This is a genomic window from Bradyrhizobium sp. NAS96.2, assembly GCF_001908235.1.
Classification (GTDB): domain Bacteria; phylum Pseudomonadota; class Alphaproteobacteria; order Rhizobiales; family Xanthobacteraceae; genus Bradyrhizobium.
Genome location: NZ_LGHK01000012.1, coordinates 1 through 53,609 on the forward strand (window position 1 = coordinate 1; position 53,609 = coordinate 53,609).

Here is a 53,609-nt window from a genome sequence, read left to right on the forward strand (position 1 = left end):
TTTCATATCCGGCAAGACAGACATTGCTCGCGTGACTGTGACTGTAGCGTTTTCGAGCGAAGTGGATGCCGGTTCGCGTGAAGAAAACGCGTCAGAAACAAAAGAAGGACTACATCCGTGAAACTCGTCGAACCTCCCTCGTGTAGCGCAGCGTCCACCATCGTCTTCATCGGCCGCAACCGCCGCGGCCAGTGGGTCGCCCAGCAACAGAACGGCCTCTATGGCGGCCTGTTCGTCAACCGCGCCCAGGCCGTCAAATACGCGCTGTTCGAGAACGGCCAGCATCCCGAAATGATCGTCGAGCTGTCGCGTGAGATCGAGCTCGATACGAGCGGCGAGACCGCGCCCGTCCCCGCGAGCCGCGTGGCCTGAGCCACCCCATGATCCCGCAGATAACATCGAGATGGGCATCGAAGGCTGATTCGGCCGAATGGCTGTCGGGCTTCATCCCCGATCTTCCGACCCCCTTCAACCACCGGGACGAGATCGACACCGATGCGTTCGGCCGGCTGTGCGAGCGTCAGGTCGCGGCCGGCGCCTCGGCGCTGGTGGTCGGCGAGACCGCGGGCGAAAACGCGACGCTGGAGCCCGCTGAGCGCGTGCAGCTCGTCGAGATCGCCGCCCGCGTCGCGCGCAAGCGGGCGCGAATCATCGCCGGCGCCGGATCGAACGCGACGGATCGCGCCGTCGCGTTCACAAGGGCTGCCGAAGCGGCCGGCGCCGATGCCATCATGTCGGTCGTGCCTTACTACAACAGGCCGATGCCACGGGGCATGGCGGCGCATTTCCGCGACGTCGCCGCGGCCACGACACTGCCGGTGATCCTGCACGACATTCCGTCGCGGACCGTGAAGGGCCTCGCGGACGAGACGCTGCTCGAACTCGCCGCATCGCCGCGCTTCGCGGGATTGCGCGACGGCGGCGGCGACGTCGCCCGCCTCACACGCCTGCGCCAGCGCCTGCCCGCCACATTCCGGATGCTGACCGGCGACGATCATTCATCGCTGGCCTGGCTCGCCGCCGGTGGCGACGGCTGCATCTCGACTGTCGCGAACGTCGCGTCCGATCTCTACGTGGCCGTTTACCGGCATTTCCGCGCGGGCCGGTTGTATCAGGCGCGGGAGTTGCATCAGCGGCTGGTGCCGCTCGCAGCCCTGCTGGAGCGGGAGCATCCTGCCGCCCTGAAATTCGCACTGGCGCTGCTGGGCTTCATGCAGCCGGCGACGCGGCTGCCGATCGTGCAGCTGGGTGCAACGGCAAAGGCCGAGGTCGCGCAGGCGATGGCGGCGCTTGCCGACGAGTATCTTGCAGCGGCGCAGTGAGTTCGCCGAGCGGCCGCAAGCCATCGCAATGCACAATGCCACGTGCCGACATCGGCCGTGACGCCGCGCCATATTGAGGTTCCGGAACCGCGCCCCATATCCACGGCAAGGGAGTGCTTGCCGTGCAGACCTTCAAGGCGGCTCTCGTTGTGGCGATTGCACTGGTCGCTCTGGTTGTCCCCATCCGTCCCGGTACGGCCGCGGACAGCAACCGCCTTGCCCTGACCATTTCGATCGATGGCGCGATCGGGCCGGCAGCGACCAGCTACGTCAAGGACGGCCTGGCCAAGGCGGCCGAACGGCACGCCGAGGTCGTCATCCTGCGCCTGAATACGCCGGGCGGTCTCAGCACCAGCATGCGCGAGATCATCACCGACGTGCTGGCCTCGCCCGTTCCCGTTATCGGCTACGTTGCTCCCTCCGGCGCCCATGCCGCAAGCGCCGGGACCTACATCCTCTACGCGACCCACCTCGCGGCCATGGCGCCCGGCACCAATATCGGCGCCGCGACGCCGGTGCAGATCGGCGGCCCGCTGCCGGGCCTGCCAGGCAGCACGCCGGACAAGGGCGGCAAGGAGCAGAAGGACGGAAGCAGCCCTGCCGAGCCGAAAGATGCCATGACGGCGAAGGTGACGAATGACGCCGTCGCTTTCATCCGCAGCCTGGCCGAATTGCGCGGCCGCAATGCCGACTGGGCCGAGAAGGCGGTGCGCGATGCCGCCACTCTCTCCACCAACGCCGCGCTGCAGGCCCATGTCGTCGAATTCATCGCGCATGATCCGGCCGACCTGCTCAGGCAGATCGATGGCCGGACGGTGGAGCTTGCCGGCGGCAAGACGCAGCGCCTGGCGACCAGGGATGACGTGATCGAAGCCATCGATCCCACCTGGATCTCGCGCGTGCTCGCAGTCATCACCGACCCCAACATCGCGTTCGTGCTGCTGATGGTCGGGATCTACGGCCTGATCTTCGAGTTCATGTCGCCCGGCGCCGTCGCGCCCGGGGTGGTCGGGACGATCTGCCTGCTGGTCGGCCTCTACGCGCTCAACATGCTGCCGATCAACTACGCCGGCTTCGCCCTGATGCTGGTCGGGATCGCGCTGCTCGCGATCGAGGCCTTCAACCCGACCGTCGTGATCGGCCTTGGCGGCATCGTCGCCTTCGTGCTGGGAGCCGCCATGCTGTTCCGGATCGAGGCGCCCGGATACCGCCTGTCGTGGCCGCTCATTACCATCGTGGCGGCGATGTTCACCGGGCTCATCCTCGTCGTGCTGGGGGCGCTGCGCCGAGCGCGCAACGGCCCGCTGCGGACAGGTGCGCAAGCCATGCGCGGGCTATCGGCCGAAGTTCTCGACTGGTCCGAGACATCAGGCCACGTCTTCACCAATGGCGAGCGCTGGCAAGCGCGCGGCACCGAGACCTTCAAGGCGGGAGAAACGGTCGAGGTCGCGAACATCATCGATTTGACGCTGGTCGTGCGGCGTGCGCCGGCATCCGCCGGCGAAGGAGGTACAGCATGATGCTTGATTTTTTCACCTACGGGGCGGTCGCGCTGCTCGTAATCATCTTCCTGACCCAGGCGGTGCGGGTGCTGCGCGAGTACGAGCGCGGCGTCATCTTCACGCTCGGCCGTTTCACCGGGGTGAAGGGCCCGGGGCTGATCATCCTGATTCCGGTGGTGCAGCAGCTCGTGAAGGTCGATCTCAGGGTGATGGTGCAGGTCGTCCCGCCGCAGGACGTCATTTCCCGCGACAACGTCTCGGTCAAGGTCAACGCCGTCCTCTACTTCCGCATCGTCGATCCCGAGCGCGCCATCATCAAGGTCGGCGACTACATGGCGGCGACCAGCCAGCTGGCCCAGACCACGCTGCGCTCGGTGCTCGGCAAGCACGAGCTCGACGAGATGCTCGCCGAACGCGACAAGCTGAACGCCGACATCCAGGAGACCCTCGACAAGCAGACCGACGTCTGGGGCATCAAGGTCACCGCGGTCGAGATCAAGGACATCGACATCAACGAGACCATGGTGCGGGCGATCGCCAAGCAGGCCGAGGCGGAGCGGCTGCGGCGCGCCAAGGTGATCAACGCGATGGGCGAGCAGCAGGCCGCCGAGAAGCTGGTCGAGGCCGGCCGGATCCTCGCCCAGGAGCCGCAGGCGATGCAGCTCCGCTATTTCGCGGCACTGCATGACATTGCCGGCGAACGTTCCTCAACCGTGGTATTCCCGCTGCCGATGAACCTGCTCGATCACCTGGCGCCGCGACGTGAAGCGACGTGATCCGGCTTGCTAATGCCCGAGATGCTTGGCGCGCCAGGCCGGCCCCGGGCCGCGCATGTAATGCGCCTCGGGCCGGTAGCCGCCGATCGGCTCCTCGCCGATCCAGGCCAGGAATTTGAGCAGCCCGTCTGCGGCGCGGCGCAGCACGGCGGCGATGAATGACGCTGCGCGCATCTCAGTAGTCCCACTTCTCGCCGAGCACGACCGGTGCCCGCGGATATCTCTCGGCATCGCCGCCGGGCGTGCCAGCATTGAGATGGGTCCGCGCCCAATCCTCATGGCCACGATGCAGCAGCAGCTCGTTGCGCAGCCGATGGATCTTGGCGGCCGCAATCGCGCGGTGAATCGTCCTGAAGGCCACGCCGATCCGCCGGATGGCCCGCCTCAGGACCGGGCCGACAGCACCGGCCGAGCCGTGCGGCCGGACGTCGTGCAAACGGAGCAAGGTCATGTCCCACCTTCCTGTCGGCGGCGCGCGCCAGCGCACCGCGTCATGGCAAAAGATGCTGGGACGGACGTAGGAATTCGAGAGGGTACGCCGCGGTGCGGCATAGGAGCCGCATAAGGACCGGCCAGCCCCTGGCAACCCGTCGTGACGTCACCGGCGAGGCGGAACGCGACGTCCCGACGCGTGTTGACCAGCTTCTATTCGGTGCTAGCCTTTTTGATTGCGAATTGTCGTCACGCGGATTCCGATGGCCGCGTCGAGGGTGGAGACCATGGACCTCGTATCGCCAAATGGCGCAACCGCCGGGCCCGTCCACTCCGATGGCGTGATCGCGGCAGGCGCCTATGTCGAGGGCCGACGCGTCGCCAATATCGCGATCGACGAAGCCGCGAGCTGGCGCAACAAGCCGGATCACGTGGTGTGGATCGGCCTGCACGAACCCGACATGACGCTGCTGAAAAGCCTGCAGCGGCAATTCCAGCTGCACGACCTCGCGATCGAGGACGCCGATCACGCGCATCAGCGGCCGAAGATCGAGCAGTATGGCGACGCGCTGTTCATCGTAGCGCGCACCGCGCAGCTCGAGGGCGAGAACATCTCGTTCGGCGAGACGCATCTGTTCGTCGGCGAGGGCTACATCGTCTCGGTGCGCCACGGCGCCTCGACATCCTACGCGACGGTCCGCGAACGCTGCGAGAGCTGCCCGCGCGCGCTTGCCCGCGGCGAGGACTACATCCTCTATGCCATCCTCGATTTCATCGTCGACAACTACTCGCCGGTGCTCGAGACCATCCAGGACGAGGTCGAGAGGATGGAGGCCGAGGTGCTGGCGAGCGCGATGACGCGGGGGCAGATCGAACGGCTCTACCTGCTGCGACGCGACCTGCTGCGGCTGCGCAACGCGGTCGGGCCGCTCGTCGAAGTCTGCCGCAGGCTTGAGCGCGACGACCTGCCGATGGTGCGCGTCACGATGCGCCCGCTGTTCCGCGACGTCACCGATCATGTCCGCACCATCCAGGAGCGGATCGACTCGCTGCGCGAGGTGCTCGCCTTTGCGTTTGAAGCCAGCCTGCTGGTCGGTCAGGCCCAGGAAACCGCGATCTCCAAGAAGCTCGCCTCCTGGCTTGCGATCGTCGCGGTGCCGACCGCCGTCGCCGGCATCTACGGCATGAATTTCAAGTACATACCGGAGCTGCAATGGGAGTACAGCTATTTCGTCGTGATGGGCCTGATGCTGGCCGCATGCGGCGCGCTGTTCTGGCGGTTCAGGCGTTCGGGCTGGCTGTAGGCCGCGACCGACATTGAGCCAACCCGGCCCACGCAAATCGCTGCGGCGCATCGCAGCCATGCGGCAAATCGTGACATTTTTGGACAATCCTGCCGCCGCTCGGCAGCGCCCGGAGCCACCGGTTTACGGTCGGCTGCAAGACCGGTAACGTTGCCTCCCAATGCGACGTGGAGACTGCCGATGCGGCCCAAGGATCAGACCAACTGGATGCTCACAGACGCGATCGAGGCGCTCGCCCGCGCCGAACGGTTGCACCAGAGCTTCCTCAATTTGCACCCGCGCGGGGGCACCAGCGAGCCGAGCTGGGAGCCGCCGATGGACGTGATCGAGACCGAGCAGGAGATCCTGATCCTGGTCGCGCTGCCCGGGGTCGATCCCGACGAGGTCGAGGCCGCGCTCGATAGCGGCACGCTGGTGATCTCCGGCCGCCGCACCCTGCCCTCCGAGCTGCGCAACGCCCGCATCCTGCGCCTCGAGCTGCCGCAGGGCCGCTTCGAACGCCGCATCGCGCTGCCGACCGGCCGCTACACCATCAGCCGCTTTGCCGCGCATGGCTGCGTCGGCCTGCGGCTCGGAAAATCGAGCTAGAGGATTTCGCCATGGCTGCATCAGACATTTCAAGCCCGGCATCGACCTCGGCGCCAATCCCCAGCGACGCGACGATCATCGTCCCGGTGCGCAACACCGTGCTGTTTCCGGACGTCATCATCCCGATCACGATCGCGCGCGCGACCTCGATCGCCGCCGCCCAGCAGGCGGTGCGCGAGCAGCGGCCGATCGGCATCCTGCTGCAGCGCGATCCCGAGAACAACGATCCCGGCCCGGACGGGCTCTACCGCGTCGGCACCGTCGCCAACATCGTGCGCTACATCACCGGCGCCGACGACACGCACCACTTGGTCTGCCAGGGCGTGCAGCGCATGCGCGTGCTCGACTATCTGCCCGGCACGCCGTTCCTCGCGGCGCGCGTGCTGCAAATTCCGGAGCCGACCACCACTTCGCCCGAGATCGAGGCGCGCTTCCTCAATCTGCAGCGCCAGGCGCTGGAGGCCGCGCAGTTGCTGCCGCAAACGCCGCCCGAATTGATCGCCGCGCTGCAGGGCACCACCTCGCCGGCGACGCTCGCCGACCTTGCCACCTCCTACATGGACATCAAGCCGGCGGAGAAGCAGGACATCCTCGAGACCATCGACCTCGTCGCGCGCATGGACAAGGTCTCGCGTCATCTCGGCGAGCGCATCGAGGTGCTGAGGCTGAGCCAGGAGATCGGGCAGAAGACCAAGGCCGTGTTCGACGAGCGGCAGCGCGAGGCGATCCTGCGCGAGCAGATGGCGACCATTCAGCGCCAGCTCGGCGAAGGCGACGGCAAGGCGGCTGAAGTCGCCGAGCTCACCAAGGCGATTGTGGAAGCCAAGATGCCGCCGGAGGCCGAGAGCCAGGCGCAGAAGGAGCTGCGCCGCTACGAGCGGATGCCGGAGGCGGCGGCCGAATCCGGCATGGTGCGCAGCTATCTCGACTGGCTGATCGATTTGCCCTGGAGCATTCCGGAGGAAAAGCCGATCGACATCGCCGAGGCGCGCAAGATCCTCGACCAGGACCATTATGGCCTCGAGAAGATCAAGAGCCGCATCATCGAGTATCTCGCGGTACGCAAGCTCGCGCCCGGCGGCAAGGCGCCGATCCTCTGCTTCCTCGGACCGCCCGGCGTCGGCAAGACCTCGCTCGGGCAATCGATCGCGCGCGCGATGTCGCGGCCGTTCGTCCGCGTCTCGCTCGGCGGCGTGCATGACGAGGCCGAAATCCGCGGCCATCGCCGCACCTATATCGGCGCGCTGCCCGGCAACATCATCCAGGCGATCAAGAAGGCCGGCGCGCGCAATTGCGTGATGATGCTGGACGAGATCGACAAGATGGGCCGCGGCATCCAGGGCGATCCGTCGGCGGCGATGCTAGAGGTGCTCGACCCCGAGCAGAACGGCACGTTCCGCGACAATTATCTCGGCGTGCCGTTCGACCTGTCGCGCGTCGTCTTTATCGCCACCGCCAACATGCTGGATGGCGTGCCCGGCCCGCTGCTCGACCGCATGGAGCTGATCAGCCTCGCCGGCTACACCGAGGACGAGAAGCTCGAGATCGCCAAGCGCTATCTGGTGCGCCGCCAGCTCGAGGCCAACGGCATCAAGGCCGAGCAGGTCGAGATCGATCCGGACGCGCTGCGGCTGATCATCAAGAGCTACACCCGCGAGGCCGGCGTCCGCAATCTCGAGCGCGAGATCGGCAAGGTGCTGCGCAACGTCGCGGTGCAGATCGCCGAAGGCAGCACCAGCCACGTCACGATCGCGCCGAAGGACATCGTGTCGCTGCTCGGCCAGCCCAGGTTCGAAAACGAGATCGCGCAGCGCACCAGCATCCCCGGCGTTGCCACCGGCCTTGCCTGGACCCCGGTCGGCGGCGACATCCTGTTCATCGAGGCCTCGCGCACGCCGGGCCGCGGCGGACTGACCATCACCGGACAGCTCGGCGATGTCATGCGCGAGAGCGTGCAGGCGGCGCTGACGCTGGTGAAGGGCCGTGCATCGCAGCTCGGCATCGACCCGGCGATCTTCGAGAGGAGCGACATCCACGTCCACGTCCCTGCCGGCGCGACGCCGAAGGACGGCCCGAGCGCAGGTGTCGCGATGTTCACCGCCCTCACCTCGCTGCTGACCGACCGCACGGTGCGCAGCGACACCGCGATGACCGGCGAGATCTCGCTGCGCGGCCTCGTGCTGCCGGTCGGCGGCATCAAGGAGAAGGTGGTCGCCGCCGCAGCCGCCGGCCTGACCCGGGTGATGCTGCCGGCGCGCAACAAGCGCGACTACGACGACATCCCCGCCGGCGCCCGCGCCAAGCTGGAGTTCATCTGGCTCGAACGGGTCGACGAGGCGATCGCCGCCGCGCTCGAGCCCGCCAAGGCGACGCCCGCCGCGGCGGAGTGATTGCCAGCGGCTGCGAGGGTGACGCTCCGCATCGGTCATCTCGCTCGCGGCTTACCCCTCTCCCCCAACCCTCCCCCGCAAGGGGGGAGGGAGCCCGGGAAGCGTATTCACCTCACCGCCGTCCATACGAAGCGTTGCGTTGTGCGTGTGTAAGGGAGCCCGAGGCGGAAGGGTTCCCTCCCCCTTGCGGAGGAAGGTTAGGGAGAGGGGTGCCACACGGCGTGCTCTCTCAACGCTCGACGCATTCAGAGCGCCGGCGCTCAGCTCTTGCCCATGCAATCTGAAATGTAGAACCAGCGATCGTCGCCGGTCAGGCCCTTCTGCTTCACCTCTTTCCGGCAGGCCTTCAGCCTGGGCTTGTTGGCGCGCCACTGCGCCCTCATCTCCTTCAGTCTCTCCATTGTCAGCTTCATCTTCGACGGCTTGGCCGTCGTGGTGGCCGGTGCCGGCGCGGCCGGCGCCGTGGTCTGGGCCGACGCGGCATGAAGCCCTGCGGCGAGCAGCGCGGCGGCAAGGCAAATCCGGGTGCAAGACATTGACATCCCCCAATCCCATTTCTGTTCATTGAAATAAAGCGAACGCCGCAGGCGCCGGAGCATCGGCAACCTGCGGCGATGATTGTCGCGATCAGAGAATTTTGACCGCGCTGAGCAGCGTCATGTAGACGCCCCAGGCCAGCGGAATGCCGACGAACAGCCAGAACAGCGCAGCCTTGGCATCGAGCCCGCCAAACCCGATCCCGTAGGAGCCGTGCGGCCCGGCCGCGGCGGCGCTGGCACTCGCGTCCTGTAACTTGGCGACCTCGGCGTCGCTCATGTGCCACTTCGGATCGACCGGCTTGATCAGGTAGTTGCAGATCAGGCCCGCGATCAGCATGGCGCACAGGATGTACATCGTAGTGTTGTAGAGCTGGTCGCGCGGAACGCCGGCGGCAAGCTGGAATTCACGGATGTAGTTCACCACGACGGGGCCGATAATGCCGGCGGTCGACCACGCCGTCAGCAGGCGGCCGTGGATCGCGCCGACGAACTGGGTACCGAACATGTCGGCGAGATAGGCCGGCACAGTGGCGAAGCCGCCGCCATACATCGATAGGATGATGCCAAAGCCGAGCACGAACAGCAGTTTCGATCCCATCACGGCAAAGGTCGGCGCCAGCGCGTAGAGCACGATGCCAAGAATGAAGAACGTGTAGTAGGTGTTCTTGCGGCCGATCTTGTCCGACAGCGACGCCCAGAAGAAGCGGCCGCCGATGTTGAACAGCGACAGCAGGCCGGCAAAGCCGGCCGCGATCGCCGCGATCTGTCCCTTCTGCGAGGCATCGAGCGCATTGAAGGGAACGCTGGGCAGCCCGATCAGCTTGCCGGCGAAGATCTCCTGCAGCATCGGCGAGGCCATGCCGATCACACCGATGCCGGCCGACACGTTCAAGCAGAGCACCCACCAGATCAGCCAGAATTGCGGCGTCTTGTGCGCGTTGTCGAGATGCACGTTCTTGGTCGAGATCATCGCGTTGGCCTTGGACGGCGGTGTCCAGCCCTCAGGCTGCCAGCCGGCCGGTGGAATGCGGTAGCGGAACGCACCGATCGTCATGAACACGAAATAGATCGCCGCCATGGTCAGAAAGGTTTCCCAGACGCCGACCGAGGTCGGGGTCTTGAAATAGTTCATCAGCTTGTCAGCCAGCGGTGCGCCGATCATCGCGCCACCGCCGAAGCCCATGATGGCCATGCCGGTCGCCATGCCGCGGCGGTCGGGGAACCATTTGACCAGCGTCGACACCGGTGAGATGTAACCGAGGCCGAGGCCGACACCGCCGATCACGCCGGAGCCGAGCCACATCAGCCAGAGCTGGTGCGTGTAGACGCCGAGTGCGCCGATCACGAGACCGCCGGCCCAGCACAACGCCGCGACGAAGCCGGCCTTGCGCGGACCGACCTTCTCGAGCCAGCCGCCCCAGATCGCGGCGGAGACGCCGAGCAGCACGAAGAACAACGTGAACATCCAGCCGAGGCTGGCCACCTTCCAGTCGCAAGTGGTGGTGAACAGCTCCTGGGCCAGCGAAATGTCGGGGCACGCCTTCGGCGCGGTCAGCCCGATCGCGCGCGACAGCGGCAGCCAGAACACCGAGAAGCCATAGGCCATGCCGATGCACAGATGGATGCACAGCGCGGCCGGCGGCACCAGCCAGCGATTGAAGCCGGCGGTCGCGATCGTGTGTTCCTTGTCGAGGAAACCTGCGCCTGCCGCGGACACGCGTCCGGCGCTGCTCACTGCGGTCATTGATACCTCCCCTGCAGCCGCCATTACGTCAGGCGCATCTGCGTCTTCGATCCCGTCTCAGCCCTTGCGGCCGCCGTCAGGCAGCTGCGCCGCACATTCCCTCGATGCGCCGGGACCAACCACGCGCATTCCGGGAATGTTAACCCCCAATACGATCGGATATGCCAAGCCGTGCAGCCTGAACTGGACGCAGGCCGGCCGTTGTCCGCCGATGTACCCACATCCGGGCACAACTCCACCTCCGCGATCCGGCGGAGATTATCAATTCGCGCAGAATGGAAAATAGGTGTCGATAGGCAAATGGTAGATATCAAGTTGCATCTAGCGCGTACGCGGCGCTGCAGCATTTAGATTGTCTATCGTACCATTCGCCTTCTCGATCAGAAAAACGATCCGGACATCGCTTCGTTCGGTGATCTCGACCCTGTCGCCGGTCTCCTGGATCAGGGCCGGGATGTCGATCACCGAAAGCGGATCGGTGCAGTGCACTTCGAGGAAATCTCCCGCCGTTACGCCCCTGAGCGCCTTGCGCGTCTTCAGCGCGGGCAGCGGGCATTTCAGGCCAGTGAGATCGAGTTTGGTCGTCGTCATGGCGCGACCATGGCGAAGCGGCTGCGCATCGTCAACGGAAGCATCATCCCACCCTGCTCAGTTTTCGGCCGAGGCCGACGCGAGCACATCGTCGACCGGAATCGCCGAACGCAGCATCAATTCGGCCACGTCCTCGATGTCATCGAGATGCACGACCGGCAACGTGGTCTTAACGGCAACATCGCTGGCGATCCCGACCACGCGCGGGTCGTCGGGGAACAGCAGCGGCTTGCCGTTGGCGGCGCGATACACCTCGATCTTGCTGACCGGCTCGCGCTTGAATCCCTCGACCACGACCAGGTCGACGCGCGCCATCTTGGCGAGCAATTCCGGCAGCCGCGGCTCGCTGGCGCCGCGCAACTCGTGCATCAGCGCCCAGCGCCGGGTCGAGGACACCAGCACCTCGGTCGCGCCGGCCTGCCGATGCACCCAGGAGTCCTTGCCGGGCACGTCGACATCGAATTCGTGATGGGCGTGCTTGATCACGGAGACGCGTAAGCCCCGGCCCAGCAGATGGGGGATCACCCGCGACAGCAGGGTGGTCTTTCCGGCGCCGCTCCACCCCGCGAGGCCAATCACTTTCATCCGCGTCTCCGAAGACATCTAACGTCCAATGCTGCTTATATCAGCGCTGACGCAATGTCATGCCAGCCTTGCCGGCGGATTTGGCCGGGCCGCCCGTCCCTGGGGTCGCCTTCAGAGCTTCTCGGGGCTGAACGGCAGCGGACGGGCCACGGCAGCCGGACTGATCCGCCGCGCCGGGCCGACGTCGGTCCAACGGATATACCTCGAAGTTTCCACTGCGCGGCGCGACCGGAACGCGATAAAATTGCATCATCGGAGACCACCTATGCCGCGCTCGCCTTCGATCGTGCCGCATCAAATCGACCACGACACCTATCTGGTGCTGAACGATTTCGGCCGGCTTGGCCGCGCCTGGTGCGAAACCGACGAAGAAGGCGCCGACCGGAAGACGCTGATCCGCCGTCTGCTGGATGACCAGTACAGCCATCCGGTCCGCATCGTGGCCTTCAATACCAACGAGGGATGGTCCCGCGACGTGACGACCGACATTGCCGACGAGCTTCGGCGCCGTTTCGTCGAATACGAGGAGGTCCCGCGCTCCGTGCTGGAGTTCGTGGAGACCGCCATGCGGCACTGAGCCGGATCGCGAAGCTGCGTCCCCACCCGCATCTGTCATCGCCCGGCTCGACCGGGCGATCCAGTACGCCGCGGCCTCTCGGCTCAAGCACTGCCGTCTCTGGAATACTGGATCACCGCATGCACGGGTGATGACAGCGCGCCGTTTTACATCTTGAATCGAGAACCATCCTCATCGTCGTCCCTGCGAAAGCAGGGACCCATAACCACAAATGGTGGTTGCTGAACGAGGTTGGAACGACGAGTCCCGACAACAACATCCGCCGCGGCGTACGGGTCCCTGCTTTCGCAGGGACGACAGCGGTGATTGTGGCAATCGCGAGCCAAACACATGCCGGCACCAACGACGACCGTCTACGCCGGCCTGAACCCCGCCGCCGTCAGCGCAGCGCGGCCCTCCTCCGATGCCAGCGCGTCGAGAAAGGCCTGCACTGCGGGCCGTTGCTTGCGCGCCGTCACCAGCGCGAAGTCATAATGCTCTTCGGCGAGCGGAATGAAACCGAGCCCGGACGCGTGCGCGACCGGCGCGATGGTCATGCCCCAGTCGGCGCGATGCTGCGCCACCGCGGCCGCAACGGCGTTGTGCGAGCGCGGCTGATTCCAGTAGCCGTCGGGCCGGCTGCCTGCCAGCAGACGATCGATCAGGATACGGGTGCCGGCGCCCTGGTTGCGGTTGACCATGATGCAGGCGGGATCGGCGAGCGCGGCGCGCATCGCCTGCTCTGCGCTCAGGCCGGCAAAGCGCGTGTCGTCCTGGCGGAACACGATGCCTTGCATGCGTCGCCAGCCCGGCACCAGCTCGAGTCGCTCGGCCAGATACGGTGTGTTGTAGGTCCCGGTCTTGTCGTCGAGCAGATGGATCGGGGCGAGATCGCATTCGCCGCGCTTGGCTGCGGCGAGGCCGCCGAGACTGCCGACTGCGATCGAGCGCACCACAAGTCCGGCATGCACCAGCGGCGCGGTGACGAGATCTAGCCCGGTGCAATGGCTGCCGACGATGACCAAGTCTGGCACCCGCACATGCGGCGTGAACAGCGTCACCTCGGCCTCGCTGCCGGCCGGCAACTGGTCGGCAAGCGCCTCGATCTTCAGGAAGCCGTCGGCCTGCGCAAACGAGGTGATCGCGCCCGAGCCCTTGCCGCCGGGATACGCGATCAAGCCGTCGGTGCCTTCGACCAGCGACACCATCACGAACTCGGTGCGCCCGAGCTCGGAGGCGATGCGCACCGGCACCTTCGCCGCCACCTTGGCATCCGAGCGCGGCGGCAGGCCGGCCAACCGCCGCAGCACCGGCACGATCATGTCGTGGAAGGTGAACATCGCCGAGGTCGGAAAGCCCGGCAGGATCACCACCGGCTTGCCGTCGCAGACCGCAAGGCACAGCGGCTTGCCGGGTTTGAGCGCCACGCCATGCGCAATGATGCCGGGCTTGCCGAGCCGTCCGATGATCCGGTGCGAGACGTCGCCCGCGCCCTTGGAGGTGCCGCCCGACAGCACCAGCATGTCGCTGTCAGCCAATGCCTTGCGCATTGCGGCTTCCAGCATCGCCTCATTGTCGACGATGGCACCGAGGAACGACGCGTCACCGCCGTTCTCGGCAATCGCCGCGGTGACGATCGCACCATTGGTGTCGTAGATCGCGGCCGGCCGCAGCACCTCGCCCGGCTGCACCAGCTCGTCGCCGGTGGAGAGGATCGCAACGCGCGGACGGCGTACCACCGCAACTTCGGCGATGCCGCAGGCCGCGAGCATGCCGATCTCGCGCGACCCGATGATCGTTCCCGCGCGCAGCAGTGCCTCGCCGCGTGCGATGTCGGAGCCGGCATAGGACACGAACTGTCCGGGCGATGCCGCACGCCGGACCTCAATCGCGTCGTTGCCGCCCCCTTGGCCGGCGGGTTGGGTGTGCTCGACCATCACGATCGCGTCGGCGCCGCGCGGCACCGGGCCGCCGGTCGCAATCGCGGTCGCGGTGCCCGGAACCACAGCCCGGGTCGGCGTGGTGCCGCACGAAATGGTCTCGCCGTTCAATATGAGCTGCACCGGCGCGCCCTCGCCAGCGCGCGCGAGATCGGCCGAGCGCACCGCAAAGCCGTCGACATTGGAGCGATCGAATGGCGGCACGTCGATCGGCGCCACTACGTCCTCGGCCAGCGCACGGCCGAGCGCATCGGCGAGCCGCCGCGTCTCCGACGGCAATTGACGCGGGAACAGCGCCGCCTCGAAGCGCGCAATCGCCTCCTCGCGCGACAGGATGGTCAGGAACTGGTCCTGCTCGACGGAGGGATTGGGTTTCGGCGTGAAAATATTGGTCATCTCGGGAACTCACTCCCGCAACATATAGGCATCAACGATCGTGCCCGCAGCGAAGCCCTCGGAAGCGCCAGGCACGATCAGCAGGGCTTCGGCGCGCGCGATGGCGTCGAGCGACAGGTCGGCGATCGCAAGCGTGGCCCAGCTCCCCTCTTCACGCGTCAGCAGCACGACCTCAGCCATCCCGACGCCGGAGGCGATCTTGCGTTCCAGCGGCAGCGCCAGCGTCTGGCGCGGGCGCCGGCCCGACAGGCGATCGAGCAGGGGAAGCGCAATCGCCCACCAGGCCGCGAAAGCCTGATCCGGCGCGCCCGGCAGAGCGACGACCGGCGTTGCATGGATCCGGCCGACCGCCGCGGTGCGGCCGGGCTGCAGGGCAATGCCATGCGCGATCAGCGTGCCGCGCGTTGCTATAGCATTCACTGCCGCATCCGAGCGGCCAACGCCGGTGCCGCCGATCGTGATGATCAGGTCGCAATCATGTGCCGCGAGCGCGTTGGCAATCGCGGTCACATCCGGCGCCGCCTCGGCGCAGACGATTGCAGCGCCCGCGAACTGCGCAGTGTCAGCGATCAGCTGCGCGGTCAGCTCACCGTTGGAGATGTTGACGATGCGAAGCCGGGGCCGTCGCACAAGCAACAGGTCCAGCCCGGCCGCGCGTGCGAGCAGCAGACCACGCGGCAGCAACGGCTCTCCCGCTGCGATCACAGGACCCCCGGCGGCAATGTCGCTGCCGGCACGCCGGACGCGCTGCCCCAGGATGGCTTCGGCGAGCACCTGCGGAAGCGGACCGGAGCTATCGACGGCATCGGCATCGACCACGCAGTCGGTGCCGTCGGGCATCGCCGCGCCGGCCTCGACCCAGACCGGGAGCGCGGCGAGCGGCAACGGCGCATAGGAGGACGCACCGACCAAGTCATTGGCGCGCATCGCCCAGCCGTCGCCCACGGCGACATCATGCGGCGGATAGGCGCGCAAGGCCGGCATCTCGGCGGCAATGCATCGCAAGGCGTCGGCCGGCGGCAGCTCGATCGGCTGGACCGGCACGAGGTCGCGGAGCACGGCGGCCAGCGCCGCATCGAGCGGGGTGAGCGAAGCCGGAAGACGCTGGGCAGTGACCATGGCCCGCTATGGACTGAATCGGCCCCGAAAGAAACTGCCTCGCACCGGTCCGGGCCTGCGTCATTAGACCGATGGCGCGTTGACGGAGCCCCCAATATAGTTGCAAAAGAAACCAATATAACCGGGTTCCAGAGGCCCGGGACAACCATAATGGCCAATGCGCCGGTTCAGGAGGGAGACAGAATGATCGCCACCAGACTAGCCGTGTTCGGGACGCTCGCAGCCGCGCTGCTGGCCTCCTCGACCGCATCGGCCCAGGTATCCGACGACATCGTCAAGATCGGCGTGCTGACCGACATGAACGGCCCGGCCTCGACGCCGACCGGACAGGGCTCGGTCACCGCCGCGCAGATGGCGGTCGATGATTTCGGCGGCAAGGTGCTCGGCAAACCCATCTCGGTGATCGTCGGTGATCACCAGCTCAAGCCGGACATCGGCGCGACCATCGCGCGGCGCTGGTATGACGTCGATCAGGTCGACCTCATCGTCGACGTGCCGGTCTCGGCGGTCGGCCTCGCAGTGCAGAACATCGCCAACGAGAAGAAGAAGCTGTTCATCACCCACTCGACCGGCGCGACCGATTTCCATGGCAAGTTCTGCTCGCCCTACGCCATGCAGTGGGTGTTCGACACCCGCGCGCTCGCGGTCGGCACCGCGCAGGAGGTGGTGAAGCGCGGCGGCGACAGCTGGTTCTTCATCACCGACGACTATGCGTTCGGCCACTCGCTCGAGAAGGACGCCTCCGCGATCGTGACCAAGAACGGCGGCAAGGTGCTCGGCGCGGTGCGCCCGCCGTTTGCGACGCCCGACCTGTCGTCCTTCATCCTGCAGGCGCAGGCCTCGAAGGCCAAGATCATCGGCATCGCCGGCGGACCGCCTAACAACACCAACGAGATCAAGACCGCCGCCGAGTTCGGCGTGTTCGCCGGCGGGCAGCAGATGGCCGCGCTGCTGGCGCTGATCACCGACGTCCACTCGATCGGGCTGTCGGCCGCGCAGGGCCTGTTGCTGACCACCTCGTTCTACTGGGACATGGACGACAAGACCCGGGAATGGTCGAAGCGCTATTTCGCCAAGGTGAACCGGATGCCGACGATGTGGCAGGCCGGCGTCTACTCTTCGGTGACCGCCTATCTTAACGCGATCAAGGACAGCGGCACCGACGATCCGCTCAAGGTCGCGGCCAAGATGCGCGAGAAGCCGGTCGAGGATTTCTTCGCCCGCAACGGCAAGCTGCGCGAGGACAATCTGATGGTGCACGATCTCTGGCTGGTGCAGGTCAAGACGCCCGCCGAGTCGAAGTATCCGTGGGACTACTACAAGATCCTGGCGAAGATCTCGGGCGAGGACGCGTTCGGCCCGCCGGACCTGGCGTGTTCGATGGTGAAGAAATAGGCCAATAGCGAATAGGGAGTGGCGAATAGCGATGGCGATGAATCACAACTTCCATTCGCTACTCGCCATTCGCCCTCTTCACTTTGCCACCCCGATCTCGCGGAAATATCTGAGCACGCCGGGGTGGATCAGGTTGATGTCGGGCGCGGCGGCGACGGTGTTCGCCGCCGTGGTCTCGCAGGCCTGGGCGAGCTTCTTGCAAAAATCAGCCTCGACACCGTGCAGTGTCTTCGCCAGCCGGTAGGCGAAATCCTCGGGAAGGCTTTCGCGCACCAGGATGTAGCTCCAGGAGCCGACCGAGGCGATTGCTTCGGTCTGCTTCGGGTAGCTGCCGGCCGGGATCGTCAGCGGCTTGAGGAACGTATGCTTGGCGCGGATGCGGGCGATCTCGTCCGCGGTCGGCGCAATGAAGCGTGCCCCAGTCGTGCTCTCGGCCAACCTGCTGAAACCGGGCCAGCCGATGCCGGCGCCCCACAGCGCGGCAGCGCGGCCGTCCTCGACCATCGCCGGCCCGTCGCCGGCGCGATCGAGATAGATCGACTTGAAGTCCTCGTCCTGCTTCAGCCCGATGCCGTCGAGGATGTAGCGCGACAGGATCGGCAGGCCCGAGCCCTTGGCGCCGAACGCGACGGGCTGGCCGACCAAATCCTGGATCGTCTTGTAGGGGCTGTCGGCACGCACCACGAACATGCCCGGGCTCGAATACATCGCGGTGAGGATCTTCAGCCTGGTGGCCTTCGGCCGGCCGATGCCCATGAAGGCCTCGTAGGACGGCTCACCGGCAACGGTTGCGATATCGACGCTGCCGGCCTCGAGCAGCGGGATGTTCTCGTTGGAGCCCTTGGTATTGCGCGGCTCGATCGACAGCGTCGCATCGGCGGCATTCATCACCTCGGCGAACGCATTGCCATATAGCGGAAAGCCGCCACCCGGCGTCGCCGTGGCGAAACTGATCGTGGTTCTGGAAATGGTCTTGCTCCCCTCTTGCGCCGCCGCGCCGCCCGCGAGCAGCAGCGCGCCGGCGCAGATCATAACAGCGAATTTCATCCCGAGCCTCAAGCATTGCACACGAGTCCAACTATCGTCGCACGGGCGGGGTCGTAGGCAAAGGCAGCGTTTTGTGAAACCATGACGGCAACAGTCACAAGAAAATGACGGGAGAGACGATGTTCCGGTTCGCACGTGCTGCCTTGCTCGGTTTGATTTGTTGCATTGCCTCGGTGGCGCCCTCGTCCGCGTCCGACTATCCGAACCGTCCGGTGCGTTGGATCATCGGGTTTGCCGCCGGCGGCCCCGTCGATATCGTCGCCCGCATCATGAGCCAGTGGCTGTCGGATCATTTCGGCCAGCAATTCGTGGTCGAGAACCGCACCGGCTCCGGCGGCAACATCGCAGCCGCTGCCGCGATCAATTCGCCGGCAGACGGTTACACGCTGCTGTTCGTCGCACCCAACAACGCGATCTCGACCTCGCTCTACAAGAAGCTGCCCTACGACTTCCTGCGCGACACCACCCCGGTCGCCAGCATCATGCAGCTCACCAACATGCTGGTGGTCTCGAATGCGATGCCGGTGAAGACGGTTCAGGAGTTCATCGACTATTGCAAGGCCAATCCGGGCAAGATCGCCTACGCCTCGTCCGGCTACGGCACCTCGGTGCACATGTCGGCCGAGCTGTTCAAGGCGATGACCAAGTGCGACATGCAGCACGTGCCGTACCGGGGATCGGCGATCGCCTTCCCCGACATCATCTCCAACAAGGTGCAGCTGATCTTCGACAATCTGCCGTCGGCGCTGGAGCAGTCGCGCGGCGGCAGCGTCCGCGCGCTCGGCGTCACCTCGCCGCAGCGCTGGCCCGGCGTGCCCGACGTGCCAGCGATCGCCGAAACGGTGCCGGGCTTCGAGGCGGTCGGGTTCTACGGCATCTCCGCGCCGAAGGGCACGCCGCCGGAGATCGTCGACGCGCTGAACAAGGCCGTCGGCGAGGCCCTGAAGGACCCCAAGCTCGCGGCGCGCCTCGCCGAGGCAGGCGGCATCCCGAAGCCGATGACCCCGGCTGAATTCGGCAAACTGGTGGCCGACGAGACCGAGAAATGGCGCAAGGTGGTGGAGTTCGCCGGCGTCTCGGTCGATTGAGGCGTGGATGCCCGCCATGGGCGGATCGGGGGCGGCATTGCCGAAACCCGACGCAGCCTGTAAACGGAGCCCGCACCGTTGCCGGCCGCCCCCCGCGGCCCGCAAGGCGGCGGGGCCTGTAGCTCAATGGTTAGAGCCGGCCGCTCATAACGGTCTGGTTGCAGGTTCGAATCCTGCCGGGCCCACCAGTGATTTCAAGGAGGGGTCGTCTTCGACTGGAAGAGCGACGTCAACCCCGAGGAGGCCGAGTTCTCCACCTATCGGCGACAACTCGTTCAGTACCTTCGGGCGACCGGATCGCGTCGGGGCGCCATCTGTACATGACGACCGGTCACGTCGATTGGGTCAGTCTCGCCGATTGACCGCCGAGGCCCGGGTCGGTGGCGATGGCATTCAACAGCGTCAGTACGACATGTTCGGCGTTGAGATCGACGCCTAGGCAGCCATTTACGAAGTCGGCAACGAAAGCGCCTGCGAAGTCATCCCGCGCCATTCGGAAAAAAGCCGAACCCGTACATAATTGAAATTATTATGTATTTTATTATTTTGTTCGAAGATCGGCAGAGTGAAGCCTTTCATCGCGGATTAGACTCTGGACCGAGTGCAACCCGGTAGCAAATCCACTAACGTATTGCGCGAACCCTCCACTAGGGAGGACCTTTGGATGAGGCCCCATGCGAAGCGTGAGCGATTCGGCCGACCTCTTCAGGCACGTTAGCGCCGATAAATCGGAATTCTATCGCCGTGTCATGGACGTCTTTGCGGCGGCCAAGCGGCAATACCGCTTGCAGCTTAGACCCGACGAGGTTTTGGCCGAGGCAGAGTGGAGCGGCGCGCCCCCTCTAATAGAGGAAGTCAACGGGGCTCTCACTCAGCTTACCGTATGGGGAAATCTAGAATCGCATCCCGATACGGCGCGAGTATCAAGTTTAAGCGACTTTTATCGCGCCCGTTTCCTCTACCGTCTCTCGCAGGGTGGAGAGGCCGTCGAAGCTGCGCTGTCGCTCTTCATACAAACGCTGCAGCGGCGGGCAGAGCTGCAGACTGTCGCACTTGAGGACATCGCAAATCGCTTGCGGGCCCTGCAGACGCTTGCGGGCGAGCGGGAACCCGATGTCGCGAAAGTTCACGAAACGCTGCGCGACCTCGTGCGCGTATTCGAGGGGCTGGCGGAGAATGCGCAGGCCTTCATGGCAAGCGTCGCCCGCAGCATCGAGCTGCAGCAAGCCGAGTCTAGTACCGTATCGACTTACAAGCGACAACTGATAGATTATCTCGAACGTTTCATAGGCGACTTGGTACGCCGCTCCGATACGATCGCGGGCTACATCCTCGCCCTCGAGCCACGTATCGACGTCTTGCTGCAGCAAGTCGCAGCGCGCGAAGCTCGCGACGCCGCACCCGGGAACGAAGCCGATCGCGTCGAAGCACATACTTCTTATTGGAACGCTTGGCGCGAACGTTGGAAAGGCCTCCATGGATGGTTTTTCCGCAGCGGCCACGAACCCTCTCAGGCCGAACTGTTGCGAGCGAGGGCAAGGTCCGCGATTCCGCAACTCCTCGGTGCGATCGCAGCGCTCAACGAGCGCCGCAGCGGGCGCAGCGATCGATCGGCGGATTTCCGTATACTGGCCAACTGGTTCGTCGCCTGTGAAAACGACGGCGAGGCTCACCGATTGGCACGCGCGGCCTTCGCGCTCAATCCTGCCCGACATTTCGCACTGAACACGGACGCCGACGCCGATCTGCCGGCAAGCACCCGCTGGGCCGATGCTCCACCATTGAAGATACATCCTCGATTGCGCGAATACGGCGAGGCGACGCCGCGCGGGCCGATGGCCAGGATCCGGGATCGCGCCGAAGCCCGCGCACGCCTGGCTCGGGAGTTGGCCGAGGAGTTTCTGCAGGTAGAAGCCGCGCGCCGGCGTCTCGCGAACGGCCATCCAACCCGACTTTCGGATCTGGGGGAGCTCGACGGACATGCCTTCGGTCTGTTTCTTGGACTACTCGGCGAAGCGCTGACGGAACAGACGGATCCGGAAGCCTCGGTGTCCCGGCAGACGGGTGATGGCCTGCTCCACATCGACCTCACGCCTCTGGCGGCGGAAACCCGGGCAGAGATATCGACGCCGCACGGCATCTTTTCGGGGCGCGATCACCTGATCACGATCACGCCGACGCAGGACTTGCGCTGATGTCCAGAGCCGAGGATACGCGAGGAAGCCGCAACATCGGCCAAGAGCAGCGCAAACATCAACGCGAGGAGTTCAGGACCGCGGTCCGCGCGCTCCTGATGACCCCGCTGATGACGCCGGCCCACGACGAATTCCCCTCGGTACGTCGGCAGGCCGACGTATTGCGTGCCTGGTTCTCCCGCGAAACCGGGTGGCCCCTGCATATCGAGCAGGAGGGGGCTCGTCTGTACAAGAGACCCGCCGAACTCTCCGCGACCACGCGCGGACTGCCCGACTACGACAGGCGCCGCTACGTCCTGCTATGTCTCGCATGCGCCGCGCTCGAGCGTTCAGAATCGCAGATCACGTTGCGTCTGTTGGGCGAAAGGCTGTTGCAGCTCGCTGCCGAGCCCGTTCTGACATCGCTTGGCTTCGCCTTCACGCTCGGTACGCTACATGAGCGCCGCGAACTTGTGGCGGTTTGCCGGACGTTGTTGGAGATCGGAGTGCTCCAACGCGTCGTCGGCGACGAAGAGGCTTTCGTGCAGACGCGAGGCGAGCAAGCCGACGCGCTCTACGACGTGCAGCGCCGGACGCTCGCCGGCCTGCTCGCCGCAGTGCGCGGTCCCTCGACGTGGCGACCGGAGGATGCCCCCGAGACTCTCGAGGAACGCCTGAGCGCGCTGGTCGACGAGCACGTCGCGGACAGCGACGAGGGACGTCGCACCGCGCTTCGCCACCAACTCGCGCGTCGCCTCCTCGACGATCCCGTGATCTACGTCGAGACGCTCGATGCCGAAGCTAGGGCATATTTCGTCAATCAACGCGGGGCGATGGCCGCACGTCTTTGCGAAGCCTCGGCTCTGACCGCGGAACATCGGGCCGAAGGCCTGGCGCTTGTGGACGAGACTTGCCTGCTTACCGACGTCGCCATGCCGGCTGAAGGCACCGATGCCCACGCCACACTGCTCGTTGCGGAATATCTCGCGAGTGCGATCAAGCGATCCGATGCTCTCGACGCGGATGCAAATCCGCATCGGATCGAGTTCTCCGAGCACGAGATCATCGCTTTTCTCCGCGATGCCAAGATCAAATACGGTCGATATTGGCGCAAATCCGCCCGCGAAGCCGGGGCGGAGCGCGAACTCGCCGGCATCGCTATCGAGCGGTTGGAAAAGCTTCAACTGATCGTACGCGGCAGTGAGGGGATCCGACCGTTGCCGGCGATAGCCCGCTTCGGCCTCGGCGAGGCCGAAATCCGTGATCCTCCTGATGCGCGGCGGGCGTCGATCGCCGATGGGATGGGTCCGGCGTGAACGAACGGCCCACCTCCTTTGCCGCGACCTCCGAACGACCGGCACTCCCGATTCCGGTTCGGGACCGCTGGCAGCCCCTGCGCGTCGGGCTGGTGGAGATGTTCCATTACGACAGCGAAGAGTTCTGGTTTCACGACGGTCACCTGCTGCTACGCGGCAACAACGGTACCGGCAAATCGAAGGTGCTGTCGCTGACGCTTCCGTTTCTGCTCGATGGACAGCTAAAGCCCTCTCGCATCGAGCCCGACGGCGACAACGGCAAGCGGATGTCGTGGAATCTCCTGATGAATAGTTACGATCGCAGGGTCGGCTATTCCTGGATCGAGTTCGGCCGTCTCGGCAACGACGGCACGCCGCACTATCTCACGCTCGGAGCCGGGCTCTCCGCGGCCGCTTCGCGTCCGAACGTGGAAAGCTGGTTCTTCGTCCTGGACGACGCGGACAAACCGACCCGCATCAATCAGAATCTATGGCTGATGAGCGAGCAGCGAGTGGTCCTGACCAAGGAGCGCCTGCGCGAGGCTCTCGAAGGTCGAGGTCAGGTGTTCGACACCGCGGCGAACTACCGTCGCGCCGTCGACGAACGGCTTTTTCATCTGGGCGCCAGGCGCTACGACGCGCTAATGGATACGCTGATCCAATTGCGTCAGCCGCAATTGTCGAAGAAGCCCGACGAGACGGCGTTGTCGAATGCGTTGACGGAAGCATTGCCGCCGTTGGCTCCGGAGCTGCTGGCCGACGTCGCCGAGGCGCTGGGCCAGTTGGAAGAGGATCGCCAGCAGCTCCAGGAATACCAGGCACTCGCCAAGGCCGTCGATCGCTTCGGCAAAAGATACCGGGTCTACGCGGGCACACAGACGCGAAGGCAGGCGCGCACGCTGCGTCAGGCCCAGACGGAGTTCGACAATGCGAGCCGTTCGCGCGGCGAGGCAGAAGCTAGACTCGAGACCGCCTCAACCGCCGAGGCCGAGGCGGGCAAAGCTTGCGATGCGGCCGAAGTCGAATTCAAGCGCGAGCGATCCCGCCTCGATACCCTTCGCTCGGGAGCGGGGATGGAGGACGCGAACCGCCTCGAATCGACGGAAAAGGACGCTGAAGCGCGTCAGAGGGCCCTGTCCAGCGCCGAAGGCGCAATGGACTCCGCGAGTCGGCGATTGAGGTCAAGCGTTGAGGAGACCAACTCCGCGGCGGAGCGAGTTCGGCAGATCGAACGTCGCGTCGCCGATCTGCGCCGGGAATGCGAAGCTTTCGCCGACACGGCCGGTGTCCTCAATGCGCATGCCGACGATCCGATCGCCAAGCTCGACGCCGAACGGCTTGCGGCGTTAACGCCTCAGACCTTCGATAAGGCCGGCTCCGAGCTTCGGGCCCTCGTTGAGGGCCGGCGCGAGGAAATTGCGTCGTTGCGGAGGCGAGATGCCGAAGTAGTGGCGGCGGAGTTGCTGAATACGCAACGCCGAAATTTCCGAGACGAATGTCAGGACGCTGCCGACGCCGCCGCGGAGAGACGTGAATCGGCCGATGCAGGCGTGGAGCGCGAGGGCCAAAACCTGGTCGACGCCTGGGAGAGTTGCTTCGCAGGCTTGAAGCAACATCGCGTCACGCCGGACGACCGCTTCGCGACTCTCGCCTCTCTATCCGAGTGGGTCGTCACGCCGACGGGCGATAATCCCGCGCGTCGGCTTCTGCAAGACGCGCAGCAACAGACCAGCGAGCGCCTGGCTACGACCCGGGTCGCGCTCGAAGGTCGGCGGCAAGGCCTGCTGACGGAACGCAAAAATCTCGAGGAAGAACGCGGCCGCCTGGAAGGCGGGATCGATCCCGAACCGTCGCCACCGCGTACCCGCGATCCCGAAGCCCGCACGGCGCGCGAAGGGGCCCCTTTATGGAGGTTGATCGACTTTCACCCCTCGGTGACGCTCCCTCAGCGAGCCGGACTAGAAGCCGCGCTGGAGGGGGCCGGGCTCCTCGATGCCTGGCTTTCGCCCGACGGTCGCCTCCAATCGTCCGATCGAGGTATACTCTTTCGAGACGCGCAGGTGCTCGAACGACGGCCTCAATCGCCGTCGCTTGCCGACTGGTTGCGCGCGGACGTGCCGGCCGACTGCGGCGTACCTAACGCGATCGTCGAAAGCATCCTGCGCGGAGTCTCCTGCGCAGACGACGAGCCAGCGGAGGCCGAGACCTGGATCGCTCCGGATGGCCGCTTTCGGCTCGGGGCCTTGGGTGGTGCGTGGGAGAAGACGGAAGCGCTCCACATCGGCTACTCCGCGCGCGCCGCCGCCCGCGCTCGGAGGTCGACGGAAATCTCGGAACGGCTGGCGGAGATCGCCGGCGAGACTATCGGACTGCAGGCGGAGTTCGACGGATTAGCTCGGGATCAGAACGAAGCGACCGACGAATGGCGCCTTGCGCCGACCGACGATGCGCTGCGCCACGCTCATTTCGCCGCCGCGACCGCCGCGCGCGAGGCGGCAACGGCTCGCCAGCGCATGACCGAAGCCGCGATGCAATTTCATGCGAGCGAAGAGGAACTCGCTGCGGTGCGGCGGCGGCGCGCCACTGACGCCGCCGACCTTCGGCTGCCGGCGTTACCTTCCGAATTGGCGGCCGTCGAAGCGGCTCTGGGACGCTACCAGGAAAGCCAACTGCGGCTTACGCAAGCCGTCTTAGAAATACGCCTTGCGTTGCCCGATCTGGAGCGGCAACGCGTTCGCGAAAGCGAGGCGCGAAAGACTGCCGCCGCGCATGAAGACCAGCTCGCAACCGCAAAAATCGAGGCCGAAGAGGCCGCGGTCCGATTCGAGGTGCTGCGCAAAGCCATCGGTGCGAAGGTCGAGGAACTGCGGCGCCAGTTGAACGAAGCCCGCGCGGCCACCGATGCCGCAGAGGTCGCTCTGGACGATGCGGAGGAAGCCCTGAAAAACGCGGGGGAGGCGCGCGCGGTCGCGCACGAAAAGGTCACGACCGCGACCGGCGTCTTCGAGCAGAGGAGCGCAGCACGCAGCGAGGCGATATCGAGGTTTCAGCAGTTCACCGCGACCGGTCTACTGGCCGCCGCTATCCCGCAAATCGTATTGCCGGAGATGGGTGGTGCCTGGACGATCGATCCGGCCTTGGGGCTCGCCCGACGCGCCGAGCAGGCACTGTCGACGCTCGACGACAAGGACGAGGCGTGGGCGCGCGTCCAAAAGCAGATCAGCGAAGAGCTGACGGAATTGCAGACCGCGCTCAGCGCGCTCGGTCACCGGGCCCAAGCCGAGCAGAACGATTGGGGATTGATCGCGCACGTCATCTACCAGAACAGGCCGGAGCGTCCCGACATGCTCGCGGCGCGTCTCGCCGAGGAGATTGTCCAGCGGAGCGAACTCCTGACCGAGAGCGAGCGAACGGTGCTGGAAAATCACCTGCAGGCGGAGATCGCCTCCGAAGTGCAACGCCTGCTGCAAGCTGCCGAAATCCGGCGGGACGCAATAAACAAGGAGCTGCACAGCCGTCCGACATCGACCGGGGTGCGCTACCGACTGATATGGCCGACTTTAACGGAAGAAGAAGGCGCTCCGGTTGGACTGGAAGCCGCACGCAAACGTCTGCTGACGTCAACGCGGATCTGTGGTCGGCCGAAGACCGAAAGGTCGTCGGAGCCATGCTGCAACAGCGCATCACCGCCGAGCGAGAGCGCGCGGATTCGGGAGCAAGCAGGGATTCGGCCGGACCATTGTTAGACCAACTCTCGCGTGCCTTGGACTATAGGCGCTGGCATCGCTTCAGGGTCGAGCGTTGGCAGGACGGACACTGGCGCAAGCTTTCGGGGCCCGCCTCGAGCGGCGAGCGGGCGCTCGGATTGACCGTGCCGTTGTTCGCCGCGATAGCGAGCTTCTACAGCCAGGGAAGCTTTCCGCTGGCGCCGCGTCTGATGCTGCTCGACGAGGCGTTCGCCGGAATCGACGACGCCGCGAGGGCGCATTGCATGGGATTGATTCGCGAGTTCGATCTCGATTTCGTCATCACAAGCGAGCGCGAATGGGCCTGCTACGCCGAGCTTCCCGGCGTCGCGATCTGCCAGTTACAGCGGCGCGAAGGAATCGACGCGGTCTTCGTCTCCCGTTGGAGCTGGGACGGAAGAGCTAAGAGACGCGAAAGCGATCCCGACCGCAGGTTTGCGGCTTCATGAGGCCGCCGATCGAGCCACGACTGCAGCGTCTGCTCGGAGGAACCGAGTACGCGAACCTCCGCAAACGGCTTCGCGACCGGTTCGCCCGGGCACCGGAAGGCGAGGAGGTCGTAAGCTTCCGGATCGGCAAGCTGACTTCCGACGAGCACGCGCTGTTGGCGTCGCTGCTGGGCCGCCATGTCCGCCATTCCTCCTCGCTGCAGGTCGATGTCGGCCGGGTGGATGCGACGTTCCGCGATTCCGGCATCGCCACCTCTCTGCGCGATGCGCTCGAAATCATCGACGGGCCGATCGCGAACCTGGCGGAAACGCGGCGCGTATCGAGAGAGATGTGGTCGGATGTTCTCGACGTATGCACCCACCAAGCGCTTGTCGAGCTGCTGCGGACTCCCAAGGGGCTAGGTCTGCTCAAGCGGCTCTCAGGGTCGCAGCCGGATGTGGCGATCGAGCTGTGCCGCAAGGTCGAAGCCACGCTCCGGCGACTGCCCGCCAATGCCGTCACGCGCTCGCAATTGGCGGCCGAAGCCCTAGGAGACGCACACGCTCTCGATGGCGGCAAGCCGGCCGCGACTCTGATCCTGACGATCTGGCGGCGGCCGATTGCGCGGACCGATGGCGAAGAAGGCTTCGACGAGCCGGAAGGGGAGACCGAAATCGAATCCGCCGAACGGGCAGAGCGCGACCGCGACGTCTGGGCCAAGGCCGGGGTCCTAGTCAACGAATTGGCGCGGCCCGCTTTGTTCCTGAATCTGCCCGTCGAGAGCGCAGAGAGGTACGGACAATTTGCGGGAGAGCCTGTCTACGCCTCGTTGCGGTCGCTCTTGCGCACGCCTCCAGCATGGAGGGTCGCGGGTCGAAAGGTGTACGTCTGCGAGAATCCCAACCTTGTGGCCATCGCCGCCGATCGCTGGGGCGCCGGCTGCGAGCCGTTGGTTTGTACCGACGGAATGCCCGCCGCGGCACAGAGGTGCCTGTTATCGCAACTGACCGAAGCGGGAGCGAGGCTTCACTACCATGGCGATTTCGATTGGGCGGGTGTCCGCATCGGCAATCACATGATGCGCGAGCATGGGGCCAGTTCCTGGAGGTTCGATGCCATCGACTACGTATCAGCCGTTGAAGGAGCATCAGAACTCGGACAGAAGCTCACCGGAAAGGCCTTATGTGCATCCTGGGACCAAGGCTTGACGACGGCGATGCAACTGCACGGCCTCTCGATCGCTGAGGAGGCTGTCGCAGTCTCCCTCTTAAACGATCTCAGATCCGCAAAATAATGCTTCGTGGTTCTCCAGTCGCCCGGGGCCTGCCCCCGGGCCGTAACGCGTCGCTTCCGCGGAATCTAGCGCCGCCAGCCCGCTGCCGCCGGCGGCACCGGGGCGGTGATGAAGCGATCTACGGCAGTTCGAGGCCCACGCTGTAGTCGCCGTCGCGCAGGCCATCGAAATCCCATTCGTAGATCGAAACGGGTCCGATGGCAGCCTGGCTCTGGCCCAGAAAGAACGCGAAGGCGTTCGGCCCCGCGATGAAGAGATGAACACGGCGAGGCCCACCCTTGGCCGACGAGCGTATCGCGCCCAGCAAGGACAACGCCATCGCCGCCGCATGGCTACCCGATCGCACGCTTTGGTAGGATGGGCCACCAACGGGGCTTGCCGTCATCAGCGTGCCGACGACGGCGAGCTTCTGGACGTACCGGCGGACCGCGGGCGCCACGTCGTGCGTCAACGAGACGGCGACCGCAAGGTCGGTCCCGTCGGCGTGGACCGCCTCCTCGACGGTGGAAAGCGTCGGCCAGGTGGGATCCAGCGGCTTGTCCGCCGCCGACCAGATGTGACGACCGCCGGCTCGCTGTTCGATTTCGATGGTCTTCCCGGACTTGACGTTGAGGACCGCGCCGACGCCGAACGCCAAGGAGACGTGTGTGTCCAGGATCAGGCGCAGTTGATCCTTGTCGCGCGCAGACTGGATCAGAAATTGCCGCAGTTCGGGGAACACGGTAGCCTTCCAATCGGCCGGGTTCCGGATGTAGCGCCCATCGAAATGCGGGACGAGATTCGCCGAATCGTCGCTACGCGCCTCGATGTCGTCGATGGGGTGCATGAACGACCGGACGCCGAGCGTCTTGGGCCGGGGCTGCGCCGGCGCAAGAAGCCCCTCGTCCGCAACGAGATCGCGAAACGACGCGGCGTCGAACGTGTTGCGGCCCTGCGCATGGAGCTTCCTGATCAGATCGTCGTACAGGAAGCCGGCCTCGGACGGCGGCACCTGACGCATGCCGACCGCCGCAAAGCGGTCGTTCAGCCGTTCGCGCAGGTCGGCGCCGGACTCCAGACGCTGCGAAATAGCCAAGGTTCGCGCCACGAGCCGCAGCGCGTCGTGATCGATGCCGAGATGCCCTGACCATGCTTCGCGCACCTTGCCCATCATGCTTCTGGGCGTGGTGCCGTCGAACAGCCGATCCAGATCAAGCGCGTGAGTGTGCATGCGTATCAGGCGGGACAGCGCGTCGTCCGCCTGCGGCCGCCAGTTCGTCACCAGCCGCAACCGCGCGCCCATGCCGTCCGGCGCGTGCTGAAGCTGTGCCGCAAGAGCCCGCTGGAGAAGCGACACGGATTGGGCGTTCGAGAACGCGGGATCGATGAGGTCGAGGTGGCCGAACTGCCCGGGCGTCGCGTGCCACTTGCATTGGAGGTGGTCGCGGAGGATTTCGTCCCCATAGTGGTCCTGCGGGCCATTGCCGGCCACGTACTCCACCGTCACGTCGTCGAACGCGCGCGGTCCACTCTCGAAACTCACGCGTGCGATGCCTTTTTCCGGCACAAGCAATTGCGCCGCAAAGAACCAGAACATCCGCGCTTGGAAATCGTCTCCCTGACTTCTGACCGCTACGGCTTGCGTCATGTCCTAGCTCTTCGGAAAATAGCGGCCCATGATCGAGGCCCATACCGCCAAGGCTTCACCCTGCTTGCCCTGCTGCGCCAGGCGGACCGCCCGGGACGCCTCGGTCTCGGCGCGGCGCAACGCTGCTTCCGCCTTCTTGATCAGCTCCGGCGTCATCTGGTCCGACACCGGCGGGCCCAAGCCCGCAGGGTCCTTCCACTCCTGCCGGATGCCTTCCAACGCGGCGGCGAAGAACCTCCGGACTTCACCGGGATAGGTCGTGAACGGGCCGTCGACGAGGTCCTGCGCCATCACCTCGATCAGAAAGGACGGCTTGATCGGCTTGTCCGACGAGCGGTTCCAGCGCTTCAGCATCTTGACCAGCGGCACCCACTTTCCGCTCAGGCTCTTGTTCTTCGTCGTGGACTTGTCGGCGTGGATCTCAGGATCGGTCTTGATCCACTTTCCAAGATCGCGGTCCGGGATCTCGTAGCAATCGGAGAGCTCGATGGCGGGCACGGCGTCGATCGACAGGACTTTGCCTTCCTTGTCGGACGTATTCCTCTCGAACTCGACCGTGGCGCAACGGCGCCCCGGCTGCACGGCATCCTTGCCGAACTCGCGGCGCAGGCGATCGACGAACGCGTCGAGCGCCTCGCTGGGCGCCTTCGAGCGCCAATGCTGGTCCTTCGAACCAAGCGTGAAGAAGATGTCGACATCCTTCAGCGGCTTGGTCTTGGTGTGCCGGTCATAGGACCCGGTGAGGAAGTCGCGGTCGATGTGGAACCCGCCGCGGATGCAGTCGCGCACCTTGTTGTGCTTGCGGATCGTGTCGGTCCGCTCGGTCTCGCTGAGTTCGAGGCGTTGCCGGAAGGTCTCGAATGCTTCGTCCACGGTGATCATTTGTAATACGCCATCGATGCCATGATGTCGGGAGTGGAGACGATCGTGCCGGCCTCGCGTCTGACCAGGCTGCCGAGCGACTTGAACGAGGTCCAGGACAAGTTGCCAGGCAGCGCCGCGCCGGCCCGCGGCACCAGCAGAACCCGGTAGATGCAGCCGGCCGGCGGCGTGCTGGTCTTGGCGAACGAGCCTTCGAGGAACTCGCGGTCGACCCACATCTCGTCGACGCCGTTGCCGTCGTAGCGGATGGGAAAATCCCAGCGGCCCGCGGCGTCGGCGCTGCCCGACTTGTAGAACTCGATGACGATCTTTTCGAGATCGCCCCGCTCCAGCAGCTCCCGCGCGCCGGCATCGACCCAATCGGTCCAGGCGTCGAGCAGCGCCACCGGATTCAGATTGTAGTACGAGATCAGATACTTCAGCACGTTGCGCATCTTGTCGGACACGTATTTGGCCGTGTGCGTGCGCGAATAGGTCGAGGTGAAGGTGGCGCTCATGACTTGCCCAGCACTCCCCAATTGATCGCGAGGCTGTCGGCGGCGGCGACCTTCGTCGCCTCCTCGTCCGCGGGTGGCGACGCGACGTCGTGGACGCTGATGCGCGGCGCCCGGCTCTTGAGTGCATCGTTCATCCACGTCACGTCGCCGGCCTCGGTCGGTGCCGTGATCCTCCAGCCGCTGCCGCCGGTGGGATTCCAAGTCAGCTTGTCGATGGAAGTCCCGAGTTCGATGGCGTCCTCGTTGTAGCGGCAGTAGATCACCAGGCGATCGCCGTTGCCCTTGACGACGATCGGCACCGTCGCCGGGTGCTCGTCGGCGATGAGCGACTCCATGATGCTCGCCGCGGCCTTCAGCGTCGCCGCGTCGGGCGTGTCGGCGCCCGAGATCAGCGCGACGATCGCCGACCACGTCTCACCGGCGGAGCGCACTGGGACCGAGGCGATCTCCCGTTTGACCTTCATCCGAACTTCTCCTGCGCCTTCTCGATCTCGAGCGCCTGCTTCAGCGCCTTCAGCACCTGGTCGGCCTGCAGCTTGTTGAGGTCGTGCGCGGTCTCGACGCTGGAGGCGGCGGCCGAGATCAACGCCTTGCGCAGGCGGCGTCCGTCGAGCCCATCGGAAGCCTTCACGAACGCGGGGATTTGACCGTTCAGCCCCGAAAGTTTGGGCCACTGCGAGGCGAGCGTGGCCAGCGTATCGCCGATGATTTCCTGCCGCGCATGCGCGTTCGGCAGACCGATGTCCTCGACCAGATCGGCACGGGACAGCAGCGCGCGATCCACGGCCTTCGGGAAGTTGGTGGTGGCGATCAGCAACGTGTTGCGGTGTTTGCGCGAGAGCAGGTCGATGCCGGCCAGCGCCGCGTCGGTCGCGCGATGCGCGTCGACGGGATTGGTCTCGAGGCTCATGCGCTGCCGGTCCGCCGCCAGCGTCTCGACCTCATCGAGAAGCACGATGGTCGGTCCGTGCGCGGCGTGTTCCGGGATCAACTGGTCGAAGATCTTCGAGACCTCCTTCTGGCTCTTGCCGTGCGAGGCGCTGCCGAGCGCATGGGGGTCGAGCTGGAGGAACTTGACCTTCTTCGGCTTCAGCGCCTCGGCCACCTGGTTGGCGAGGCCGCGGGCGAGCGTCGTCTTGCCGGTGCCGGGGGGCCCGGCGAGCACGATCAAACCGTGGACCGGTACGCGCTCGAACGGAAAGTGCTGGCGCAGTTGAAAGGCAAGAAGCGCCTGCGCGACGAGGCGAACGCGGACGGCCTCGTCCAGCTTGATGGCGGACCAAGCGGCGGCGTAGTCCGCGTGCGGCAGGTGGGCTTCATCGCTAATGGCGTCCATATCGCCCCCTCGGCGGCTCACGACCCGAAGTCGTTTTAACGTCCGATAAGGACGACGGTAACCATACAGATAAATCGAACGGTTGCGCTCGTCAAGGTATGCGATATAAAATCGTGCAACTGAATCGAACAAGCCGGAGATTTCCCGGGACTTTTTAAGGGCTTAGGATGTCGTTGGCGACGAAGTTGAAGGAACTGCGCGTCCGCAAAAAGCAGTCGCTGCAAGATGTCGCTGACGCGATCGGCGCATCGAAGACTCACGTCTGGGACCTTGAGACAGGGCGCAGCAGCAACCCGTCCGTCGACCTGCTGACGAAATTGGCCACGCATTTTCAGGTCCGTATCGCCGACCTGGTCGGCGAGAACCCGAATGCGGCCGACGAGGACGAGAAGCACGTCGCCTTGTTCCGCGAACTCAAGCAGCTTTCAGACCCCGACCTCGAGACCATCCGCATTCTGATGCAGCGGCTGAAGGACCCAGATCGAAAGTAGCTCCGATGCAGATCTCGCGTATCGACCTGGCCGACAAGGGCTCGCCCGAGGGGCTCGTGATGGCCATCCTCAAGGCCGAGCCGGATCTGCCCATTCCGATCCCGATCGAAGAGCTTTGCGGGCGGCTCGACATCATGGAGATCCAGGCACTGACGACGCAAGGCTTCGAAGGCGGCCTGCTGACCGACCGTGAGCGAAGCCGCGGCATCATCCTCGTCAGAAAAGGCGTATCGCCGCAGCGCCGCCGGTTCACCATCGGCCACGAGCTCGGGCATTTTCTGATGCCCTCGCACGTGCCTGACGAGGAAGGCCGCTTCCTGTGCTCGCAGCGCGACATGGCGATGCTCAACCCGAAGGAAGGCGACCGTCGCGCGAAGATGGAAGTCGAGGCGAACCGCTTTTCGTCGCTTGTCTTGATGCCGCCGCCGAGACTGAGGGTGGAGATCGGCAATCGCGCGCCCAGCATCGAGCACATGCTCTCGCTCGCGACGAAGTTCGACGTGAGCAAGGACGCGATGGCCCGGGCATACGCCGAATACCATCCGGCGACGATTGCCTTCGTCGTCGTGCGCGACGGCAAGGTGGGTCCTACCTACCGCAACAGAACCAGATTTCCCTTCATCACCGCGCTGCGCGGCAAACCGGTTCCAGAGCGGTCGCTATTTTATCGGAAAGGGCTACAGGTCGGTGTGCCGAGCGACATCGACTCGCGCCTGCCCGACAACTGGATCGACATCGAGCGCGGGCGGCAGGCCCCCACGATGAGCGAACAGGTTTACCTGCAGTCCAACGGCTTCGCGCTGATCATGCTCTGGTATGAGCCCGCGGAGGATCCGGATTTCGACGAAGACGGCGAGCGCACTTCGAAAGAGCGCCTCCGCAATCGACTGGCGCGGTTTTCCTGAATCTAGTCAGCTCTTCTGAGCGCGCGAATGCGGCACGGGACACCGCGAACGCCCCCCGCCGTGGGATTGCCTTTAGCCGACGGCAAGGTGGCCGAACATTGGGATGTCATGCAGGAAGAGGTCCCTGCGGACCCGACCGCGAGCGGCAATCCGATGTTTTACCCCGTCTGAATGGACCCTTACTCGAACATTCCGCTCTTCGCGCTCAGCGCCTTTAGTCCGACCTTATCGGCATCCGACAGTTGGACGGGAAGGTCGTAGAAATTCCCGCTCGCTCCATTCCTGCAGTAGTTCATGATCGAATCGTGATCGTACGCGGTGAGTGCCACGGGGTGCTGCCCGCACTGGTCATCGCCGGCTTCGCAGATCAAGATCGGATCGTACACCCTGTAGCAATCCGGATCCCTCTCCTTCAGCTTCGGGTCCAATTGCTCATGGAGAGCGCCGAGCGCGTGAAGCATTTCGTGAACCGCGATCGTACGGATGCAGTGCTCTCGTATCGACATTCCGTCGGCTCCGATTTTCTCGGAGGAGCATGCCGGCGCCCAGGCGGCGAACTTGAAATTCAGTCTGAGGTGAGTCGGGCCGGCAGATCCCCGCGGTCTATAGCCGATGTCCGTCAGCGGCCATTCGTCCGCGACCGCAATACGGATCGCATTCTCGTCGCCCGCTCCGCAGCGCTTCGACCAATCCCCGAATTTGTAGTCGCTGTTGAGTTCAAGGAGTTGATGGACGGAGTTCTGAGCCCACTTTTTCTCGTTGGCGAAGTCGGGATAATCTTCCTCCCAGCAGACCGGAATGGAGAGCATCGGCCAAACCTTCGTCTTGTCGATCCTCATTTGAGGCTTGAACATGAGGTCCGAAAAGAATTCGAACAATCCTAACAGGATCGCCGCGAAAGCGAGCTCGATGAAGGCGACCGCGTAGAGGCGATTCCTAAATCGCAAAATCAAACTCCAAATAGAGACAAGCCGAGAAGGCAATGGTGTGTTTCGTACGGTATGCTACCATTGGTCGTTTTGTCGCGTCAGGGGGCATTTATGATCATTCAGCGAAATTTTCTTGCGCTTGTCCTATCCTTACTTTTTTCCGGGTGCGCGGTCGTGCCCACTCTTGAACAGGCCACCGGCGGCATCGATCATGCCGAAAGCAATGTTCTGATCGCCAACGTGGTACAGCGCGTCAAATGCGAGGTAGCGGACGCATTCGACGAGAAATTGAGAGATCCCCGATTTCTCTGGCTGGAAGATTGGACGCTCAAGGCCGACCTCACGCTCCAGGCGAATACGCAAGCTGGCGTAGCTCCGAGCGGCAGTTATACGAAATATCAAAGAAATGGCTTCAACTTCGACGCCGGTTCGTCCTCGCTGACCACCAACTCGATCAGCGCCGTTCCCCAGTTTTTCACGGTCGCCGTAGGTGCGAACCTCGGTGAACAGGCTACGCGAACCGAAGTCGTCAGCTTCTCGCTGGCTCTGAAGGAGCTACGCGCATGGAGGGCGCACGTCAGAGCAATAGAGCAAAACCCGGATTATCCTCCGGAAATGCGGTGCATCGAGACCGGCAAGCTCGGACTGGCGGGCAATCTCGGACTGAAGGAGTGGGTGGATTCGGCTTTCTATCCCGTCGAGGGTCGAGAGCTCCTGGCCGGTTTCCACCCGGCACCAGGGACGTCGAAGGCGCCGACAGCACCGGGCGCTACGGCTCCTCCAAAGTCTATCGGAGCGGGAGCCCCGCCCGCGGCTGCACCGCTCACGGACGAGGAGAAAGAAAAACTCAGAAAGCAGATCACGGATGGCTACACCGCGGTCAAGGCTTCGATTTTGGCCGCCCAAGGCAGCGTGAACGATGTCGACGCGATCAACACCGCCGTGCGTTCCGCTTTGAAGGCGATGCGGTATAAGCAAATGGTGTACGCTCCCGTGGCTACGCAGCAAGTGAACGCCTCTATCGCGCTTGCCGCCGAGCAGCTCCGAAAGCTGGCGGCATTGACCGCCACCGACTTTACAGACGCCTCGACGGTTCCGCCGAAACTGTCGCTCATCCGGGAGGACGCCCAGAAGCGGCTCGACGACCTGAGTTCTCTGAATCCGGCTTATCAGGTCGACGCCGCCAACGTCACGAAAGACATGAATGATGCCGATTCTTTCGCGAAGAGCGCAAAGACCATCGCCGAGCATGCGCAAGCCGTTCAGAAGATCGCGGCGCAGATCGGGGTCAATCCGGATCCGCCGATCGACTCGGTCCTGCACTCGGTCCAGTTCGTCCTGGCCTACGGAGCCAGCGTCACGCCGAGCTGGACCATGATCCAGTGGAAGGGACCCGCGTTAAACGGTCCTGCGGCCTCGGGACAGGGACAGCGCACCCATATTCTCCAGCTCGCTCTCGGCCCCCGCACGGTGAGCGACAAGATCACTGCCGAGCAGGCCCGCCTGATTCAGAATGCGACAGTGCTGCTTTCACGGCCTTAGTGGAGATCGACGGACCTGATTCAGTCCAGACTCCGTTCTATCATCGATCGCAATTCCGTCAGGTTCATTCCGTTGCCGGCAACGGTGAAAGAACGGCTGCATTCCTCCAGCACGCTCCGGACTCGCTCGACGACGTGGTCATCGAACGAGATCAAGCCTACGGGCGTCGGAAACGCGCGTGTCGCCTCTATCGGGAGATGGACGCAGATCGCTGCCACCAGGCCGGGCACGAGCAGGATCTCGAGCCCCGGCGGAATGCCGGCAACGTCGTGCCCGGAGATGACGAGGTCGAATGCTTCTGCGACAAGCTTTGCCGGCCTTCCCGCGACGAACGCTATCGTCCGAGGTGGTTCTTCGACTTTGTTTTCCGGGTCGGGCAAGGCAAGTCGGTCGGATATACGGTCCAATATAGCCGGCAACGCTCGCGTGGCGCCCCACGCCGCCGTTTGCGGTAGCAGCCAGAGGCAAGAGCTAGGCCGCGACTTTCGCAGATCCGCCGCGTTCTTGAGTGCGTCGGTTATCTTGAGAAAGTTTGCATTGGTAAAGAGGGAGCCGGCGATCGCGTCCGTGAAGGCCGGAGCGGCCGAAGCTTCCGTGCCGCTACCTGAACCTACGCCGCGCCTGAGAAGAAGGCTCGGGCTTAGTGCTCCACCCCGGGCGAACGAGGCCATGAATTCGGGAGCGACCTCGCTCAAGAGATTTAAGCCGCTCATATCTCCAGGGTGACGATCACGCGAAAGGCCAGTGAGGAACGACGCGCAGCTATCCACGACTTCGCCGCGATCCTCGATCTCGTATCCTACCTTCCAATCGGAAAGATCGGGTTCGATCGTGCTCGGCTGGCGAAGCGTCGATTTCACCACGACGCGTACAACGTTGCTGAAGCGATTGCCCGGTTCGACGTGATCGACCGAATAGAGAAATCTTCGCTTCTGCGGATTGTTGCGCGTCCTCGAAGAGAACTCTCCGTAAAAGCGACGGAATTTATCGCGGACAGTGTCTTTAGCGGCCGCCGCGCGCGCCGTCTCCGCGACTTTCAGCTCGGGAAGCCATTGATCGAATTTACTGAAAGATTCCATGACGGCTGGAGCGAAGGAGAGAAGATCAAAGCCGGCTCGAACGACCCGCTGCTCAACTTCGTAGATAACCGGCTCGTCTTCGCCCTCCTTGAACAGACCGCGTCCGACCTCCGTGAGCCAAAGCTTGCCGTCCTCTCGCTCCACGTACCCGGCCTCTTCCGCCTCTCGCAGGACGAAGCTTCGCTCGGCGGCGTCGAATCCGAAGAACAGTTCGAAATCGGTCTCGTCGAACCCATCTGAGGCGCGAAGCAGGCGGAGCAGAAACTCCGCGGTCATCGACACTCGGCCGGACTCCGTCACCTTGTGTTTCACTTCGAAAGTCCTGCACGGCAACAGGAGATCGAACACCGCGACGTCGAACGGCTCGTCGTAATCGAGCGCTCTGACGCCTTTTGGCAGCGAAAGTTTCGGTTTGCTGGAACTCACCTTTTCCTCCCGCGGACCGGTTGGCCGCCCTTCGAACCCTTCGGCCGTGGCGGATGAGTGTTGTCATTCCATTCGTGGAGCCTCGCCACATCCACGAGGCGCCCGTGACCCGAAGAAAGTTCGCGCGCGAACGCTTGGGAAACGCGGCTCATAGGCCCGTCCAGCGGCCATCTCGTCCGCGCTCCGACTATGATCAGACGGTCCATCGCCCTGCTCAAGGCGACGTTGATGCGGTTCGGTCTGACCATGAAGCCTTGGGTGATCGTCCTTTGCATGCCTTCTTCCCGACCACTGTCGTTGTTGCGCACGAGCGAAAGGATCACGATCGCGTTCTGCTTGCCCTGATAACTATCCACGGTCCCAACCGTCACGTTCGACTTCATCGCTTCGCTGAGGCCGGACAGCCGCAATCGGTGCCGAATAAGGTCTCGCTGAGCTGCGTAAGTGCAGATGATGCCGAGCGTCGAACCCGGCGTTCTATCGAGATAAGGCCGGAACGCCCGATCGTTGTCCCAGAATTTCACGAGCTTCACGATGGCGTCGGCTTCTACATTGTTGATCAGACTCGATCCGCCTTTCGGGTCGGGATCCTGGAATGATCTGAGGCGGAGATTGTCCGTCGCCACCCAGGTAACGGCTCTGTCCAACAGCCTCGGCAGATGCTTCGCCGGAATGACCGGATTCGTGCGTTCGTGGGTCAACTCGTCTCCGTAGAACGACGTCGACACCATCCTGCCTATCGGAGCGAGCATCCGATGCTGTTGGGTCAACTTGCGACCCGCCTCCCTGCCGTATGGCGAGTCGAAGATGCGCTCGAAATCGCTGCGGACGATTTCCCGCTTGGGCAGTCCAGTGGCCACAGCGACATCGGATATCACTTCGGGCCGGTGATGTGGCTCAAGTTGCGCCTGATCGCCGACGAGCACGATCCAGCGACCCGACTGGATCGGGACGGCTAGTTCGCTCGAAGTGCAACGCGCGGCTTCATCGACGACGACCAGGTCGAATGGGGTCTTACGCAGCCCCAGCGAGGTGCGGCCGAGACCCGCGCAGGTTCCTGCGACGATCTGACGGGTACCTGCCAAAAAACTCTCAAAGCTTCTCTCCGGAGTCGATGCGGACCCGATGAGGTCGGCGGTCAGTTTGAAAATCGACGCGAAGCGGTCCGCGACGTCGAGATTTGCGATCTCATGCCTTGATGCAGCATGTTCGAGGAGCGCATCCATGAGCCGTCCCTTGCGCATCGCAGTCTCGACTTCCCGCTCAGCGGCGCCGACTCTTGCGGCCATTCGAAGGATTGTTCGCCGCAGCCCGGCCGAGCGCTTGTCGTCGTCGTCCTCCGCCATCTCGACCACTTCGCGAAGTTTGGTCCAGACGGGAGAGATTGATTGATAGATACGCAATAGGTCGTCTGACGCGGCGGTCGAAAGACCGAGGTTGCGAGCCGCGATCCTCATTCGATTCTTCAGGTCCGCTTGAAGCTTCTGCTTATATCCGATTTCAGCCCGCGCAGCGTGGTACGGCAGAAGACGATCTGAGATCGAGCCTTCCTGTCCGACCCGCACGATCGCTGGCCGGGCCTTTGGACCGAACAGCGAAAGCACTGCCTCTGCGGCGTTGTCGACGGCATCGTTCGATTGACTGGCCAGCAGGACATTCCGGGCAAGATTTTTAGACAGGGCGAAATGGACCAAGGCAGCGATGAATTTCGTTTTACCTGTCCCCGGCGGTCCCTGAAGGAGCCCGACCGGCTGGACCCGCGTGAGGAACTCGAACGCCTTCGCTTGCGTGTCGTTGAAACCGTACTCGGTCTTCACCTCATCCGCCGTGACGATGCTTTCGGAGACCGTCGGTAGCGAACCACTTCTTACGTCGAATGTATCGATGAGGTCGCGTACGATGCTCTGGCCGCCGAGAATCCGCTCGGAAGCCGCTTCGCGTCTGGAACGGCTCGTCGTCTCCCAGTGGCTCAGAAACCGCAGCCTCGTTTCGTCGGAGATGAGACCATCGCGCGCGTCCGGAAACCGGCGGCTCGCATCGATCACGATAGTCGCCCGGCGGGACCTTTCGATGTCGAGAAGACCGATTTCGCGCCATATCTGTCGGCGACGGTCGAAACGCTCGACGAAAACCTTGTCCTCGCGGTCGAAGTTCAGTTCGCCTTGTTCGAATTCGAAAGGGACGACGTGCCGCCCTGTCTCCCGCCGATAGACGCTCTCGCCCGCAGTCGTTCCCTCGACGGAGAAATCCTCCTCGGCAGTCAGGAGCGATCGCCATAAAGCGGGAACGTCGACCTCCGAGGCGGAAGCCTCGGACTCGATTTCCGTGGCGAGCGCATCTTCCGCCAGATCGCCGCTCTCGTCGCCGCCGGCGGATTCCTGCAATTCGGCGCCCTCGAGCTGCTGGACCTCAAGCGGCGCGTCCGCCTCGACCAACGCGCCGCTGCGCGTCCGCCATGCTTCCTGGAACCGGGCGTCATCCAAAATCTGACGCAAGTCGTCGAAGTCGTTTCTAGTCGACGAAACGACGTGCAGTTCGATCTCCAATCGAGCGAATTCGTGTCGCGAATACTTGGCGACCTGCTGCTGCGAGAGTGTCTTCCGCCACGCGGCGACGGGACGCCCGTCCGCCGACAGCTTCACCATGATTTCCTCGGTCGCGCCGCGTAGCATGAACACCGGGCCGCCGCGTCCGAGTCTTAGACCGAAGACGCCTTCATCCGGCAGAACCGGGCCCGGCTCGGCGTTCTTGATCGAAATCCGTACGATCGGCTTTGGTGCAACGACCTCGGGGGCAAGTATCTTTTCGATGCACTCGAGGAGCGGCAGTAGCGTCGCATTGGCAGGCGGTCCCTCCCTGCAGTCGCGTATCGCTTTCGCCAATGCGATGGCGTTCGCTCCTTCGATCTCGCAAACCAGGAATATCTCTTCTGCGATCTTGGTGAGCGCGAAGCGATCTCTGGCGAACCGATCTCCGCCCGACATCGGCGCGTAAGCCGAAGAGACAACATCCCCGTCTGCCTCGCTCGAGAATTCAAGGAAATCAATCAGAACGGGCGCCATCTCCGGATCAATGGGTACGAGAATGTTGGCGGGCTTCAAATCTCCGTGCGCGAACCCGCTCTCGTGGAGATCGATCATCAGCCGGCAGAGCTTCGCCATCAGTGGCAGGCCACCTTCGGCGGATATTAGAGGTCCGGTTTTGCTGGCTATCGTTTCCTGAAGCGTCGGAAAATCGAGCCATTGGCGCAACACCACGATTGCGTCCGACATCCAGGCGACTTTGCGGATGGGGGCGCACCCTGCCGGAGGCGAGATCCGCAGATAGTCCGCACGTTCGATGAAATCGAGGATGCGAGGGAGCTCGCTCTGTCGCCCGCCCCACGCCGAGCTCTTCCACATCTTGACAAAAACCTGGGCACCTTCGTAGCGGCTCACCCAGCTTTCAGCGAAGTCGTCCGACGAAATGTCCCGTTCGCTCGGCAATTCAGCCGAGATCTGGCGTTGCGTCTTCCAGACGCGGTATCGCTCCAACCGGGCCAATGTCTGCCCGGCCGGGAGCGCTTCGTTGGCGGCGGCATTGAACGCATCGAGCATCGCTGCGGCGTCGGCGAAACGTTCGCTGCCGGTCCACGAGAGCGATCTCTCGAACCAGGCATGAATCGCCTGAAACGAATTTTCCGGATCGACTGCCTTGTCCCATTTGGGGGAAACGCCCGCCGCTGCAGCCGAAGGGACCGCGTCGAAAACCATCTGGTGGGCTACGAGGCCGGCGAGAAAGCAATCCCTGGACTTGGGGTCGGCGGCGTTTCCGTCGGCTTCGTCGGGTATTCTGGAGGAAGATAGAAATGAATAGCGCCGCTCACCGAGCGATTCTACGTCGTCGATTCTAGCCGCCAACAGATGAGACAACCGCACGAGGTTCGGAGGTTCGATCCAAACGCTGTGCTGCCCGATATCGAGGTGTGCCGCATCCTGTTCGTGAATGGCCTTCAATCTCGCCAAGAACTGGCGAACCAGTTCGAGCCTCTCGAGCTTAGCCAGATGCCGGGCGTCCGTCGTGGCGAAGTCCGAAAGTCGTTTTAAACGTCGCCGCGTCTCGAATACTTCCCAATACCCGATGCCGCGTTCTCCGTCGTCGACTTTCGGCTGGAGGATCATGGCTCCGATGTTGGGGTTGCGATCGTTAAGGTAAGCTATCACCTTGCGCTCGCGACCCGCGATTTCGTGTCGTCCCGTCTCGGTTTGGAAACGCGTATCCAGCCGCGAGAAGTCCCATCGCCGCAGAAGGCCTGTCGAGGCGCCGACGTTCTCGTCTTCGACGTCGAACTCCTGAAATGCGACATCCCGGTGCACGAAGCTCGGCCGGTCCGAGAGCGCCCGGTATGTGCCGTAGCGCCGTTTTCCTGGTCTAAAAGGCCCGTCCGACGCGTTGAAGAATTTAGCGAAGAACGCACGCCACGGGCTTGCCGCGGCTGTCAGAGGATTTCGCCGATCGGCATGCGGCGACGCTCCAAGACGCGAGTTCCGCGTGTCCATGGCAACGATGAAACGCATGAAGTCGTCGAGCATGAACGCGCTGGACTTCTCATTGTCCACGATCTCATCCAGCGACGCCGGCCCGCATTGCACGACGATGCCCTGAATGAGCGGTGCCCGCAATTTCGCAGCACCCTCGCCGCGTTGTTCGTTGTACTCGCGCAGGTAGGCTCGGAACGACTCGAGGACCTTGTGCGCGACGAACCTGATCTTCGAGACGGGCGACGGCATGTCGAGGTCGTCGTGGTACCAGCGACCTTCCCCGCAGGTGATGCGGTGCTTCCAGTCCTTCAAATCGACGAGCAGGACGCGGTCATCGGTGACCATCACGGCGTCGATCTCGCGGTACTGCCCCGGTCCGATGGAAATCTCGAGATTCGTATAGGCGAACCAATGGCTCGGCAGGAGCTGAAGCTGGCCGAGACCGTGAATCTCGCGCGCGTGAACGCCTTGGCCCTGATTTCTAATGTCCATAACGCACCGCCCCCCAACGGTCCGTAACGCCTACGATATTTGACCGCGACCGGTAATGCTCCGAATTGCCAATAGCCCGAGAATCACCCTCTGGTCGAACCCGCCCCAAGCGATACGTTCAGGAGACGGCAACTCCTCGGTCTCTCAAAGCCGCCAGTTCAGACCAAGGTAAGTCACGGCCATGCACATCATGGCCGACGCCACGTAGGAAGCCACCACAAGTCCGAAAAGTGCGCCCTCGCCCGCGCCCAGCATTCGCACGGCGCACCAACCGCCCCCGACGGCGACCAGCAGACGCGCCGTGCCGCCCCAAAAGGTCCAGATCGGACGCCCGCCGGCAATCGCCGAAAACCAAAGACGCCACCACGCGCGGTCCGTATTCCGCGCCAACGAGAGAAATCGAACCAGGCATGGTGCGCAACCTTGGCCGGCAGGTGAAGATGGAGCTTCACAAGGGAGGCGCAAAGGAGGTTTCGAGGCTGCGAACAGCAGTGGACATCGCCACAAGTTCGTTATATAGCAAATCTGTAACATAACAAATATGCTTTGTCATCATGGTGTTTAACGGCGTCAGCGACTACATCGACGCTCTGCGACTCAACCCGAAGCTCGCGGTCGTTTCGCTGCAGATGGCTGCGGACTTTCGTGGCGTTAGCCGCGCGGCCATTGAGCGAATGGTTGCCGCCAAACAACTCCAGGAGATCAAGATCAAGAATACGCGCTGCATCCTGGCGCACGGCCTTATCGACTTGGCGGAAGCCTTCGAACACCAGGTAAAGATTGCGCGGGAATGCCTCGAGGAGGCCGCGGCCAGCCGCACCGTCGTCTACTACGAGCGCGTCATGAATGCGCTCGGGATGTCTAGGACCGTGCCGGCCGACCGCACCAAGGTCGGAGCCGTCCTCGGTCGGGTGTCCGAGGTCAGCTTCGAGAAGAACGGCATACTTCTATCGGCCATCGTGCACCGGAAGACCTCGGGGCGCACCGTGCCCGGTCCCGGGTTTCTGACCTTGGCAGATCAACTCGGCCTCGAATGGACGGACGAACACGCTTTCGTCGACGAACACGTTAAACGCGTCTTCGATCACTACGCCGGCCGCCCGGCCAAACGCGGCGGTTCTGCGAAGCGATCCTGATCGCTGCAAGAAGATTTCGCGTCCCCAGACGTCGGCGCGTCGGTCGCCGGCCGGCATGGCCGGCTTTCAAGGTGCGCATCCATATCGTCAAAGTTGAAGCTATAAAAATGAACAAGCCCTTAGTTGCCTTACCGCGATTGATCTCCTGCGACGAAGCCGGATTTACCGGCAACAATCTGCTGGATCCGGACCAGCCCATGTTCAGCTACGCGTCACACGATCTGACGCTGGCCGAAGCGGATTCGTTGATCCGACGCGTCCGCGCGAAGCACCCTGTCCAGATGCCGGAACTGAAAGCAGCCAAGCTGCTGAAGTCGACACGCGGCAGGGCCCTGATCGAAAACGTCCTCCGCGAGATCGAAGGACGCTACATCGTGACACTGTACGACAAGCGCTACAGCCTCGCGGCGAAACTGTTCGAATACCTGTTCGAACCGGTGCTGCAGACGAACAACGCCTTGTTCTACCGCCACAACTTCCACCAGTTCGTCGCCATGTTCTTCTTCATGCTCATGCACGACAAGTCACTCGAGGTGTTCGCACACGAATTCGAGGCGTTCATGCGTTCGTTGGATCCGACGGATGCACCAACCCTATTCGGGTCTCACGGCGCGAACCCCATGATCGAGCAGATCCTCCGCTTTGTCCGCGGCTACAACGTCGTCATCGCGCGAGAAGCGCGCGACCTGCAGGGATTGACGGGCGGCAAATGGATACTCGACCTGACGGGATCGGCGGTTCCGAGCCATCTAGCGGCCTGGGGCGACCGCCACCCGCTTCTGGAGGTCGTTTGCGACGACTCGAAGCCGCTGCGGGCGCTGGCCGGGGCATTCGACGTGATGATCAATCGTCCCGACACTGTTCGCGTCGACATGTTCGGCAAGAGCCGCACTCTTACCTGGAACATGTCGAAGCCGATCGCCTTCGCGTCGTCGGCCGGGCACGCGGGAGTGCAGATCGCGGATCTGCTGGCCGGGGTGACCGCAGCACTTCCCGGCGGCGGTCCGGAGATGGCCGCGTTCGGTGAGATGGTCGAGCGGCACATCCACGAGGACTGCGTCCTTCCCGACTACAGCGCCATCGACCTGGACCAGGCAGAGGCAGCCATAAACTGGCTCGTGCTTGAGGACTTGGCCGATCGAGCAGATCGTGGGCTCGATGCGCTCGACGGGATGGAGCTCGTCTTCGCATACGGAAAGACGACGTTCCCCGCCTACACGTCCAGCCGTACTGGGAGGATGACCGGATCCGGACGGGAACGTTGACCCTGGAGGTAACGCTGTCGCCGTTTTTGAACGTGCGGAGGTTGAAATTGAACTGCACCAGCGCGAACGCCATTTGGGAGTTCTGCAAGCAGAACGTCACGGATCGGATGAAGGTCATCACGCGGCCGCACGTGGCGATCATGGCTGGTACGAAGATCGGCACGGGTACATTCACCGAGAAGGACGGCGTCAAGGTCCTCACATGCGCGCACGTGGCCGACTGCCAGCCCCACGCCCACTACGTCGATCATGGCGACAGCACCGAAATCCAGCCCGGCATCTGGTGCGCGGACCCCGGCCCCGCGGTCGATGCCGCATTCGCTCCGATCGACGCAGGCCAATGGAGCAAGATCGCGTCCACCGCCCAGCCTGTGTCCATGTCGAGATTTGCGGCGCGCCACGACCCCGTTCCGGATGAACTGCTCTTTTTCCGCGGGATCGCCGGCGAGAACGTCGCTTACATCAGTGGATTGGGTGCCGACGTCATTCTCACCGGCTACTGTTCCCAAGAGATAAGACAATCCGGGGACGCAAACGTCTTTGAAATGTTCTGGGAGCCGGGCAAGACGACCGTCACTCAAGGAACCGACCATGGAGTCCGCGATCGCGTTAAACACGATGATCCCGCCGGTTTCAGCGGCTCGCTGGTCTGGAATACACGGTTCGTCGAGTCGGGTTGCGATCTCGGCAAATGGTCGCCGAACGACGCGGTCGTCACAGGTCTGCTTCGCCGATACGACGTCGATGCCGGGTCTCTGCTGGCGTGGCGCGTAGAGCATGTTCTGAAGTGGCTCGCTTAGTAGCCTCACTGAACGCCACCCGCGAAGTGGTTCTGTTCGGCTTCGCTGTCGAGGAGTGGTGGACGCCGTCGCGATCGTCTGCACCGAGCCGCGCACGAAGAACTCGGCGCTTTAGCAACAGCTTGCCTCGGCCGTTTTCAGAGGGACCATATCTAGTAGAGTCGACGAAGGCTGGTACTCTACATTAGGTGCCGACTCGCAATTCTTTGGAAATCGGAAAAATTGACTCGCGAAGGTTTGCTTTTTCGACTCGCGAATTTTTGGCGCCCAATGAAAAATCAATGACTTAGGCGACTCGCTTTCGATTGGTCCCGACAAGGAGAAGGGGGTTGTTGGTCCACTTTAAGAACGAATCGCTCGGACTATAAGAGCGACTCGATTGCGGGCTTTAAGAACGACTCGATTCTGTAAGTCGACGCCCCGTCGTCGAAATCCGTGACCAAGCCTGAAAACTGAACATTAACGCCGCAAAGATTTGGCCGTGCGTTCGTGAGCGATTTCGCAGTGATCGCAAGCCGTTCGATAGCTTAGACGCCAGCAGCCGCTGGGCTGCCGGCGGCGCCGATGCTCAATCTGGTGCTGGTCGTGCTGCTGCTGGTGGTGCTGGTGCTGCTGGGAATGATGATGATGCCGGTGATGATGTCGGCATCATCATCAGCAGCATGTCGATGAGCAGCAGCATGCTGATCATCATCATGGTGCCGCTGATGATCGGCGGCGCCGGATATGCCGGAGCCGTTGTGGCTGACCCTGGCCGCTAGGCTCGCGCAGCACCATCTTTCTTGGCGAAAAGAGGCGCCGCGCTGTCCACCACCTCTTTCGGAAGCATCCTCAATTGCTCTGCATCGAACGGGAGGTGAGTAAGATAGTTTGCCACCAGAGCGCCTACGGCTTCAGCCTGCGCTGCATCTCGTTGGCGTTTGAGCGCCTCCCTGTCCACCCGACGGGACAGCCAAAGCTTATGGGCGGCCCAAACCCGCGGATCCGGAGCTACGATGCGTACCGGTTCGCCCTTTTCGTCGATAGCGACCGCCTCGAACGCGGGAGCATTCTGCAGCCAATCAAGTCCTTCGATTTGCACGGCGGTCAAATCTTCCGGGTCCGAGCCGATCTTGTCTGGAGCCTTCTTCCAGGGTGGGCTCTGCATCGGCTTAATCAAATCGACGAGATAGCCGTCCCGGTTTACAGCGCGGAACGTCTGCTTGGCGCGTTCGAAGCTGGTGTCCACTCGCTTGAGTATCTTCATGAGCGATGACTCAGAGACGTCGTCGTCTGCGACGAACGTAAGCCCGCCGCGCGCGTCGAACAGCAGATCGATGTCTTCCGTCGTGGCCAAGCCCGGATCGAGTCTGACGCCCGAAGAGGCCTCATAACCGTAGATCGCGTTGGTCCCGAGAATCCGAATCCCAGAACCCAACATTCCGAAGCCGTCGAGAGCGCGCATGATCCGGGCTCCAATCAACGGAACGCGGCCCAAGCCGAGCGCACGATTGACCGCGGCTTGTCGATCCATGGTATCGCGCAAGTTCTTCACACGGTCTTCTGCAGCAGCACGTTTAGCTTCGAAGTCCGCCTTCATCTTTTCAGTTTCGGGCGAACGCGCGCCGAGCGAGGCTTGCTTCCTGAGGCGGGCCTTGTCGTAGTAGCTCCGGACGAGGTATTCGCGGCCTTTCGACTCCATCCAGGTCAGGGAACCCCGATGGGCATCGTAGGCCTCCTTGGCGTCCCTCAAGGCCTGGAAGCGTTGCTGGCTATTGACCACCTCGCGACGTTGGTCGTTGTTAAGCTCTTGAAAATCCATGGTTTCAACAATCCGGCCTGATTTTGGACCCTGGGTGTTGAAACGATATTTATCATTTCAAATCAATAGTTTCAACAGTTCCATCGAAAATAGCACCGAACTGTTGAAACCGGGAACTCGCAGTCACCTCGCTACCCGCCTCCATCGAACCACCGATCAAGCGCACGCCGATCGGTTTCTTCCTCCGCCAATGCAACATCACGGTTCAACTGGTAGATCAGGTCCGCCAACTCCCGGTCGCCCAAAGAGGGCACCAGATCGACTGCTTCGTTTTCGATTATGCGGAGCGGGACGCCTTCTTCGTAGTGCTTGAAAGTCTCTCTCAGATGCTTCGGTAGCCACCGTTCGTAATTGGCGAAGTCGACCCGAAGATCAGCGTCGTACCGTCCGCGGACGGAGCAGCTCCGCAGGAGTTCCTGATAATACTCGACGCCAGGCCGCGCTTTCAGCGTCGCCGATCCGGAGCCCCATCCGGTCGAGGATGCTCTCCATCAACGCCTTGTGTGGCATGCTGTTGGTGCGCCCGACGGCGTCGACCAGCAGGAGTTTCCGGTCTTCCGGAATCCGCAGACCGTCGACCAGCGCCTTCGCGGCCTCGGAAAAGGCCGCCCAGACATCGGGGGCGTCAACGATCTTCGTCGGAATCTGTCCCGAATAGCGCTTCGTGCACACCTTCTGAGGGCCTCGATGACGGCACCGAAGTGCACCGGCGCGATGTGCTGTATGAAGTGTTCGTCCTCACATTGCGAGTTGTTGGGAGCGTCCATCAACCGTAGAGTGGTCAGCCCCTAAGACGGTTTTGCAGTGCCCGCCGATTCGCGACGAGGTTGTCGAGGTTTAGCAGCTCTGGCCGTTGTCCTTGCGACAATTGGCTAACCAGCTCTCGCGTGCCATCCACCACGTAGACGCCGCAATCATAACTGTTCTGCTGCTGGGCCATGGGGCGTCGCTCGAGGCGGGCATGCAACACTTCTGCGAGCTTTGCTGCATGGGTGTGATTGCGTCCCTCGGCGGAGTCGTAATGATAGGCAACCGGCCCTTCCGGCGCGTCGCGATCAAGGAGCAGCAGGGACCAATGGTGGCCGGCATCGTCCTCGTCATCGTTCACTGGCAGAAACAGGAATCGGGCGGTATCGTTACCATCCTGGTCGTTGACGATCCCATGCAAGTTTTCCAGGAGGACGTCCTCGTTCAGGGTCCTGCGCAGCACATGTGCTATTGCAGGCTCCACGAGGCGCGTCCGGGCCGCCAAATCCGGATTGTCCTTCTGCAAGTCCCGTAACAGGAGTGCGTAATCCGCCGCGATATGCTCATCGCCCAACCATTCCATGTTATCGAGCAACTGCCGGCTCGAGGCTGTCGGAACCCAAGCCCCGAGTAGAGCATCGGACGGTGTTCGCGGAAACGCATAGTGAGCATCGTCACGCAGCTCATACGGCGTCGACGGCGACTGAGCCGCGACAGGCAATGATGGCTCGGCTTCTCCGGCCGGCCACATACTCCAATCAAAGTCCGACGGTATCTGTAGCGACCAGGTTGAGGTGGACTCGGCAGGTTCCTGCCGTGGAGCTTGTTCTACCTCCCGCGTCTGCTCAGGGGTGGTCACGCCGTAGGATGGGCCATCTTCCTCAATCCCCCAAAGCAGATCCTGATCGTCACCTTCCGGAGGGAGCTCCTCTGGCCAATTGTGCTCCAGAGCGACGCCCTCAGCGTTCCTCCGGCGCACTGTGATCGGCGCAATTCCGCGCTCGGACCGGAAGTCCCGGAGACGATCTAGAGCCGTAGGAACGGCTCGCCTCTTACAGTCTTTTTCGAAGCCCGCGGCATCGCGGTCCAGCGAGCCATCATTGAGCCGAGCAGCGATTCCCGACTTGCGGTTTGCAAAAAGCCACTGGCTGAATCTACGCAGAGGACGAACATATAAGGATTTAGCCGTGATCGCCTCGTACCCCGCGCCGATCAGTGCGGGCTCAAGACCTGCAATAAGGGAGGCGTCCGCAGAGTATAAGGGAGCGGGCACGCGTTTGCTCGCTCCGTCCCGGAGATGAGCCAGCGCCGCATTGACAGCTTTATAGCCGCCGGCCTCTCTATAGAGGTTGGCATCTTGATCCAGTTCATTGACGGACGTATCGTTAAGTTGGGCAGCAATGCTGTGTTTCTTGTTCTGACGAAGGTAGCGGCTGAAATCGATGAGCAGGCTCGCATAGCTGTTAGCTGTGCTTGAAGTACCCTCTGTCGCAGCTTGCATTTTGTACTTCTTGATGAGGTCCGCGTCGTCGGGATAGGGCGACTCGACAACGGCCGGTGCGGTCATCACAACTTGGCTGGCCGACTGGGTGGTCGTGGCAAGACTTTGCGGACTGAAAATCCTCCGCCTCTTGGCCGGCGTGAAATCCACGCTTCCATGCTCATAGTTGATGATTACCACTTCGCCTGGCAAACGGTTGCTTATATCTAGCGCATGCGACAGCTCGTCCGAGTGCTCACGGTGCTCATGCCACCAGCTCGGAGCCGGGAAGGCCTCGCCAGGGTCGCGAGCCCAGTACCCACTCGCAGCCGGCTCGAGAGACATTTGGTCGTTATCCTCCGCTGGCGGCATCCCTGCCCAGCTTAAGGTTTGCTCAGGAACACTCTGGTCATCCTCCCTGGGAGGGAGCTCCTCTGGCCAGTTGAAAGGCCTCTGCGAGGCGCCGAGCTGTGCGGCGGTCCCGGCCGCAACTTTACTCCTGCCGGGCTCGCGGTCAGCGGGAAGTGCTTGCGAATCCGCAAAAACGCCGGAACTCTCCGCTACCCCCAACTCCGCTGAGTCTTGTGTGTCTCGCTCGTCGCTAATGACGACCTCTTCGCGTGATGGCTCCTCAAGTTCAATCGCTCGGGCGCCTGTCAGCGATTCTCGTAGGTGAGACAGTGCGGTACCTATCCTCCGATTGCTGCCGGGCTCCTCCCTGTAAGCCGTGACATCTTCATCCAACGATTTATTGGAGAGCCGAGCAGCAAATCCTGGCTTGTTGCTCGTGCGGAGGTACTCACTGAATTTGCTAAGAGCGGTTGCGTATTGGCTCGTGGTTTTGCGGTTCTTGGTGGCGGCTGCTTTGTACTCTTTAATGAGCGCCGCATCATTATCGTAGGGATTCAATTTTGCGCGGATTGCGATTGGCGCGCCCCCGCTTTGCGACTGTGAGGCTCGGAGATGCCCTAATGCCGTAAGAATGGACCCGTTCTGAGTTTTGTCGAATGCCTTGGTATCTTCATCCAGCGACTCGTGATTAAGCCGAGCAGCAATTTCCGGCTTGTTGTTTTTAAGGAGCCAACGTCCGAATCTGAGAAGAGCGCGGACATTATCGGTGATGGTGCGCGGCTGGAAGCGGCGCTTGATGAGTGCTGACCTTAGTCCATCGATAAGAGATGCGTCCCGGGAATAGAGGGGGTCCCCGATGCGACCGACGAAAGCCCAAGGCGACTGGCCTGGCTGCAGCGCGGACGCGCCGGGCACTGCTCGGCCTTCGTGCGACGTGGGGGTGTATTCGTGCCCGCTCGCCTGCACGATGGGCTGCATCTCCGGTAGTGATGCAGCGAGTTGCGCGGTTGGCTCAAGTGTCGACGATGGCGCGGCTTCGTCTATCATCTCGCAAGCCAAATTCTGGTCGTACCCGTCCGCAGGGAGGACCTCGGCCGAGCTCACAGCTCCCAGCGACGCGCTGTGGTGCGAAGCATCATCTCCGACGTGCCTCGGCTCTGTCAGGACCACGCCGGGATCAGGACGGGCGAGAAACTGGCGCTCGAGCTCCATCGCTCTGACGCCTGCCGGCGACTTTAGAAAATGAGCCAGTGCGGTACGGATCTTCCGCTTACCACCGGAGTCCTTATAGCCCTCGACATCCTTATCCAATTCATGCAGCGACCTTCCGGAAAGCTGAGCGGCAATGCCCGGCCTGTTTTTGTTGCGCAGATAGTTACTGAAATCGGCAAGAAGATTTGCGTAGCTCTTGGCGCTATCTTGAGTGACCCCTTCCGCAGGCGCTTTTTTGTACTCGTCCACGAGGGCCGCGTCTTCGGGATAAGGATTCAGGACAGCGCGTTTCACCCGCGGCGGAGCTACGTCCGCCGACCGGGGAGCCCTCAGAAGAGCTAAGGCCGTAACGACGGATGAGGAGCCACAGCTTCTCTCGAACTCTTCGGCATCCCGACTGAGCGAGTCGTCGTGCAACCGAGCAGCAATGCCGGGCTTATCGCTTGCAAAGAGCCAGCGAGCTAAGTTGAGCAACGGCTCTCCATTGGACCCAACGACGGTCTCCTCGAGGCCGAGGATAAGGGATGCGTCATCGGAATAGAGAGGGAGCATACTGCCATCGACGTACACTTCAGCTGACCGAGCCGACTGCGCTAGCGAGACGCCAAGCATCGTTCCGCCGTCTTCAGCATACGGAGTTGACGAGTGGTCCTGCACGCTCCGTTGCACGATGAGCGGCTGCCCCGCGGGCGACGCGCCCGCTTGGGTACTAGACTGGAAAGGCGACGAGGGGGCGGCTTCGTCCATCGACTCCAAAGGAAGGTCCTCACCGTGACCTTCCGCACGAAGGATCTCTGGCCAGCTGATAGCTTCCTCCGACAAGCTGTGCTGCGTAGCGTCGTGCCCAATGAACATCGGCTCCGTCAGGACCGCGTCTTCAGAACATGGAGCGGGCGGGATATGGCGCTCCACTTCAATCGCTTGTGCGCCCGCTTGGGATTGTCGGAGACGACCTAATGCGGATACGATCTTCAGATCATATCCGGGCGTTTTCTTATAATCGTCGACATCATTGTCCAGCGACTTGTCGGAAAGCCGACCAGCAATGATCGGCTTGTTCATCTCACGTAGGTAGTCACTGAACCTGGTAAGAGCGGTTGCGCTGTTCTGGCCGGTAGCGGTTCGTGTTTCGTTTTTGTACTGCCTGATGAGAGCCGCGTCCTCTGGATAGGGAGTTAACTTAACGACGCCCCTAATCGGCACGACTCCGCCCGTGGTCTCGGAGGTGCGAAGATGATCTAGTGCCTTACGGACCTTCTTGGTACCGCCGTTTTTTATGAACTCCTCGACGTCAGTCGTCAGCGACTGGTCATCAAGCCGAGCAGCAATGGTCCCCTTCTTGTTTTCAAAGAGCCAGCGGTCGAGAGTGAGAAGATTGCTTACCTGATTCCCTGCCGTGCGCCTCGCAGCGTTCCCTTTGATGAGGGCTGGCTCAAGCCTCGAAATAATGAGCGCATCTTGGGAGTAAACGGGGCGATTGCTGTGACCGACCAAAACCCCATCTGACTGAATCGGCTGCGCCGAGCCGCCCAGCATCGCCCCATCAACTCTACTATCCGGCGCTGGCGTATCTTCTGGCCTGCTCCCTTGCGTGATGGGCTGAGCCTCCGATGCCGATCCCCCCAGTTGATGGATGAGCGGCTGCATCAGCACGGGACCGCCTGAATTGCCGATTTCACTCAGCTGCTGCTCAAAGGCCGCCGAATCTGCGGACGGAGCCCGTGAGCTCTCTTGCGGACCGGCGCTGCCCGATTGCTGACGCGTCCAGTTGGTTGACCGGAACTCCATTCGTTCTCACTTTCGGAATATAGGCCTATCTGAAACCTGTGATTTGCTTGG

General features: G+C 63.2%; 42 protein-coding genes and 1 tRNA gene. 22 read left to right on the top strand and 21 right to left on the bottom strand.

Going from position 1 to position 53,609, the window contains the following annotated elements; genetic code table 11:
* Window positions 1–117 precede the first annotated feature (117 nt).
* The 4 genes from AC628_RS02275 to AC628_RS02290 all read left to right on the top strand — a co-directional run bounded on the left by AC628_RS02275 (window position 118) and on the right by AC628_RS02290 (window position 3,600).
* Window positions 118–372 (top strand): hypothetical protein, encoded by a 255-nt coding sequence (locus AC628_RS02275; protein WP_074125152.1) that lies wholly within the window; start codon window positions 118–120, stop codon window positions 370–372.
* Window positions 373–380: 8 nt separating this feature from the next.
* Complete coding sequence (gene dapA / locus AC628_RS02280; RefSeq protein WP_074125153.1) at window positions 381–1,322, top strand: 4-hydroxy-tetrahydrodipicolinate synthase; 942 nt, start codon at window positions 381–383, stop codon at window positions 1,320–1,322.
* Between the two features lie 122 nt (window positions 1,323–1,444).
* Window positions 1,445–2,842, top strand: a complete 1,398-nt coding sequence (locus tag AC628_RS02285) for an NfeD family protein (RefSeq protein WP_074125185.1) — start codon at window positions 1,445–1,447, stop codon at window positions 2,840–2,842.
* Window positions 2,839–3,600 (top strand): slipin family protein, encoded by a 762-nt coding sequence (locus tag AC628_RS02290; RefSeq protein WP_074125154.1) that lies wholly within the window; start codon window positions 2,839–2,841, stop codon window positions 3,598–3,600. The genes AC628_RS02285 and AC628_RS02290 overlap by 4 nt, the downstream gene beginning before the upstream one ends.
* Window positions 3,601–3,609: 9 nt before the next feature.
* Here the strand turns inward: AC628_RS02290 and AC628_RS43705 are convergent, their stop codons facing one another.
* A complete protein-coding gene (locus AC628_RS43705; protein ID WP_168193289.1) occupies window positions 3,610–3,774 on the bottom strand; it encodes a hypothetical protein in 165 nt (54 codons plus the stop codon).
* 1 nt (window position 3,775) lies between these two features.
* Entirely contained in the window at window positions 3,776–4,051 is a 276-nt protein-coding gene (locus AC628_RS02295) for a hypothetical protein (RefSeq protein WP_143201404.1), read from the bottom strand.
* A 268-nt stretch (window positions 4,052–4,319) separates the two neighbouring features.
* Here AC628_RS02295 and corA point away from each other — a divergent pair, with 268 nt between their 5' ends.
* From corA to lon, 3 genes are all read left to right on the top strand, one after another.
* Window positions 4,320–5,336 carry a magnesium/cobalt transporter CorA gene (corA, locus tag AC628_RS02300; protein ID WP_074125186.1) on the top strand — a complete coding sequence of 339 codons (1,017 nt, stop codon included), beginning with the start codon at window positions 4,320–4,322 and terminating at the stop codon, window positions 5,334–5,336.
* Window positions 5,337–5,516: 180 nt separating this feature from the next.
* The gene (locus AC628_RS02305; protein WP_074125156.1) at window positions 5,517–5,924 is read left to right on the top strand and encodes an Hsp20/alpha crystallin family protein; all 408 of its coding nucleotides are present in this window, start codon (window positions 5,517–5,519) and stop codon (window positions 5,922–5,924) included.
* A gap of 11 nt (window positions 5,925–5,935) precedes the next feature.
* Window positions 5,936–8,314 carry an endopeptidase La gene (gene lon, locus AC628_RS02310; RefSeq protein WP_074125157.1) on the top strand — a complete coding sequence of 793 codons (2,379 nt, stop codon included), beginning with the start codon at window positions 5,936–5,938 and terminating at the stop codon, window positions 8,312–8,314.
* A 260-nt stretch (window positions 8,315–8,574) separates the two neighbouring features.
* Here lon and AC628_RS02315 read toward each other — a convergent pair whose 3' ends face one another.
* From AC628_RS02315 to mobB, 4 genes are all read right to left on the bottom strand, one after another.
* Window positions 8,575–8,850 (bottom strand): hypothetical protein, encoded by a 276-nt coding sequence (locus tag AC628_RS02315; RefSeq protein ID WP_074125187.1) that lies wholly within the window; start codon window positions 8,848–8,850, stop codon window positions 8,575–8,577.
* Between the two features lie 91 nt (window positions 8,851–8,941).
* Window positions 8,942–10,597, bottom strand: coding sequence for an OFA family MFS transporter (locus tag AC628_RS02320; protein WP_074125158.1), 1,656 nt, complete (start codon window positions 10,595–10,597; stop codon window positions 8,942–8,944).
* A 321-nt stretch (window positions 10,598–10,918) separates the two neighbouring features.
* Window positions 10,919–11,188 carry a sulfurtransferase TusA family protein gene (locus AC628_RS02325; RefSeq protein WP_074125159.1) on the bottom strand — a complete coding sequence of 90 codons (270 nt, stop codon included), beginning with the start codon at window positions 11,186–11,188 and terminating at the stop codon, window positions 10,919–10,921.
* Between the two features lie 57 nt (window positions 11,189–11,245).
* Window positions 11,246–11,773, bottom strand: coding sequence for a molybdopterin-guanine dinucleotide biosynthesis protein B (mobB, locus tag AC628_RS02330; protein WP_074125188.1), 528 nt, complete (start codon window positions 11,771–11,773; stop codon window positions 11,246–11,248).
* Between the two features lie 265 nt (window positions 11,774–12,038).
* On the opposite strand from mobB, the gene AC628_RS02335 reads away from it, so the two are divergent.
* Entirely contained in the window at window positions 12,039–12,350 is a 312-nt protein-coding gene (locus tag AC628_RS02335) for a hypothetical protein (RefSeq protein ID WP_050426338.1), read from the top strand.
* Between the two features lie 353 nt (window positions 12,351–12,703).
* Here the strand turns inward: AC628_RS02335 and AC628_RS02340 are convergent, their stop codons facing one another.
* Window positions 12,704–14,665, bottom strand: a complete 1,962-nt coding sequence (locus AC628_RS02340) for a molybdopterin biosynthesis protein (protein ID WP_074125160.1) — start codon at window positions 14,663–14,665, stop codon at window positions 12,704–12,706.
* A 9-nt stretch (window positions 14,666–14,674) separates the two neighbouring features.
* On the bottom strand, window positions 14,675–15,784 hold the full coding sequence (locus tag AC628_RS02345; RefSeq protein ID WP_074125161.1) for a molybdopterin-binding protein: 1,110 nt from the start codon (window positions 15,782–15,784) through the stop codon (window positions 14,675–14,677).
* Between the two features lie 183 nt (window positions 15,785–15,967).
* Between AC628_RS02345 and AC628_RS02350 the strand changes: the two genes are divergently transcribed.
* A complete protein-coding gene (locus AC628_RS02350; protein WP_074125162.1) occupies window positions 15,968–17,179 on the top strand; it encodes an ABC transporter substrate-binding protein in 1,212 nt (403 codons plus the stop codon).
* A 78-nt stretch (window positions 17,180–17,257) separates the two neighbouring features.
* Here the strand turns inward: AC628_RS02350 and AC628_RS02355 are convergent, their stop codons facing one another.
* Window positions 17,258–18,226, bottom strand: coding sequence for a TAXI family TRAP transporter solute-binding subunit (locus AC628_RS02355; RefSeq protein ID WP_074125163.1), 969 nt, complete (start codon window positions 18,224–18,226; stop codon window positions 17,258–17,260).
* Window positions 18,227–18,345: 119 nt separating this feature from the next.
* Between AC628_RS02355 and AC628_RS02360 the strand changes: the two genes are divergently transcribed.
* Window positions 18,346–19,314: a Bug family tripartite tricarboxylate transporter substrate binding protein gene (locus AC628_RS02360; protein WP_074125164.1), complete on the top strand. Its 969-nt coding sequence runs from the start codon at window positions 18,346–18,348 to the stop codon at window positions 19,312–19,314.
* A gap of 112 nt (window positions 19,315–19,426) precedes the next feature.
* Window positions 19,427–19,502 (top strand) — tRNA-Ile (locus AC628_RS02365).
* Between the two features lie 143 nt (window positions 19,503–19,645).
* On the opposite strand, the gene AC628_RS43710 is transcribed toward AC628_RS02365, so the two are convergent.
* Window positions 19,646–19,807 carry a hypothetical protein gene (locus tag AC628_RS43710; RefSeq protein WP_168193290.1) on the bottom strand — a complete coding sequence of 54 codons (162 nt, stop codon included), beginning with the start codon at window positions 19,805–19,807 and terminating at the stop codon, window positions 19,646–19,648.
* A gap of 181 nt (window positions 19,808–19,988) precedes the next feature.
* Here AC628_RS43710 and AC628_RS02370 point away from each other — a divergent pair, with 181 nt between their 5' ends.
* From AC628_RS02370 to AC628_RS02385, 5 genes are read left to right on the top strand one after another with little or no spacing between them, the layout of a single operon-like run.
* Window positions 19,989–21,509 carry a TIGR02677 family protein gene (locus tag AC628_RS02370; protein WP_074125165.1) on the top strand — a complete coding sequence of 507 codons (1,521 nt, stop codon included), beginning with the start codon at window positions 19,989–19,991 and terminating at the stop codon, window positions 21,507–21,509.
* Complete coding sequence (locus AC628_RS02375; protein WP_074125166.1) at window positions 21,509–22,804, top strand: TIGR02678 family protein; 1,296 nt, start codon at window positions 21,509–21,511, stop codon at window positions 22,802–22,804. Before AC628_RS02370 ends, AC628_RS02375 begins: the two co-directional genes overlap by 1 nt.
* Window positions 22,801–26,529, top strand: coding sequence for a TIGR02680 family protein (locus tag AC628_RS02380; RefSeq protein ID WP_245320990.1), 3,729 nt, complete (start codon window positions 22,801–22,803; stop codon window positions 26,527–26,529). The genes AC628_RS02375 and AC628_RS02380 overlap by 4 nt, the downstream gene beginning before the upstream one ends.
* Complete coding sequence (locus AC628_RS45090; protein ID WP_245320991.1) at window positions 26,451–26,978, top strand: SbcC/MukB-like Walker B domain-containing protein; 528 nt, start codon at window positions 26,451–26,453, stop codon at window positions 26,976–26,978. The genes AC628_RS02380 and AC628_RS45090 overlap by 79 nt, the downstream gene beginning before the upstream one ends.
* Window positions 26,975–28,252 (top strand): TIGR02679 family protein, encoded by a 1,278-nt coding sequence (locus AC628_RS02385; RefSeq protein WP_074125167.1) that lies wholly within the window; start codon window positions 26,975–26,977, stop codon window positions 28,250–28,252. The genes AC628_RS45090 and AC628_RS02385 overlap by 4 nt, the downstream gene beginning before the upstream one ends.
* A 118-nt stretch (window positions 28,253–28,370) precedes the next feature.
* Here the strand turns inward: AC628_RS02385 and AC628_RS02390 are convergent, their stop codons facing one another.
* From AC628_RS02390 to AC628_RS02410, 5 genes are read right to left on the bottom strand one after another with little or no spacing between them, the layout of a single operon-like run.
* On the bottom strand, window positions 28,371–29,879 hold the full coding sequence (locus AC628_RS02390) for an SAVED domain-containing protein (protein ID WP_074125168.1): 1,509 nt from the start codon (window positions 29,877–29,879) through the stop codon (window positions 28,371–28,373).
* 3 nt (window positions 29,880–29,882) lie between these two features.
* Window positions 29,883–30,761 (bottom strand): CBASS oligonucleotide cyclase, encoded by an 879-nt coding sequence (locus AC628_RS02395; RefSeq protein ID WP_074125169.1) that lies wholly within the window; start codon window positions 30,759–30,761, stop codon window positions 29,883–29,885.
* The gene (locus tag AC628_RS02400) at window positions 30,758–31,258 is read right to left on the bottom strand and encodes a hypothetical protein (RefSeq protein WP_074125170.1); all 501 of its coding nucleotides are present in this window, start codon (window positions 31,256–31,258) and stop codon (window positions 30,758–30,760) included. Before AC628_RS02400 ends, AC628_RS02395 begins: the two co-directional genes overlap by 4 nt.
* Window positions 31,255–31,722 carry a CBASS system Cap8 protein gene (locus tag AC628_RS02405; RefSeq protein ID WP_074125171.1) on the bottom strand — a complete coding sequence of 156 codons (468 nt, stop codon included), beginning with the start codon at window positions 31,720–31,722 and terminating at the stop codon, window positions 31,255–31,257. The genes AC628_RS02400 and AC628_RS02405 overlap by 4 nt, the downstream gene beginning before the upstream one ends.
* Complete coding sequence (locus tag AC628_RS02410) at window positions 31,719–32,594, bottom strand: AAA family ATPase (RefSeq protein WP_074125172.1); 876 nt, start codon at window positions 32,592–32,594, stop codon at window positions 31,719–31,721. Before AC628_RS02410 ends, AC628_RS02405 begins: the two co-directional genes overlap by 4 nt.
* A 185-nt stretch (window positions 32,595–32,779) precedes the next feature.
* Between AC628_RS02410 and AC628_RS02415 the strand changes: the two genes are divergently transcribed.
* Both AC628_RS02415 and AC628_RS02420 read left to right on the top strand, forming a co-directional pair.
* The gene (locus tag AC628_RS02415) at window positions 32,780–33,085 is read left to right on the top strand and encodes a helix-turn-helix domain-containing protein (RefSeq protein ID WP_245320992.1); all 306 of its coding nucleotides are present in this window, start codon (window positions 32,780–32,782) and stop codon (window positions 33,083–33,085) included.
* Between the two features lie 5 nt (window positions 33,086–33,090).
* On the top strand, window positions 33,091–33,990 hold the full coding sequence (locus AC628_RS02420; protein ID WP_074125174.1) for an ImmA/IrrE family metallo-endopeptidase: 900 nt from the start codon (window positions 33,091–33,093) through the stop codon (window positions 33,988–33,990).
* A 179-nt stretch (window positions 33,991–34,169) separates the two neighbouring features.
* On the opposite strand, the gene AC628_RS02425 is transcribed toward AC628_RS02420, so the two are convergent.
* Complete coding sequence (locus tag AC628_RS02425; RefSeq protein ID WP_143201407.1) at window positions 34,170–34,937, bottom strand: M12 family metallopeptidase; 768 nt, start codon at window positions 34,935–34,937, stop codon at window positions 34,170–34,172.
* A 93-nt stretch (window positions 34,938–35,030) separates the two neighbouring features.
* Between AC628_RS02425 and AC628_RS02430 the strand changes: the two genes are divergently transcribed.
* A complete protein-coding gene (locus tag AC628_RS02430; RefSeq protein ID WP_074125176.1) occupies window positions 35,031–36,461 on the top strand; it encodes a hypothetical protein in 1,431 nt (476 codons plus the stop codon).
* Window positions 36,462–36,481: 20 nt separating this feature from the next.
* Here AC628_RS02430 and AC628_RS02435 read toward each other — a convergent pair whose 3' ends face one another.
* Together AC628_RS02435 and AC628_RS02440 are read right to left on the bottom strand one after the other, a co-directional pair.
* A complete protein-coding gene (locus AC628_RS02435) occupies window positions 36,482–37,966 on the bottom strand; it encodes a hypothetical protein (RefSeq protein ID WP_074125177.1) in 1,485 nt (494 codons plus the stop codon).
* On the bottom strand, window positions 37,963–42,978 hold the full coding sequence (locus AC628_RS02440) for an AAA domain-containing protein (protein WP_074125178.1): 5,016 nt from the start codon (window positions 42,976–42,978) through the stop codon (window positions 37,963–37,965). Before AC628_RS02440 ends, AC628_RS02435 begins: the two co-directional genes overlap by 4 nt.
* A 554-nt stretch (window positions 42,979–43,532) precedes the next feature.
* Here AC628_RS02440 and AC628_RS02450 point away from each other — a divergent pair.
* The 3 genes from AC628_RS02450 (at window position 43,533) to AC628_RS02460 (ending at window position 46,179) form a co-directional block, all read left to right on the top strand.
* Window positions 43,533–44,114, top strand: coding sequence for a hypothetical protein (locus AC628_RS02450; protein ID WP_074125180.1), 582 nt, complete (start codon window positions 43,533–43,535; stop codon window positions 44,112–44,114).
* Between the two features lie 71 nt (window positions 44,115–44,185).
* Window positions 44,186–45,379: a DUF3800 domain-containing protein gene (locus AC628_RS02455; protein ID WP_143201408.1), complete on the top strand. Its 1,194-nt coding sequence runs from the start codon at window positions 44,186–44,188 to the stop codon at window positions 45,377–45,379.
* Window positions 45,376–46,179 carry a hypothetical protein gene (locus AC628_RS02460; RefSeq protein ID WP_074125182.1) on the top strand — a complete coding sequence of 268 codons (804 nt, stop codon included), beginning with the start codon at window positions 45,376–45,378 and terminating at the stop codon, window positions 46,177–46,179. The genes AC628_RS02455 and AC628_RS02460 overlap by 4 nt, the downstream gene beginning before the upstream one ends.
* Before the next feature lie 757 nt (window positions 46,180–46,936).
* On the opposite strand, the gene AC628_RS02465 is transcribed toward AC628_RS02460, so the two are convergent.
* From AC628_RS02465 to AC628_RS45095, 3 genes are all read right to left on the bottom strand, one after another.
* Complete coding sequence (locus AC628_RS02465) at window positions 46,937–47,980, bottom strand: GSU2403 family nucleotidyltransferase fold protein (RefSeq protein WP_074125183.1); 1,044 nt, start codon at window positions 47,978–47,980, stop codon at window positions 46,937–46,939.
* Between the two features lie 372 nt (window positions 47,981–48,352).
* A complete protein-coding gene (locus AC628_RS02470; protein ID WP_074125184.1) occupies window positions 48,353–48,652 on the bottom strand; it encodes a hypothetical protein in 300 nt (99 codons plus the stop codon).
* A gap of 109 nt (window positions 48,653–48,761) precedes the next feature.
* On the bottom strand, window positions 48,762–53,558 hold the full coding sequence (locus AC628_RS45095; RefSeq protein WP_245320993.1) for a Ulp1 family isopeptidase: 4,797 nt from the start codon (window positions 53,556–53,558) through the stop codon (window positions 48,762–48,764).
* Window positions 53,559–53,609: the final 51 nt, after the last annotated feature.

Excerpts from the sequence above, each read along its gene's own strand:
- AC628_RS02340 (WP_074125160.1), bottom strand. The coding sequence starts at position 14,665 with ATGACCAATATTTTCACGCCGAAACCCAATCCCTCCGTCGAGCAGGAC.
- AC628_RS02350 (WP_074125162.1), top strand. The coding sequence starts at position 15,968 with ATGATCGCCACCAGACTAGCCGTGTTCGGGACGCTCGCAGCCGCGCTG.
- AC628_RS02345 (WP_074125161.1), bottom strand. The coding sequence starts at position 15,784 with ATGGTCACTGCCCAGCGTCTTCCGGCTTCGCTCACCCCGCTCGATGCG.
- AC628_RS02395 (WP_074125169.1), bottom strand. The coding sequence starts at position 30,761 with ATGATCACCGTGGACGAAGCATTCGAGACCTTCCGGCAACGCCTCGAA.
- AC628_RS02385 (WP_074125167.1), top strand. The coding sequence starts at position 26,975 with ATGAGGCCGCCGATCGAGCCACGACTGCAGCGTCTGCTCGGAGGAACC.
- AC628_RS02360 (WP_074125164.1), top strand. The coding sequence starts at position 18,346 with ATGTTCCGGTTCGCACGTGCTGCCTTGCTCGGTTTGATTTGTTGCATT.
- dapA (WP_074125153.1), top strand. The coding sequence starts at position 381 with ATGATCCCGCAGATAACATCGAGATGGGCATCGAAGGCTGATTCGGCC.
- mobB (WP_074125188.1), bottom strand. The coding sequence starts at position 11,773 with ATGAAAGTGATTGGCCTCGCGGGGTGGAGCGGCGCCGGAAAGACCACC.
- AC628_RS02320 (WP_074125158.1), bottom strand. The coding sequence starts at position 10,597 with ATGACCGCAGTGAGCAGCGCCGGACGCGTGTCCGCGGCAGGCGCAGGT.
- AC628_RS02405 (WP_074125171.1), bottom strand. The coding sequence starts at position 31,722 with ATGAAGGTCAAACGGGAGATCGCCTCGGTCCCAGTGCGCTCCGCCGGT.
- AC628_RS02290 (WP_074125154.1), top strand. The coding sequence starts at position 2,839 with ATGATGCTTGATTTTTTCACCTACGGGGCGGTCGCGCTGCTCGTAATC.
- AC628_RS02400 (WP_074125170.1), bottom strand. The coding sequence starts at position 31,258 with ATGAGCGCCACCTTCACCTCGACCTATTCGCGCACGCACACGGCCAAA.
- AC628_RS45095 (WP_245320993.1), bottom strand. The coding sequence starts at position 53,558 with ATGGAGTTCCGGTCAACCAACTGGACGCGTCAGCAATCGGGCAGCGCC.
- AC628_RS02325 (WP_074125159.1), bottom strand. The coding sequence starts at position 11,188 with ATGACGACGACCAAACTCGATCTCACTGGCCTGAAATGCCCGCTGCCC.
- AC628_RS02295 (WP_143201404.1), bottom strand. The coding sequence starts at position 4,051 with ATGACCTTGCTCCGTTTGCACGACGTCCGGCCGCACGGCTCGGCCGGT.
- corA (WP_074125186.1), top strand. The coding sequence starts at position 4,320 with ATGGACCTCGTATCGCCAAATGGCGCAACCGCCGGGCCCGTCCACTCC.
- AC628_RS43705 (WP_168193289.1), bottom strand. The coding sequence starts at position 3,774 with ATGCGCGCAGCGTCATTCATCGCCGCCGTGCTGCGCCGCGCCGCAGAC.
- AC628_RS02420 (WP_074125174.1), top strand. The coding sequence starts at position 33,091 with ATGCAGATCTCGCGTATCGACCTGGCCGACAAGGGCTCGCCCGAGGGG.
- AC628_RS43710 (WP_168193290.1), bottom strand. The coding sequence starts at position 19,807 with ATGGCGCGGGATGACTTCGCAGGCGCTTTCGTTGCCGACTTCGTAAAT.
- AC628_RS02355 (WP_074125163.1), bottom strand. The coding sequence starts at position 18,226 with ATGAAATTCGCTGTTATGATCTGCGCCGGCGCGCTGCTGCTCGCGGGC.
- AC628_RS02335 (WP_050426338.1), top strand. The coding sequence starts at position 12,039 with ATGCCGCGCTCGCCTTCGATCGTGCCGCATCAAATCGACCACGACACC.
- AC628_RS02370 (WP_074125165.1), top strand. The coding sequence starts at position 19,989 with ATGCGAAGCGTGAGCGATTCGGCCGACCTCTTCAGGCACGTTAGCGCC.
- AC628_RS02440 (WP_074125178.1), bottom strand. The coding sequence starts at position 42,978 with ATGGACATTAGAAATCAGGGCCAAGGCGTTCACGCGCGCGAGATTCAC.
- AC628_RS02375 (WP_074125166.1), top strand. The coding sequence starts at position 21,509 with ATGTCCAGAGCCGAGGATACGCGAGGAAGCCGCAACATCGGCCAAGAG.
- AC628_RS02305 (WP_074125156.1), top strand. The coding sequence starts at position 5,517 with ATGCGGCCCAAGGATCAGACCAACTGGATGCTCACAGACGCGATCGAG.
- AC628_RS02430 (WP_074125176.1), top strand. The coding sequence starts at position 35,031 with ATGATCATTCAGCGAAATTTTCTTGCGCTTGTCCTATCCTTACTTTTT.
- lon (WP_074125157.1), top strand. The coding sequence starts at position 5,936 with ATGGCTGCATCAGACATTTCAAGCCCGGCATCGACCTCGGCGCCAATC.
- AC628_RS02315 (WP_074125187.1), bottom strand. The coding sequence starts at position 8,850 with ATGTCTTGCACCCGGATTTGCCTTGCCGCCGCGCTGCTCGCCGCAGGG.
- AC628_RS02390 (WP_074125168.1), bottom strand. The coding sequence starts at position 29,879 with ATGACGCAAGCCGTAGCGGTCAGAAGTCAGGGAGACGATTTCCAAGCG.
- AC628_RS02450 (WP_074125180.1), top strand. The coding sequence starts at position 43,533 with ATGGTGTTTAACGGCGTCAGCGACTACATCGACGCTCTGCGACTCAAC.
- AC628_RS45090 (WP_245320991.1), top strand. The coding sequence starts at position 26,451 with ATGCTGCAACAGCGCATCACCGCCGAGCGAGAGCGCGCGGATTCGGGA.
- AC628_RS02410 (WP_074125172.1), bottom strand. The coding sequence starts at position 32,594 with ATGGACGCCATTAGCGATGAAGCCCACCTGCCGCACGCGGACTACGCC.
- AC628_RS02465 (WP_074125183.1), bottom strand. The coding sequence starts at position 47,980 with ATGGATTTTCAAGAGCTTAACAACGACCAACGTCGCGAGGTGGTCAAT.